Annotated in this window: 50 protein-coding genes, 1 pseudogene and 1 other annotated feature; of the genes and pseudogenes, 4 read left to right on the forward strand and 47 right to left on the reverse strand. The window is 49.8% G+C overall.

Annotated features, from left to right (window positions below; all coding sequences use genetic code 11):
* Positions 1-5: 5 nt before the first annotated feature.
* The 41 genes and pseudogenes from ON064_RS01960 to ON064_RS02160 all read right to left on the reverse strand — a co-directional run bounded on the left by ON064_RS01960 (position 6) and on the right by ON064_RS02160 (position 40,921).
* Positions 6-416 carry a VOC family protein gene (locus ON064_RS01960; protein WP_121297743.1) on the reverse strand — a complete coding sequence of 137 codons (411 nt, stop codon included), beginning with the start codon at positions 414-416 and terminating at the stop codon, positions 6-8.
* Between the two features lie 68 nt (positions 417-484).
* Positions 485-1,819 (reverse strand): D-serine ammonia-lyase, encoded by a 1,335-nt coding sequence (locus ON064_RS01965; RefSeq protein WP_274623396.1) that lies wholly within the window; start codon positions 1,817-1,819, stop codon positions 485-487.
* 109 nt (positions 1,820-1,928) lie between these two features.
* The gene (pyrE, locus tag ON064_RS01970) at positions 1,929-2,543 is read right to left on the reverse strand and encodes an orotate phosphoribosyltransferase (RefSeq protein ID WP_274623397.1); all 615 of its coding nucleotides are present in this window, start codon (positions 2,541-2,543) and stop codon (positions 1,929-1,931) included.
* Positions 2,540-3,232 carry an orotidine-5'-phosphate decarboxylase gene (gene pyrF, locus ON064_RS01975; protein WP_274623398.1) on the reverse strand — a complete coding sequence of 231 codons (693 nt, stop codon included), beginning with the start codon at positions 3,230-3,232 and terminating at the stop codon, positions 2,540-2,542. Before pyrF ends, pyrE begins: the two co-directional genes overlap by 4 nt.
* Positions 3,229-4,114 (reverse strand): annotated as a pseudogene (locus ON064_RS01980) (dihydroorotate dehydrogenase). Before ON064_RS01980 ends, pyrF begins: the two are co-directional and overlap by 4 nt.
* Positions 4,111-4,878 (reverse strand): dihydroorotate dehydrogenase electron transfer subunit, encoded by a 768-nt coding sequence (locus ON064_RS01985; protein WP_274623399.1) that lies wholly within the window; start codon positions 4,876-4,878, stop codon positions 4,111-4,113. The pseudogene ON064_RS01980 and the gene ON064_RS01985 overlap by 4 nt, the downstream one beginning before the upstream one ends.
* Positions 4,875-8,063, reverse strand: coding sequence for a carbamoyl-phosphate synthase large subunit (carB, locus tag ON064_RS01990; RefSeq protein WP_274623400.1), 3,189 nt, complete (start codon positions 8,061-8,063; stop codon positions 4,875-4,877). Before carB ends, ON064_RS01985 begins: the two co-directional genes overlap by 4 nt.
* A complete protein-coding gene (locus ON064_RS01995) occupies positions 8,056-9,150 on the reverse strand; it encodes a carbamoyl phosphate synthase small subunit (protein ID WP_274623401.1) in 1,095 nt (364 codons plus the stop codon). The genes carB and ON064_RS01995 overlap by 8 nt, the downstream gene beginning before the upstream one ends.
* On the reverse strand, positions 9,150-10,424 hold the full coding sequence (locus ON064_RS02000; RefSeq protein ID WP_274623402.1) for a dihydroorotase: 1,275 nt from the start codon (positions 10,422-10,424) through the stop codon (positions 9,150-9,152). The genes ON064_RS01995 and ON064_RS02000 overlap by 1 nt, the downstream gene beginning before the upstream one ends.
* 1 nt (position 10,425) lies before the next feature.
* A complete protein-coding gene (locus ON064_RS02005) occupies positions 10,426-11,295 on the reverse strand; it encodes an aspartate carbamoyltransferase catalytic subunit (RefSeq protein ID WP_274623427.1) in 870 nt (289 codons plus the stop codon).
* A gap of 135 nt (positions 11,296-11,430) precedes the next feature.
* A complete protein-coding gene (locus tag ON064_RS02010; RefSeq protein WP_274623403.1) occupies positions 11,431-12,705 on the reverse strand; it encodes a solute carrier family 23 protein in 1,275 nt (424 codons plus the stop codon).
* Between the two features lie 30 nt (positions 12,706-12,735).
* Positions 12,736-13,275, reverse strand: a complete 540-nt coding sequence (gene pyrR, locus ON064_RS02015) for a bifunctional pyr operon transcriptional regulator/uracil phosphoribosyltransferase PyrR (protein WP_058383525.1) — start codon at positions 13,273-13,275, stop codon at positions 12,736-12,738.
* 218 nt (positions 13,276-13,493) lie between these two features.
* On the reverse strand, positions 13,494-14,396 hold the full coding sequence (locus tag ON064_RS02020; RefSeq protein WP_274623404.1) for an RluA family pseudouridine synthase: 903 nt from the start codon (positions 14,394-14,396) through the stop codon (positions 13,494-13,496).
* Positions 14,396-14,869, reverse strand: coding sequence for a signal peptidase II (gene lspA / locus ON064_RS02025; RefSeq protein WP_175578498.1), 474 nt, complete (start codon positions 14,867-14,869; stop codon positions 14,396-14,398). Before lspA ends, ON064_RS02020 begins: the two co-directional genes overlap by 1 nt.
* Before the next feature lie 104 nt (positions 14,870-14,973).
* A complete protein-coding gene (gene ileS, locus ON064_RS02030; RefSeq protein ID WP_274623405.1) occupies positions 14,974-17,736 on the reverse strand; it encodes an isoleucine--tRNA ligase in 2,763 nt (920 codons plus the stop codon).
* A 43-nt stretch (positions 17,737-17,779) separates the two neighbouring features.
* Positions 17,780-17,988 (reverse strand) — a binding site (T-box leader).
* Between the two features lie 49 nt (positions 17,989-18,037).
* A complete protein-coding gene (locus ON064_RS02035; protein WP_058383521.1) occupies positions 18,038-18,565 on the reverse strand; it encodes a DivIVA domain-containing protein in 528 nt (175 codons plus the stop codon).
* Between the two features lie 89 nt (positions 18,566-18,654).
* The gene (locus ON064_RS02040; protein ID WP_274623406.1) at positions 18,655-19,440 is read right to left on the reverse strand and encodes a YlmH family RNA-binding protein; all 786 of its coding nucleotides are present in this window, start codon (positions 19,438-19,440) and stop codon (positions 18,655-18,657) included.
* 152 nt (positions 19,441-19,592) lie between these two features.
* Positions 19,593-19,856 (reverse strand): YggT family protein, encoded by a 264-nt coding sequence (locus tag ON064_RS02045; protein WP_121297754.1) that lies wholly within the window; start codon positions 19,854-19,856, stop codon positions 19,593-19,595.
* An 18-nt stretch (positions 19,857-19,874) separates the two neighbouring features.
* Positions 19,875-20,378 (reverse strand): cell division protein SepF, encoded by a 504-nt coding sequence (locus tag ON064_RS02050; RefSeq protein ID WP_058383518.1) that lies wholly within the window; start codon positions 20,376-20,378, stop codon positions 19,875-19,877.
* Positions 20,375-21,046 (reverse strand): YggS family pyridoxal phosphate-dependent enzyme, encoded by a 672-nt coding sequence (locus tag ON064_RS02055; protein ID WP_274623407.1) that lies wholly within the window; start codon positions 21,044-21,046, stop codon positions 20,375-20,377. Before ON064_RS02055 ends, ON064_RS02050 begins: the two co-directional genes overlap by 4 nt.
* Positions 21,047-21,163: 117 nt before the next feature.
* Positions 21,164-22,354 (reverse strand): cell division protein FtsZ, encoded by a 1,191-nt coding sequence (gene ftsZ, locus ON064_RS02060; RefSeq protein ID WP_058383516.1) that lies wholly within the window; start codon positions 22,352-22,354, stop codon positions 21,164-21,166.
* A 58-nt stretch (positions 22,355-22,412) separates the two neighbouring features.
* Positions 22,413-23,702 carry a cell division protein FtsA gene (ftsA, locus tag ON064_RS02065; protein ID WP_068462961.1) on the reverse strand — a complete coding sequence of 430 codons (1,290 nt, stop codon included), beginning with the start codon at positions 23,700-23,702 and terminating at the stop codon, positions 22,413-22,415.
* A 104-nt stretch (positions 23,703-23,806) separates the two neighbouring features.
* Entirely contained in the window at positions 23,807-24,169 is a 363-nt protein-coding gene (locus ON064_RS02070; RefSeq protein ID WP_274623408.1) for a small basic family protein, read from the reverse strand.
* 2 nt (positions 24,170-24,171) lie between these two features.
* Complete coding sequence (locus tag ON064_RS02075) at positions 24,172-24,888, reverse strand: DUF881 domain-containing protein (RefSeq protein WP_274623409.1); 717 nt, start codon at positions 24,886-24,888, stop codon at positions 24,172-24,174.
* A gap of 2 nt (positions 24,889-24,890) precedes the next feature.
* Positions 24,891-25,622, reverse strand: coding sequence for a DUF881 domain-containing protein (locus ON064_RS02080; protein WP_407951585.1), 732 nt, complete (start codon positions 25,620-25,622; stop codon positions 24,891-24,893).
* Positions 25,606-26,388: a cell division protein FtsQ/DivIB gene (locus ON064_RS02085; protein WP_274623411.1), complete on the reverse strand. Its 783-nt coding sequence runs from the start codon at positions 26,386-26,388 to the stop codon at positions 25,606-25,608. The genes ON064_RS02080 and ON064_RS02085 overlap by 17 nt, the downstream gene beginning before the upstream one ends.
* An 18-nt stretch (positions 26,389-26,406) precedes the next feature.
* Positions 26,407-27,771 (reverse strand): UDP-N-acetylmuramoyl-L-alanine--D-glutamate ligase, encoded by a 1,365-nt coding sequence (murD, locus tag ON064_RS02090; protein ID WP_274623412.1) that lies wholly within the window; start codon positions 27,769-27,771, stop codon positions 26,407-26,409.
* Positions 27,772-28,740, reverse strand: a complete 969-nt coding sequence (gene mraY / locus ON064_RS02095; RefSeq protein ID WP_274623413.1) for a phospho-N-acetylmuramoyl-pentapeptide-transferase — start codon at positions 28,738-28,740, stop codon at positions 27,772-27,774. It abuts the gene before it with no gap.
* A 36-nt stretch (positions 28,741-28,776) separates the two neighbouring features.
* The gene (locus tag ON064_RS02100; RefSeq protein WP_274623414.1) at positions 28,777-31,092 is read right to left on the reverse strand and encodes a penicillin-binding protein; all 2,316 of its coding nucleotides are present in this window, start codon (positions 31,090-31,092) and stop codon (positions 28,777-28,779) included.
* Positions 31,089-31,448, reverse strand: a complete 360-nt coding sequence (ftsL, locus tag ON064_RS02105; RefSeq protein WP_058383507.1) for a cell division protein FtsL — start codon at positions 31,446-31,448, stop codon at positions 31,089-31,091. The genes ON064_RS02100 and ftsL overlap by 4 nt, the downstream gene beginning before the upstream one ends.
* Before the next feature lie 12 nt (positions 31,449-31,460).
* Entirely contained in the window at positions 31,461-32,399 is a 939-nt protein-coding gene (gene rsmH, locus ON064_RS02110) for a 16S rRNA (cytosine(1402)-N(4))-methyltransferase RsmH (RefSeq protein WP_274623415.1), read from the reverse strand.
* 21 nt (positions 32,400-32,420) lie between these two features.
* Positions 32,421-32,852: a division/cell wall cluster transcriptional repressor MraZ gene (mraZ, locus tag ON064_RS02115; protein WP_101805122.1), complete on the reverse strand. Its 432-nt coding sequence runs from the start codon at positions 32,850-32,852 to the stop codon at positions 32,421-32,423.
* 147 nt (positions 32,853-32,999) lie between these two features.
* Positions 33,000-34,619, reverse strand: coding sequence for a bacillithiol biosynthesis cysteine-adding enzyme BshC (gene bshC, locus ON064_RS02120; protein WP_274623416.1), 1,620 nt, complete (start codon positions 34,617-34,619; stop codon positions 33,000-33,002).
* 75 nt (positions 34,620-34,694) lie between these two features.
* Entirely contained in the window at positions 34,695-35,075 is a 381-nt protein-coding gene (locus ON064_RS02125; protein WP_274623417.1) for a DUF3397 family protein, read from the reverse strand.
* Entirely contained in the window at positions 35,075-35,932 is an 858-nt protein-coding gene (locus ON064_RS02130; RefSeq protein WP_274623418.1) for a ketopantoate reductase family protein, read from the reverse strand. Before ON064_RS02130 ends, ON064_RS02125 begins: the two co-directional genes overlap by 1 nt.
* A 93-nt stretch (positions 35,933-36,025) precedes the next feature.
* Positions 36,026-37,576: an acyl-CoA carboxylase subunit beta gene (locus ON064_RS02135; protein WP_121297769.1), complete on the reverse strand. Its 1,551-nt coding sequence runs from the start codon at positions 37,574-37,576 to the stop codon at positions 36,026-36,028.
* A gap of 28 nt (positions 37,577-37,604) precedes the next feature.
* Complete coding sequence (locus ON064_RS02140; RefSeq protein WP_121297770.1) at positions 37,605-37,820, reverse strand: acyl-CoA carboxylase biotin carboxyl carrier protein subunit; 216 nt, start codon at positions 37,818-37,820, stop codon at positions 37,605-37,607.
* Positions 37,817-39,166, reverse strand: a complete 1,350-nt coding sequence (locus tag ON064_RS02145; protein WP_274623419.1) for an acetyl-CoA carboxylase biotin carboxylase subunit — start codon at positions 39,164-39,166, stop codon at positions 37,817-37,819. Before ON064_RS02145 ends, ON064_RS02140 begins: the two co-directional genes overlap by 4 nt.
* Positions 39,167-39,328: 162 nt before the next feature.
* Positions 39,329-40,081, reverse strand: coding sequence for an enoyl-CoA hydratase/isomerase family protein (locus ON064_RS02150; RefSeq protein ID WP_274623420.1), 753 nt, complete (start codon positions 40,079-40,081; stop codon positions 39,329-39,331).
* Positions 40,082-40,183: 102 nt separating this feature from the next.
* Positions 40,184-40,360, reverse strand: a complete 177-nt coding sequence (gene rpmF / locus ON064_RS02155) for a 50S ribosomal protein L32 (RefSeq protein WP_082799159.1) — start codon at positions 40,358-40,360, stop codon at positions 40,184-40,186.
* A 24-nt stretch (positions 40,361-40,384) separates the two neighbouring features.
* Positions 40,385-40,921 (reverse strand): YceD family protein, encoded by a 537-nt coding sequence (locus tag ON064_RS02160; RefSeq protein ID WP_274623421.1) that lies wholly within the window; start codon positions 40,919-40,921, stop codon positions 40,385-40,387.
* Between the two features lie 127 nt (positions 40,922-41,048).
* Between ON064_RS02160 and ON064_RS02165 the strand changes: the two genes are divergently transcribed.
* Complete coding sequence (locus tag ON064_RS02165; RefSeq protein ID WP_274623422.1) at positions 41,049-42,263, forward strand: nucleotidyltransferase; 1,215 nt, start codon at positions 41,049-41,051, stop codon at positions 42,261-42,263.
* Here ON064_RS02165 and ON064_RS02170 read toward each other — a convergent pair.
* From ON064_RS02170 to rsmD, 3 genes are read right to left on the reverse strand one after another with little or no spacing between them, the layout of a single operon-like run.
* On the reverse strand, positions 42,236-43,261 hold the full coding sequence (locus ON064_RS02170) for a SepM family pheromone-processing serine protease (RefSeq protein WP_121297775.1): 1,026 nt from the start codon (positions 43,259-43,261) through the stop codon (positions 42,236-42,238). The genes ON064_RS02165 and ON064_RS02170 overlap by 28 nt on opposite strands.
* A gap of 55 nt (positions 43,262-43,316) precedes the next feature.
* Entirely contained in the window at positions 43,317-43,796 is a 480-nt protein-coding gene (gene coaD / locus ON064_RS02175; protein ID WP_121297776.1) for a pantetheine-phosphate adenylyltransferase, read from the reverse strand.
* Entirely contained in the window at positions 43,789-44,364 is a 576-nt protein-coding gene (gene rsmD / locus ON064_RS02180; protein WP_274623423.1) for a 16S rRNA (guanine(966)-N(2))-methyltransferase RsmD, read from the reverse strand. Before rsmD ends, coaD begins: the two co-directional genes overlap by 8 nt.
* An 83-nt stretch (positions 44,365-44,447) precedes the next feature.
* On the opposite strand from rsmD, the gene ON064_RS02185 reads away from it, so the two are divergent.
* The gene (locus ON064_RS02185) at positions 44,448-44,828 is read left to right on the forward strand and encodes a DUF7147 family protein (RefSeq protein WP_274623424.1); all 381 of its coding nucleotides are present in this window, start codon (positions 44,448-44,450) and stop codon (positions 44,826-44,828) included.
* Here the strand turns inward: ON064_RS02185 and ON064_RS02190 are convergent, their stop codons facing one another.
* Entirely contained in the window at positions 44,829-45,101 is a 273-nt protein-coding gene (locus ON064_RS02190; protein ID WP_058383491.1) for a YlbG family protein, read from the reverse strand. It abuts the gene before it with no gap.
* Between the two features lie 126 nt (positions 45,102-45,227).
* On the opposite strand from ON064_RS02190, the gene ON064_RS02195 reads away from it, so the two are divergent.
* A complete protein-coding gene (locus ON064_RS02195; protein WP_274623425.1) occupies positions 45,228-46,142 on the forward strand; it encodes a glycerophosphodiester phosphodiesterase family protein in 915 nt (304 codons plus the stop codon).
* A gap of 37 nt (positions 46,143-46,179) precedes the next feature.
* Here ON064_RS02195 and ON064_RS02200 read toward each other — a convergent pair whose 3' ends face one another.
* Entirely contained in the window at positions 46,180-46,626 is a 447-nt protein-coding gene (locus tag ON064_RS02200) for a YlbF/YmcA family competence regulator (protein ID WP_058383489.1), read from the reverse strand.
* A gap of 94 nt (positions 46,627-46,720) precedes the next feature.
* Positions 46,721-47,785 carry a CAP domain-containing protein gene (locus ON064_RS02205; RefSeq protein ID WP_274623426.1) on the reverse strand — a complete coding sequence of 355 codons (1,065 nt, stop codon included), beginning with the start codon at positions 47,783-47,785 and terminating at the stop codon, positions 46,721-46,723.
* 140 nt (positions 47,786-47,925) lie between these two features.
* On the opposite strand from ON064_RS02205, the gene ON064_RS02210 reads away from it, so the two are divergent.
* The gene (locus ON064_RS02210) at positions 47,926-48,291 is read left to right on the forward strand and encodes a YugN family protein (protein WP_101190595.1); all 366 of its coding nucleotides are present in this window, start codon (positions 47,926-47,928) and stop codon (positions 48,289-48,291) included.
* Positions 48,292-48,297: the final 6 nt, after the last annotated feature.

Genomic DNA, 48,297 nt, shown 5'->3' on the forward strand with positions numbered 1-48,297 from the left:
TTTTTTTATTCGAATGCCTCGTCTTCCATATACATGACTTCCCATAAATGTCCGTCCGGGTCGTGAAAGCTCCAGGAATACATAAACTTATTGTCCATCGGCTCGTTCGCGGAACTGCCACCGGCTGCCATCGCTTTTTCCACCCATTCATCAACGGCCTCCCGGCTAGACGCCGATAAGGCAATGATCGCCTCTGCGCTGTTGGATGTATCGGCAATGTCTTTATGGGTGAAGCTTTTGAAGAAGTCTTCTACCAGCAGCATGGCGTACATATTTTGGCCGATGATCATGCAAGTGGCGTTATTATCCGTCATCCGCTCATCGAAATCAAAGCCCATTTCGCCAAAAAACTTCATCGATCTTTCCAAATCCTTAACCGGCAAATTAACGAAAATCTGGTTCGCTTGAATAGCCATGTTTCCGCTTCCCTTCTTTTTCGTTTATCGTTCACTCTTCTATTCGTGGAATGAACTGAAAATCCTCCCTATCGTTTCAGTTTCTTTACCCCTCTTGCATAAAATCCGGCCATCTCTTCCTCGGGCACGAGCGCCCCTCCTGTCAGCCAGACGATATGTGTCGCTTTTTCCACATCAATGTCATGTTCTTCAGCGTAGTTTGTCGCTGCCATCATAAATGGCCCGGCAAATCCGGCTGCTGCGGAAGGTTCGATTTTGATCCCTTCACTATCTTTCAGCATGGCGAGCAGCGGGAACAACTCTTCGTCTTCGACCGTCGCAATGCTCGATATCAATTGTTCAGAACTTGCGGACGCGAAGCTTGATGCCCTGCCGACTGCGAGCCCGTCCGCCTCCGTCCTATTGTCGATGCCGATGTCCTGGACGCAGATGCCGCTCTTCAAGCCTGTCATGAGACCGAGCAAGACGGCAGGTGAATGCGTCGGTTCGATGAACACCGGATGGACGTGATCGCCGAACAGGTGTCGCAGCCCGAATGCGATGCCCCCTGGCGCCCCGCCGACACCGCATGGCAAATAGACGAATAGCGGATGCTCTTTATCTACCGGAACTTTCTTTTGTTCCAATTGCTGTTTCAAACGAAGTGCCGCCACGCTATAGCCGAGAAACAATTCGCGGGATTTCTCGTCATCGACAAAATAGCCGTTCGGCAGATGGAGCGTCTCTTCGCGCCCTGCCGTGACCGCTTCACTGAAGTCGCCGCTGAATTCGACGACGCGAACTCCCTTTTTCCGCAGCAGCTCTTTTTTCCACCCTTTGGCATCCGCTGACATATAGACGGAGACCTTGAAACCGAGTTCAGCGCTGATGATGCCGATGCTCAAGCCTAAATTCCCGGTCGAGCCGACGCCGATGGAATGGAGTCCGAAGAACTTTTTAGCTTCGTCCGTTACAAACCATTCATAGGAATCCTCACGCGTGATAAGCCCTTCTTCCAGCGCCAGGTTCTCTGCATAGCGCAGCACTTCAAAAAATCCGCCGCGCGCCTTCACCGATCCCGCCACAGGCAGTTCGTTGTCGCATTTAACGTATAACTTCCCTGGCAGCTGCTCGCCGTAATACGTTTCGAGTTGGCGCTGCATGTGGCCAGCTTCCCGCAATTCCGATTCGATGATTCCTCCTGTTTCAACTGTCTCAGGAAACACTTTCATCAAATACGGGGCGAAGCGCAGCCATAAGCGTTCTGCCTCCTGCAAATCATGCATTGTCACTGGCAAGCCCTGTACCTGATCCATTTCCCTGCGCTTTGGGTTCAGCCAGACGACCGGCTTCAAGTCGAGTAAATCCCCCATCAGCGGATGTTCATCCGTCCATTTGTGGATTTCATGTTTGGTAAGTCCCATGTCTACCGCCTCCTTATCGTTAGTTGTACCATACCCCTTTTTGCTTTCTTTATTTAACTAAAAAACGGAAAAAAACCTTCGCCCATCCTGTCGATGTGCGAAGGTTTTCTTATGAAGTCAATGCGCCAGCTTTCAGTTTTTCGTGCCATTCGCTGAGCATCGGCAAATCCTCTGCCGCTATCGCTCCGCTTTCCCTGGCTTGTTCAACCAGTGCCGGGAAATCCGTCAAGGTGTGGAAGGTGAATCCCGCTTCCTGTATCGCTTGCTGTGCTTGAGGCAGCCCGTAAGTGAAGATGGCGGCAATTCCCGCCACTTCAAAGCCGGCATCTTGCAAGGCTTGTGACCCGCCTTTGGAGATCAAGTCTTCGATGACGACGGCTTTTTGTCCTGGCTCGATTTTTCCTTCGATCAAATTCGATTGTCCGTGGCCTTTTGGTTTCGAACGCACATAGACCATTGGCAGATCCAGGCGTTCGGCCACCCACGCCGCATGCGGGATGCCCGCCGTCGCGGTTCCCGCAATCACTTGCGCGTCCGGATACTCCCTGCGAATCGTTTCCGCGAGCCCATCAGCGATTGCCTTGCGGACGGTTGGATAAGACATCGTCAGCCGATTGTCGCAATAGATCGGCGATTTGACACCTGATGCCCAGGTAAATGGATCGTTCGGGCGCAACTCGACTGCCCCGATGGATAATAACTGTTGTGCGATTTGCTTTTTCATGAACGACCGCTCCATTCTCCGTTGATGTAATCATAGCTTTTTTGCGGGTTTTCCGAGCGGGTGATGGCTCTCCCGACGACGATATGGGTCGAACCTTGTGCTTTTGCATCGCTTGGTGTCGCGATGCGCTTTTGGTCATGGCTTTCCGATGCAGCCGGGCGGATGCCCGGTGTGACGCGCAGGAAATCGTCGCCGCATGCCACGCCGATCGCTTTCGCTTCATGGACCGAACAGACGACACCGTCAAGCCCCGCCCGTTTCGCCAGTTTCGCGTAATGCAAGACCGATTGTTCCAGGCTCACCGAAATCAATTGCTCTTGTTGCATCTGTTCTTCGCTCGTCGAAGTCAATTGCGTCACCGCAATCAATTTTGTCCCACTACCGGCGAGCCCGCGTTTTGCGGCTTCCATCATGGCAAGGCCGCCTGCTGCGTGGACATTGACCATATCAACGCCGAGTTCTGCGATGCGGCGCATGGCAGCTTCAACGGTATTCGGGATATCGTGTAATTTTAAATCCAGGAAAATATCATGGCCGTAGCGATTCAATGTATGGACGAGTTCCGGCCCTTCCTGGTAGAACAATTCCATTCCGACTTTCACAAACAGTGGTTCTGTGAACTCCGATAAAAATTCTTCCACATCGAGCTTCGACGGGAAATCGAGTGCAATGATCGGTTTGCTGGTCATAAGCGATGGCTCCTTCCGGTGAGTTCTTGAACGGATTCATAGCCCAGTTCATGCAAGCGTTTCGGCAGCTTGTCGATCAGCTCGGGGCATACGAACGGATTGACGAAATTCGCCGTTCCCACTGCGACAGCATTCGCTCCCGCTGACAAAAAGTCGATGACGTCATCCACTTCCGCGACGCCGCCCATGCCGATGATCGGCAGCTTTGTATGGCGCCGCACTTCGTAAACCATACGCAATGCGACCGGTTTGATCGCTGGGCCTGACAAGCCGCCTGTAATATTAGCGATGACCGGGCGTCCCGTTTTCGGGTCAAGCCGCATGCCGAGCAGTGTATTGATCATCGTGATCCCATCCGCCCCGCCTTCTTCGACCGCTTTGGCCAACTGGACGACATCAGTGACGTTCGGCGATAATTTCACGTAAACCGGCACGTCCGATACGTCTTTTACCATGCGTGTCAATTCTTTTGCAACATTCGGGTCCGTCCCGAATGTGATGCCGCCCTGCTTGACATTTGGGCAGGAAATATTCAATTCCAGTGCATGGACGTTCGGTGCCTTGGAAATGGTTCTTGCGACTTCTACATAATCCTCTGCAAGTGAACCAGCCACATTAGCGATAATGGGAACATCAAATTGTTCGAGCCAAGGCAATTGTTCATCGACTACTTTTACAAGTCCAGGATTTTGCAGACCGATGGCATTGAGCATGCCGGATGAAGTTTCCGCAACGCGGGGCGTGTGCTTTAATCATGATCGATCCAAGTTTCGATAAATCATAGAGCTTTGCGTATTCTTGTCCGAAGCCGAAGCAGCCGGATGCGGGCATGATCGGGTTTTTCAAGTCGAGTCCAGGCAATTTCACGCTTAAATCCGTCATGAAATCACCACCCCTGCTGGAAATACGGGGCCATCTGAACATACTTTGATGTAATCCGTTTCGCTTCTAGTCGTCCGGCAGACGCAAGCAAAACATGCCCCGATGCCGCAGCCCATGCGCTGTTCATAAGATAAAAAGCCTTTTTTCTCTGGGTACGCCCATTGCACCGCTTCGAGCATCGGCGTCGGCCCGCAGGAATAATAGGTATCAAAATCGTTCGGCAAGCCATTCAAAATATGGGTCACGAAACCTTCAGTCCCGTGCGAACCGTCGACTGTCGCAATATGCGTATCGCCGAGAGCCTGGAATTTGTCTTCATAAAACACCGCTTCACTGCTTTCGAAGCCGAGAATGTGGACGGTTTCCACACCTCTCGCATTTAATTGCAATGCCAGTTCGTATAGCGGCGGCACGCCAATCCCCCCGCCAATCAAATAAGCTTTTTTTCCAGCTTCATCAACCGGGAAACCATGTCCGAGCGGCCCCAGGACATCGAGTGTGTCGCGTTCTGTCTTTTGGGACAATAAGCTGGTCCCGCGCCCCTCCGAACGGTAGATCATCGTGAAGCTCGATGCTTCCTTGTCGATTTTCGCAACCGAGATCGGCCGGCGCAATAGCGGTTCAAAGCTGTCCGCCACGCGCACATGGACAAATTGCCCCGGTTCGTTCATTTCCTGTACCAAAGATCCTGCTACGGTCAGTTCAAAAATGTTCTTTGCGATTTCAGTTTGGGAGACAATCGCCATTTTCTCCTGTTTGATCATACACCTGCCCCCATTTCTTCTGCCTGGAATGTCATCGATTCGATGACTCTGAGCATCGCTTCCGCTGTGTCAAGTGAAGTCAGGCACGGCACGCCGTTTTCAACCGATTCCCGGCGGATGCGGAACCCGTCACGTTCCGGCTGCTTGCCTTTTGTCAGCGTATTGATGACGATCTGCGCGTCGCCGTTTTGGATGACATCCAGCAAAGTACGGCCTTCCGCCCCGATTTTTCCGACTTCAGCAACGGCAATGCCTGCAGATTCGAAAGCTTGAGCCGTACCGCCGGTTGCCATAATTTGGTACCCAATGTCCCGGAAGCGCTTCGCCAGCCCAACTGCTTCTTCTTTGTCCTTATCCGAGACGGTCAGAAGCACGGTGCCATGGTCTTTTACTTCCATGCCAGCCGCAGCCAATCCTTTATAGAGCGCTTTTTCAAGCGTGACGTCTTTGCCCATCACTTCCCCGGTCGATTTCATTTCCGGCCCAAGCGTAATATCGACGCGGCGCAGTTTCGCGAATGAGAACACCGGCACTTTGACGTAGACACCTTTTTTCAGCGGCGCTAGCCCCGTCGTATAGCCTTGGTCGATGATGCTTTGCCCTAAGATCGCTTTCGTTGCGATATTCGCCATCGGAATGCCCGTAATTTTGCTGAGGAACGGTACCGTACGGCTTGAGCGCGGATTGACTTCGATCACGAACACCTCGCCTTTTGAGATAACGTACTGGATGTTCAACAGGCCGACAATGTTCAAGCCTTTGGCAAGCCGTGTCGTGTAATCCGTCAAAGTCTCGATTTGCTGCTGCGAGATGTTTTGCGGCGGATAGACGGCAATCGAGTCGCCGGAGTGCACCCCTGCCCGTTCAATATGTTCCATGATTCCAGGAATCAAGACATTCTCGCCGTCACAGATGGCATCGACTTCAATTTCCTCGCCTGTCAAATAACGGTCGACCAGTACCGGATGTTCCGGGCTTGCTTCAACGGCGTGTTCCATATAATGGATCAAGTCGCTTTCGTTGTAGACGATTTCCATCGCACGGCCACCTAGCACGTAAGACGGGCGGACCAGCACCGGATAGCCGATGTCCGAAGCGATGACCACCGCTTCTTCTGTCGATACCGCCGTTTTGCCGAGCGGCTGCGGGATGCCGATTTCATGGAGCGCCGCTTCGAATTTATTGCGGTTTTCCGCTCTGTCGATGTCTTCAAGCGTCGTGCCGAGAATCTTCACGCCGTTTTTCTCGAGCTTATCGGCCAAGTTGATTGCTGTCTGCCCACCGAACTGGACGACGACGCCTTTCGGTTGTTCGAGGTCGATGATGTGCATGACATCTTCAATTGTCAGCGGTTCAAAGTAGAGCTTGTCGGAAATGGAGAAATCAGTCGACACCGTCTCCGGGTTGTTGTTAATGATGATCGCTTCATAGCCCGCTTCTTTGATCGCCCAGACGGAATGGACCGTTGCGTAATCAAATTCGACGCCTTGGCCGATGCGGATCGGGCCTGATCCGAGCACGATGACGCTTTCTTTGTCGGTGCGGATCGATTCGTTTTCGTCTTCGTAGCTGGCGTAGAAATAAGGCGTTTCCGATTCGAATTCCGCAGCGCATGTGTCGACCATTTTATAGACAGGCATTAAGCCCTGTGCTTTACGCCACTCGTATACTTTCGCTTCTTCTGATGACCATAGCTTGGCGATTGTTCTATCTGCAAAGCCCATGCGTTTGGCTTTTCTCGTCGTATCATAATCAAACGGATTTTGCTGCAAGACTTCTTCAAAGCGAACGATTTTGTCGAACTTCTCCAGGAAGAACAAATCGATTTGGCTCCAGTCGTGAATCGTTTCGATCGTTACCCCGCGGCGCAGCGCTTCGCCGATAAAGAACAGCCGCTCGTCGCCGGCTTTGCGGATGCGTTTTTCGATCCATTCGTCGCTCATGTCCGTGCCGTTTTTCAGCTCCAGATGGAATTGTCCTGTTTCGAGCGAACGGACCGCTTTCAGCATCGATTCCTCGAACGTCCGGCCCATCGCCATGACTTCGCCGGTTGCTTTCATCTGCGTGCCGAGGTTACGTTTGGCTGCTTCGAATTTATCGAAAGGCCAGCGCGGGATTTTCGATACGACATAGTCGAGCGCCGGTTCGAATGCGGCGTAAGTACGCCCTGTCACCGGGTTCATCATTTCGCCAAGCGTCAAACCGACCGCGATTTTGGCCGCCAGTTTGGCGATCGGGTAGCCAGTCGCTTTGGATGCCAGTGCAGAGGAACGACTGACGCGCGGGTTCACCTCGATGATGTAATAATCGAAGCTATGCGGGTCGAGCGCGAGCTGGACGTTGCATCCGCCCTCGATTTTCAAGGCGCGGATGATTTTCAATGACACGTTGCGGAGCATTTGGTATTCACGATCCGATAAGGTTTGGCTCGGTGCGACGACGATTGAGTCGCCGGTATGGATGCCGACCGGATCGATATTTTCCATATTACAGACGACGATGGCGGTATCTTCCGCATCGCGCATCACTTCGTATTCGATTTCTTTGAAACCGGCAATCGATTTTTCCAGCAAGCATTGCGTCACCGGGCTGTACTTCAATCCTGATGCCACGATTTCATGCAGTTGTTCGTCGTTATGGCAGATGCCGCCGCCCGTTCCGCCAAGTGTAAAGGCTGGTCGGACGATGACCGGATAGCCGATTCTCTCCACAAAACGCTTCGCTTCTTCCATATTATGGATGATATCAGAATCCGGTACCGGTTCCCCGAGTTCGTTCATCAAGGTGCGGAACAAATCGCGGTCTTCCGCTTTATGGATCGCTTCCAGCTTGGTTCCTAAGATTTCAATATCCAGTTCATCCAAAATTCCGGATTCGTCCAATTCGATGGCCATGTTGAGCCCTGTCTGCCCGCCGAGAGTCGCAAGCAGTGCATCCGGCCGCTCTTTTCTAAGGATGCGGCTGACGAATTCCAAAGTGATTGGCTCGATATACACTTTATCGGCGATTTCGGTATCGGTCATGATCGTGGCTGGGTTGGAGTTGATCAAAATGACGCGGTAGCCTTCTTCTTTCAAGGCGAGACAGGCTTGTGTGCCCGCATAGTCGAATTCTGCAGCTTGGCCGATGACGATCGGGCCTGAACCAATTACGAAGATGCTTTTGATATCTTGTCTTTTAGGCATGTTGTTGCTCCTTCCGCTGTGCGTTCATCATTTCCAAAAATCGGTCGAATAGATAGTTTGAGTCTTCCGGTCCCGGTGAGGATTCCGGATGGTACTGGACGGTGAAGGCTGGGTAATCAAGGTGCGCGAGTCCTTCGTTCGTTCCGTCATTGAGTGCACTATGTGTCACTTTTAGGCGCGTGCCTTGCAAGGTTTCTTCATCAACTGCGTAGCCGTGGTTTTGTGAGGTGATTTCGATTTTGCCGGTGACCAGATCGCGCACCGGGTGGTTGCCGCCCCGGTGGCCGAACTTCAGCTTGAACGTCTCGGCACCGCACGCTCTTGCGAATAATTGATGGCCGAGGCAAATCCCGAAAATCGGCACTTCGCCGAGCAATTCGCCGACGACTTCCACACATTCGGGAACGTTTTTCGGGTCTCCTGGGCCGTTTGACAGCATGACGCCGTCTGGGCCCCAGGCGAGAATTTCCTGCGCGCTCGTATTATGCGGCACGACGATGACGTCGCATTTGCGTTTATTCAGCTCGCGCAAAATCCCATGCTTCATGCCGTAATCGATCAAGACGACGCGCTTGCCGCGTCCCGGGCTTGGGTAAGGGCGTGTAATCGATACTTGCGCCACTTGGTCAGTCGGCAAAGGGGTTTCTTTCAGCTTCTCGACCACTTGTTCCACATCCGGCTCTTCGCCAGCAGCCGTCAAGATGCCTTTGATCGATCCGTTGACGCGGATCAGCCGAGTCAGCTTTCGCGTATCGATTCCGGCGATACCAGGGATGCCTTTTTTCTCGAGCAATTCGCTCAAGCTCATGGTGCTTCTGAAATTCGACGGGAAATCCGCTGCTTCCCGGACGACCATGCCTTTCACGGCTGGGTCGATCGATTCGAAATCGTCGCTATTGATTCCGTAATTGCCTTGCAGCGGGTATGTCATCGTGACGATCTGCCCGCAATAGGATGGATCGGAGAGAATTTCCTGATAGCCAGTCATGCTCGTATTGAACACCACTTCCCCGAATGATGCCGTTTGTGCGCCGAATGCTTCCCCCGTGAATACTGTGCCGTCTTCTAAGATCAAATAACGTTTCATCAGTTTTCCTCCTGCCATGCGATGTCACCGCCGAAAATGGTCATTACTGGCCAGCCGGTGCAAGTTTGTCCGCCAAATGGCGTATTCGTTCCTTTGGAAAGGAAATCTTCCGGGCGGATTTCCTGCTGTTTGTCCAAGTCGAGCAGCACCAGGTCGGCTGCTTGTCCTGCCTCAATCGTCCCGTATGGAAGGCCGAACACATCTGCCGGCTTTTTCGTCAGCCAGCCGATCAATTGCCCAAGAGTCCATTTGCCGCTTTGGACAAATTCCGTATACAGGAGCGGGAACGCCGTTTCGAATCCGACGATGCCGAATGGCGCTTTTTCCATGCCGTTCGCTTTTTCTTCCGCAGCATGCGGGGCGTGGTCCGTCGCAATAAAATCAAGTGTGCCGTCGAGCAGCCCTTCGTGAAGCGCTTCGTAATCTTCCTGTGCGCGAAGCGGCGGGTTCATTTTGTAATTCGCGTCGTCGCCTGGGATGTCATCTTCCGTTAACAATAGATGATGGGGCGTCACTTCCGCCGTGACGCGGACGCCTGCCCGTTTTGCGTCGCGGATGACACGCACCGACTCTTTCGTGCTGACATGGCAGACGTGATAATGGGCGCCAGCCGCCTCAGCGAGCAGGATATCGCGTGCGATATGCACTGATTCCGCAACAGACGGGATTCCAGGCAAGCCCAGCTCGCGGCTTCGCTTGCCATCATGCATGACGCCGCCGTAGATCAGGCTGTTGTCTTCGCAATGGGCGACGACAGTCATATCGAGGTCTGCGGCTTCTTTCATCGTCTCGAGCATCATTCCTGCTTCCTGGATGCCAACGCCGTCGTCCGTGAACGCAAAGGCGCCATGTTCTTTCAGTTCTTTCAAATTGGTCCGTTCTTTGCCCGCTTCGCGGATCGTGATGGATGCATACGGCAAAACCCGGATGAGCGCATTTTTTTCGATCAAGCCGTTGACGTGATCGAGATTTTCTTTCGTGTCGGGTACCGGCCGTGTATTCGGCATGGCGCAGATGGTCGTATAACCGCCGCGTGCCGCTGACTTCGTGCCGCTTTCAATGGTTTCCTTTTTTTCTCCCCCCGGTTCACGCAGATGGACATGGACGTCCACAAACCCTGGTGCGATCATTCGGCCTTTGCCGTCGATTTCCGTTTCTCCCTGCCCGTTCAAGTGTGCGCCGATCTCCTCGATGCGGCCATCCTTGACGCGGATGTTCGTTTCCTCCAATTGTTCCCCGTTCAACATCTTTACGTTCTTAATGAATAATCCCATTTTATTCTCTCCCTTTCATTGCATATTCGAGTACGGCCATCCGGACGAAGACGCCGTTTTCCATTTGTTTGAAGATTCTTGAACGCTGGCATTCGACGAGCGAATTCGCAATCTCCACTCCCCGGTTGATTGGTGCCGGATGCATGATGATGGCGTCTTTTTTCATTTTGCGCTCGCGTGCTTCTGTCAACCCGAACTCAATATGGTAGCGTTCTTTGGAAAATAGTGCGGAGACGGCGTGCCGTTCATGCTGCACGCGGAGCATCATAACGACGTCCGTTTCGCCGATCAAGGCATCCAAATCATCGGTTGTGTCGTACTCGCCGCTCCATTCCTCCGGGCACACGAAGCTGACTTTCGCGCCGAGCTGTTTCAGTGCGGCTGCATTCGACTTGGCGACACGGCTATGGGCGATATCCCCGACAATTGTTACGTGGATGCCATCGATGCGGCCAAACTCCTGATGAATCGTGTACAGATCGAGCAGCGATTGCGTCGGGTGCTGGCCCGAGCCATCACCGCCGTTGATGACCGCTACCTTGCAGCCTGCTAGCTGCTGGTAATATTCTTCTTCCTCGTGGCGGATGATGACCGCCTTGACGCCGATCGCTTCCATCGTTTTCACCGTGTCATAGAGCGTTTCGCCTTTTAGGATGCTGGAAAAGGCCGTTTCGAATGGCAGTACGGATAGTCCAAGACGATGTTCAGCCATCTCAAAGCTCATTTTCGTCCGTGTGCTCGGTTCGAAAAATAAATTGACGACCGCCCCCTCGAGTGACGCTTTTTCGCCCCTTTCGAACTGCTCGGCTCGCTTCAGCAAGTTCATGATTTTGTCGTTTTCAAGATTATTCATCGTTAACAGATTCGGCAATTTGCTCACGCCCTTTCGTTGACTGTACAAAAAAACACCTTCCCAGGGGCAGGAAGGTGTAAGGAAATAAGGGTAGACTGCACCCCTATCCATAACCCTTTCCATGCCTCTCTGGACATTCCTTAAAAGGTAAGTTTATTCAGTTCCATCATCCAATTCCTGTTTATCAAGACCAGGCAGGATTAAGTTCAAGATTACGAGCGCCATTCCTTCGATCGCGAACGATTCGCTGAACTCGAGTTTCGCGCCGCCGATCCCGATGACCAGGATGACCGACGAGATGACCAAGTTGCGGTTATTGCCGAAGTCGATGCCGTTATCGACCAGCATCCGTAGTCCGGACGAAGCGATGATACCGAACAACAGGATCGAGATACCCCCGAGCACTGCTGTCGGAATCGTGTCGATGACCGCCATCAATTTTCCGAAGAACGAGAACAGGATGGCGAATACCGCAGCACCCAGAATGACATAGACGCTGAACACTTTCGTGATGGCAAGTACGCCGATGTTCTCGCCGTATGTCGTTTTCGGCGGGCCTCCGACAAGCGAGGAGATGAACGTCCCGATTCCGTCTCCTAAAATCGAGCGATGAAGGCCGGGATCTTTTATGTAGTTGCGATCGACAATCTTACCGAGGACAAGCTGATGCCCGATATGCTCAGAAATCGTGACGATGGCGATTGGCACCATGACGAACAACAGTGTCGGTGTCACTTGGAAAGAGTAATCAATTCCCGGCAGTAAAAATTCCGGTACTTGGAACCAGCTGGCCGCTGCCACTGGAGCAAAATCGATAATGCCGATCAGTGTTGAATAGGCATAACCTGCAATGATACCGATCAAGATTGGCATGAGCGAGATGATATTCTTGAAGTAAATATTGCAGATGATGGCCGTGGCGAGTGTGACAAGTGCGGCTGAGAAATGCAGTAAGCTGTATTCAGAGCCTCCGTCTACCGTTGGGATATTCATGGCCATGTCGACCGCCGTTCCGGACAGGGCCAGTCCGATAACAATGATGACCGGGCCGACAACGATCGGCGGCAGCAGTTTCATGAGCCATTTGTAGCCGGTCTTCCAGATGATCAGCGAAACGATGGCGTAGACGAGCGAGACGAACATCGCGCCGATCATCGCCGAGCCGATGCCGCCTGTTTCCGTGGCGATTTGTATCGGGACAATAAAGGCGAATGAAGATCCGAGGTAAGCCGGCACTTTGAATTGCGTGATGAGGACGAAGATGATGGTGGCGATGCCGCTCGTCAATAGCGCAATCGCGGGGCTCAAGCCAACCAGCTGCGGCACCAGGATTGTTGCGCCGAACATGGCGAACATGTGCTGCAGGCTAAGGGAAATCCATTGCCCCGTTTTTGGTTTATCGTGTATGTCTAGAATGGCATTGCTCAAGCTGTTTCTCCCCTGTCTCTATAGTAATTCTTAGTCGTTGATGGTGACACGGTCGGTGCTGTCGCTTTCTGTCATCTCGACCACGATCCGTTCTTCACTCGAGGTCGGGATGTTTTTTCCGACATAATCGGAGCGAATCGGCAACTCCCGGTGTCCCCGGTCGATCAATACGGCGAGCTGTATCTGTGCCGGCCGGCCGAGGTCCATGACCGCGTCCATTGCTGCGCGGACAGTGCGGCCCGTGTAGAGAACATCATCGACCAGGATGACTTTCTGGTCTTTAATGCTGTGTTCGATATCGACTTGCTGGACAAGCGGTTCCTGGCCCGGGTTTTTCTGGCTTAAATCATCCCGGTAAAGCGTGATGTCCAGTTCCCCTGTCAGAATGGGTTTGCCTTCGATTTGTTCGATTTTCTCCGCCAAACGCTTGGCGATGAATGCGCCCCTTGTCTTGATCCCGACTAAGATGCACCCGTCGATTCCTTTATTGCGCTCGATGATTTCGTGGGCGATGCGTGTAATTGCGCGCCCGATTGCTTTGTCATCGAGAATGACCGCTTTTTCTGCCATGTGTTCCACTCCTTTATGATTGCTTCGAAATTTCTGCATGAAAAAACCCTCCGCCGAAGAGGCGAAGGGTGCATAAGCGCAGAAAAAAACCTTCCGGAAGACACACTTCCGGCTTTGCGAATATCCCTTTTCAGCCTCTCTGGACTGTTCTTAAAGGTGATGCGTATTCAGTTGACTGGTCTAAGTATAAAGAACAGCCATTTCGTTTGTCAACCCCCTTAGCGGAGAGTCTCGAGAAGTTCCTCGAATTCTGTCGGTAAAGGAGCCGAGAACTCCAGGTATTCCTTCGTCCGTGGATGGATAAAACCGATGACGGCTGCATGCAAGGCCTGACCGCCGATATCCATCGTTTTTCGCGGTCCGTATTTCGGGTCGCCGACAAGCGGGAAGCCGATATAACGCATATGGACACGGATTTGGTGCGTGCGTCCCGTTTCAAGTCGGCATTCCACTAATGTGAAATCACCGAAACGCTCAAGCACAGTGAAATGCGTCACCGCATGCTTCCCTTTATCGACAACAGCCATCTTCTGGCGCTCTTTCGGGTCTCTCGCGATTGGTGCATCAATGGTGCCTTTGTCGTGGGCGATATGCCCGTGGACAAGTGCGATGTATTTGCGCGTCACCGATTTTTCGACCAATTGATCCACTAAAGATGCATGGGCGAGATCGTTTTTCGCGACCATCAATAAGCCAGACGTATCTTTATCGATGCGGTGGACGATTCCCGGGCGCACGATGCCATTGATGCCCGAAAGATCGGTGCAATGGTACATGAGGCCGTTGACGAGCGTCCCGCTCGCATGTCCTGGAGCCGGGTGGACGACCATGCCTTTCGGTTTGTTGACGACGAGCACGTCTTCGTCTTCGTAGACGACATCGAGGTTCAGGTTTTCCGGTTCTGCATCCAATTCTTCCAATAGCGGCGGCGTGATGAGGATCTCATCTTGCAGGCGCACTTTGTAATTCGGCTTCACCGTTTCACCATTTACTTTGATATGGCCATCTTTGACCCAATTGCTGATCTGCGAACGCGACCATTCCTCATCGATGGCAGAGATCACTTTATCGATCCGCTCGCCTTTTTGTTCTTCTGTAATGTTTATCGTCAGTTCTTCCATTAAGACACCTTTTTCTTTTGTTGTTTTTCATCCATGATCACGTAAATGACCATTAAGACGACACCAATGGTCAATGCAGCATCCGCTACATTGAAGATCGGAAAATCATAATTGATTACTGGAATCAGCACATCGACAAAATCGACCACTTCCCCGCGGTACATCCGGTCGATGAAATTACCGATTGCGCCTCCTAGTAGCACCATCAGCGCCAATTGAAACAGCGGCTGCCCACCGGCATGCTTATGGAAATAATACAGAATCGCCACAATCACTACAACAGTGATGATGGCAAACAGCCACATCTGCCCTTCTAGCATTCCCCAAGCCGCGCCGCGATTGCGGTGGGAAAGCCATCCCAGATACGGTTCGAGCACAGGAATCCGTTCTCCGAGCTCCATATTTTTGACGACCAGCCATTTGGTCCATTGATCCAATGCAATAATTAGTAGAGCAATCCCATAATAAATCACTTGTATTTCCTCCGTCATTCATCAGTCTATTCATTTTAACACAGAGCGGGCGAAAAAAGAAAAAAGTCCGAAAACCGGATAACCGGCTTTCGGACCGTTCAAACTTAAGCGTATTCGATTTCAACGACTTCTGCACAACGTGGGCAAAGCTCAGGATGTGCATCAGATTCGCCGATATGCTTGGAGATCGTCCAGCAGCGGCCACATTTCTCGCCTTCCGCTTTTTCGACAACGACTGCCACTTCATCGAGTGACAATGCGTTTTCAGGCGCTTGCTCTTTCGCGCCGCCGAATTCATATTCAGAAACGATGAACAATTGCGCGAGATTGGAATCGATAGCCGGCAATAAGTTCGCCAGTTCTTCATTTGCGTAGACCGTCACTTTCGCTTCAAGCGATTTTCCGATCGTTTTTGCCGCACGCGCTTCTTCCAAAGCTTTCAGGACATCGTCGCGGACGTCCATGAAACGGCTCCATTTCGCTTCCAGATCCTTGAATTCAGGACGCTCCGCAGCTTCTGGGAAGTCTGTCAACTGGACGCTTTCTTCTGAAGCGGATTCCAGATACGACCACATTTCATCCGCTGTATGCGGCAAGATTGGAGAAGCAAGCTTGACGAGTGCCATCAAGCTGTCGAACATCACTGTCTGCATCGCGCGGCGGTGCGGATGGTCAGCGCGTTCGATATAGACGACGTCTTTTGCGACATCGAGATAGAACGAGCTGAGGTCACTTGCGCAATAGCCATTCAATGCATGATATACAGAGGAGAATTCATAATTGTCATAGCCTTTTGTAGCCGTATCGATCAATTTATTCAATTTCATGACCATGTACTGATCCATTTCGCGCATGTCTTCAAACGGCACGCGATCTTTCGTTTCATCGAAATCAGCCAAGTTGCCGTGAAGGAATTTCAGCGTGTTGCGGATTTTGCGGTACACTTCCGACACTTGCTTGAAGTTGTCATCCGATACGCGCACATCTGCCGTATAGTCAACAGAAGAAACCCATAGGCGCAGGATGTCCGCTCCCATTTGGTTCATGACTTTTGCCGGCACGATTGTATTGCCAAGCGATTTACTCATTTTGCGGCCGTTGCCGTCCAATGTAAAGCCGTGGCTCAATACGCCTTTATACGGAGCGATGCCGTTGATGGCGACGCTCGTCGTAAGCGAGGAGTTGAACCAGCCGCGGTATTGGTCAGAGCCTTCGAGATAAAGGTCAGCCGGGTATTGAAGGTCTTCACGCTCATCGAGCACTGCCTGATGGGACGAACCGGAATCGAACCAAACGTCCATGATATCCATTTCTTTCGTAAAGATGCCGTTCGGGCTGCTCGGGTGCGTAAAGCCTTCCGGCAATAATTCCGCTGCCGTGCGCTCGAACCAGATGTTCGATCCGTGCTCGCGGAATAGATCGGCGATATGCGCAATCGTTTCTTCTGTGATAATCGGATCGCCGTTTTCCGCATAAAATACCGGAATCGGGACGCCCCATACGCGCTGGCGGGAAATGTTCCAGTCGCCGCGGTCGCGCAGCATATTGTAAAGGCGTGTTTCGCCCCATGCCGGAGTGAACGATGTCTCATCGATTGCTTTTAAGATCTGGTCACGGAACGCATCGATCGATACGAACCATTGCGCAGTCGCACGGTAGATGACCGGTTTTTTCGTACGCCAGTCATGTGGATAGGAGTGGGTGATGAATGACAAGGCTTCTAGTGCGCCTGCTTCATCTAATGCTTCAGTGATCGATTTATTCGCTTTGTCGTAGAACTCGCCCGCAAATCCTGGCGCTTCTTCTGTCATGACGCCACGCTCATCGACTGGACACAATACATCCAAACCATATTTTTTGCCGATCAAGAAGTCATCTTCCCCGTGTCCAGGAGCGGTATGGACACAACCTGTACCGGAATCGGTCGTAACATGGTCGCCAAGCATGACGAGTGACGTACGGTCATACAATGGGTGTTTCGCCTGGATATGCTCCAGTTCCTGGCCTTTCACTGTGCGGACCACTTCATAATCCGTCCATTCCAGCTCTTTCGCCACTTCTTCGAGCAAATCTTTCGCAACGACGAACTTTGAACCGCCGTGAGCGACTTCCACGTAATCCAGATCTGCATGAACGGAGATTCCGAGGTTGGCAGGGATCGTCCAAGGCGTCGTCGTCCAGATGACCAGCTTGACGCCTTCATCCAAAACGCCTTTTCCGTCTGTAACAGGGAAGGATACATAGATCGATGGTGATTTTTTATCGTGATACTCGATCTCCGCTTCAGCAAGAGACGATTCACTGGATGGGGACCAGTAGACCGGCTTCAAGCCTTTATAGATATAGCCTTTATTGGCCATTTTGCCGAATACTTCGATTTGGCGCGCTTCATAAGAAGGCTTCAATGTGACGTATGGGTTTTCCCAGTCACCGCGTACGCCGATCCGTTTGAATTGTGAACGCTGGCTGTCGATCTGTTCGTATGCATATTCCTCACATAGCTTGCGGAATTCCGCGAGTGACAATTCTTTGCGGTTCACGCCCTTATTGGTTAGTGCTTGCTCGATCGGCAAACCGTGTGTATCCCAGCCTGGGACATAAGGGGCGTGGAAGCCCATCATGCTGCGCGAGCGGACGATCATGTCCTTCAATACTTTGTTCAAAGCGTGTCCCATGTGAAGGTCGCCGTTCGCATATGGCGGACCGTCATGAAGCACGAAAAATGGGCGTCCTTTTGTGCGGTCCTGGACTTTTTTATAGATGTCCATTTCTTCCCATTTCTTTTGCATTTCAGGTTCCCGGTTCGGCAAATTGCCGCGCATCGGGAACTCGGTTTTTGGCATCAATAATGTATCTTTATAATCCATTTTCCATTCCTCCTGTAAGCATAATAAAAAGCCCCCATCCCTGGAAAGGGACGAGAAGCTCGCGGTACCACCCTTGTTGCAGCTGTGTGCTGCCAACTCTACACCGTAACGTGGCGGGGACGGGCCCGGTTACTTGCGTTCACCGGTCCAGCTCAGGAGTGATTTTCCAAGACGGCACCGCGCCAGGCTTCCACCGCCCCCGGCTCGCTCGATCGGATTTCCGTTTTGTACTGTCTCCATCAATGCGTTTGTAAGTATGTCGTAATTATAGAAGCAGAATGGGCCTCAGTCAAGAGCGGGCTTATTCCTTCGCTGCGCTTCCGGCTTCTTTCTTTTCGATCTGGTCGATATTCTCCGTGTCCAAGTCGTATTCAAGCAATGTGTTCCAGTCTTCCGTTTCAATCAAATCAAGCTGCGCTTCCACCAGCATCTTGAAACGATTTCGGAAAATCTTCGACTGCTTTTTCAACTCTTCGATTTCGGTCGCGATGCGGCGCGCTTTCGCCAAAGATTCATTGACGATGCGGTCTGCATTCTTCTCCGCTTCCTGGACGATCAAATCCGCTTCTTTCTGGGCGTTGCGGCGGACTTCTTCTGACGCTTCCTGAGCGACGAAGATCGATTTCTGCAAAGTCGTTTCCAGATTGGTGAAATGGCCCATGCGCTCATCCGTGGATTTCATGCGCTCTTCCATTTCAGTCCGTTCTTTAATGACTTTTTCGTAATCTTTCATGATCTGTTCGAGGAATTCATTGACCTCATCTTCTTGATAACCGCGGAATGCGCGGCTGAACTCTTTATTATGTATATCTAATGGTGATAAAGGCATCGTATCTCTCCTTACTCTCTGCATGTTTACACTCATTATACCTGTCATGGCGAGAAATTTCAGTAATATTCACCACATTCGCCGGTGTTTTATTTTTTCAATTCCAATTTACCGACCTGCAGGCGGATCTTGTCCTTTTTCGTCCGCCCTTCGATCGCGATGATTTGCACGCGCCCAAGCCCTCTCGCTGAAATCAAATCGGATTCGTGCAATTCAAACGACACACTTTCTTGTGCTGTCCAATTGACTTTCACTTTCCCGCCGTTGATCAGCGCCGCGGCTTTCTGGCGGGAAATTTTGTAGACCGAGCTCATGACCGTATCGAGCCGCAGCGAACTGACCGTATGCGCCTCTTCCGTCCACTCCTCGATGACCGGGAGATAGTCGGCGGGGTCGGTCACTTCTTCGAGCTGGACTTTCACTTTGCCGGCGCTGATAAAATTGGCGCGCAAATACGGCGCTATTTCCTCCATCACTGCGAGCTGCACCGTGCCTTCACCGATCCGGATGTCCCCGAATTTTCCCCGTTCCAAACCGAGCGACATGAGCGCTCCGAGAATGTCCGGATGCTTCAAGGTAACGAATTTCACAGGGTAGCGCAGCTCGAACATAGTCACTTGGAAATCACTTTCTTCCGGAACGTAATACGAAGGATGCAGCAAGACGCGCTGGCGCTCTGCCTGGCTGAACAAGCCGGAAGCAGCCATTTCCACTTCCCTGCCGCCGATCAGCGATTTGACGATAAAGCGCTGGCGCGGGTCCAGAAAGTCGGTGAGCTTCGGCGCATACATATCTTCTACATCTCGCAGCCAGTCCGATGCCTGCTCGATAAATTGTTGTTCGTCTTTGCGAAAATGCTGGAATATCTCTTCCATGGGCCGTTCCCTCCGGTTGTTGGATTCGTTCTTAGTTTAACAAGCATTCTACAAACAGCAGAAAAACCCTTTCGTAGTTTGCCGCAAATAAAAAAGACAGAGAAATGGATTCTCCGTCTTCCTATATCAGCTGCTCTTTATTCAGCTTCTTGTCAGAGAAGGTACTCAGCCAATGTAATGATCCCTTGGCTTGCGAGGCTTAATGTGAAAATGGCCACAATCGGCGAGATATCGATCATGCCGATCGGCGGGATGAAGCGGCGAAAAATATCCAAATAAGGATCGGTAATCCGGGAGATCATCTGACCGAAAGCAGATTCCTTGATGCTCGGCACCCAGCTCATGAAGACGCTGATAATTAGGATATAAAAGTAGATGTTAATAGCGCTCAATAATAAATTTACAAGAAGATACATTCGATTTTTAGCACCTTTCTATTGTTGATCGTCGTGATAATAATCGGAGATGGCGCCATCCACTTCGACCGTGTCCGGCACGCATAGGAAAATGTCCGTCCCGATACGTTGAATGTCCCCACCTAGTGCATAGACGGTGCCGCTCAGGAAATCGATGATCCGGAGGCCTTGGTCCCGTTCAATGCGCTGCAAGTTGACCACGACGGCCTGTTTTGTTTTCAAGCTTTCTGCAATATCCTGCGCTTCCGCATAGACGCGCGGTTCCGCCAAACTGACTTTCGATGAAGAAGCAGATGAATTCTGCAAATTGACTAAATTCTGCACGGTAGGTTCCTCCAAATTCTCACGGCGTTCTTTCACTGGCTTTGGTGCTTTCGGTGCTTTCTTCTGCGGCTGTTCGGCAGCTGCCGGGGCAGGCTTCTCATAACGCTGCACGGGCCGCTGCTTGCGTTCTTCCTGGACGGGCTCTTCCTCGTACTCGTCCAGATAAAAGAAATTCTTAAATTTATCTTTCATGCTCATCTTTCCGCCTCACTTTCCGACCCTACCAATGCGGTCCCGACGCGAACGAACGTCGCGCCTTCTTCAGCCGCAATCAGGTAATCATTGGACATGCCCATCGACAATTCTGTGCAAGGGGCGTGCTCCCAGTTGTTCGCTGCGATTTGCAGCTGCAAGTCTTTCAAACCTTTAAAAGTCGCTCTCAATAAAGCTTCATCTTCTGTGTTCGGGGCCATGGTCATCAAACCGACCACATGCACTTTATCGAAATCCTTTAGGGATTCGATAAATGCGGGAACTTCCTCAGGAGAAAAGCCGCTCTTGGAATCTTCGCCGGAAACATTGACTTGGATAAAGCAATTGACTGGCTTATCGGCACGTTTTTGGATTTCTTTCGCCAGGCTCAGTCGATCCAGTGAATGAAGATAATCGATCAGACCGATCACTTCCTTGACTTTCCGCGACTGAAGCGTACCGACATAATGCCAAACGACATCGCCTTTGATCTCCCCATGCTTCATCTTGAGGCCTTCCGGACGGTTTTCACCGAGATGGCGGATGCCCGCATCGACGGCTTCCTGGGTTCTATCGATTCCGACTTGTTTTGTGACTGCGACGATTTCAATGCCGCTATGGATTTGATTTAATGTATGGGTCATTTCTTCAAACTTCGGTTTAATCGCTTTCATCTGCTCACAACTTTTCTATAGACGTTCACTTTATTGTACCAAGCCGAAGCTGATTTATCAATTCAGCCTGGCATTAAAACAATAAAGACAGCCGCCAAATTGGCAGCTGCTTTCATATTAACGGCGTTTTTGTCTGTTGCGCAGGAATGTCGGGATGTCCAACGCGTCTTCACTTTGCTTATCCTGGCGCTGAGGCTCCTGGTTGTAATAAGGAGTTTGCTCTTCGCGGCGCTGGGACTGTTCTTCGCGGCGTGCTTCACGAATGGAAGGAGCCGGGTTTTGCTGCTGGATCGATTGGATACGGTTTGCGTTCAATCCAGATCCGCGTGGTGCGCGTCCAGCAGGGTTCAATTGTTCTTCGTTGAATCCAGTAGCGATAACCGTGACGACGATTTCATCTTTCAAGTTGTCGTTGATAACGGAACCGAAGATCATGTTCACTTCTTCATCAGAGGCGGAAGCGACGATATCGGCTGCTTCCTGTACTTCATACAAGCTCAAGTTCGAACCGCCTGTAATGTTCATCAAGACGCCTTTTGCCCCATCGACAGATACTTCAAGCAATGGGCTCGATACAGCTTTTTTCGCTGCTTCGGCAGCACGGTTTTCTCCAGAAGAGACACCGATGCCCATAAGTGCTGATCCTTTGTTCGACATGATCGTTTTCACATCGGCAAAGTCAAGGTTGATAAGACCAGGAACTGCGATCAAGTCAGAGATGCCTTGTACACCTTGGCGAAGGACATTATCCGCTTCACGGAATGCTTCAAGCATCGGCGTGTTTTTGTCGACGATTTCAAGTAGACGGTCGTTCGGGATGACGATCAATGTATCGACTGATTCTTTCATTGTCGCGATTCCGCCGATGGCCTGAGTCGAACGCTTGCGTCCTTCGAATGTGAACGGGCGAGTAACGACGCCCACTGTCAATGCGCCGAGTTCTTTTGCGATGCCTGCGATGACAGGTGCAGCACCCGTACCAGTGCCGCCACCCATACCGGCAGTGACGAAGACCATGTCGGCTCCGCGCAAAGCTTCTTCGATCTGTTCTTTGCTTTCTTCCGCTGCTTTTTTCCCGACGTCCGGGTTAGCTCCGGCGCCAAGGCCGCGCGTCAATTTTCCGCCGATTTGCAGGCGTGTTTCCGCTTTCGAAAGGTTCAAGGCTTGCGCGTCTGTGTTGACAGCGATGAATTCCACCCCTTGAACTCCATGTTCGATCATCCGGTTGACTGCGTTGTTTCCGCCGCCACCGACACCAATGACTTTAATTACGGCTAATGCATCGATATTTGTATCAAATTCCAACATTCTTTTTTCCTCCTAAGATTGCTCAGCTTTTGAACATAAGCCGGACACAATGATGATTTTATTCAAAAAAACGATCAAACATTTTTTTGGCTTTGCTTACGACACCTTCGTTATCCTGTTTCGGTTGTTTCGGCTGCTTCTGCTTTTTCGGCTGCTGCTCCACATACTCAGGTTTCTGCGAATGTGCAGCCGCTGAACTATGGCCGACGTTTCCGTAGAACAAATCTTCTGCGTAAGCGTATTGGATCAATCCGACCGCTGTTGTATACTGCGGCTCGCGAACTCCGATGAATTCAGGCGTGAACAGGCGCACACGCGTTTGGAGAATGCTTCTTGCCAGTTCTGGAAGGCCGTCCATTTTGGCCATTCCGCCTGTCAATACGACACCACCAGGCAGCTCATCGACGCCGAGGCGATATAACTCATCCAAAATCAATTCGAAAAGTTCTTCCATGCGAACTCCGATTATTTCAGATATGTATTTTTGGCTGTATTGTTCTCTTGAATCCGAACCGATCACCGGCACTTCGAATACTTCTTCTTCTGAAGCATCGTCGAAGAATGCGTGGCCATGTTCGAGCTTGATTTTTTCAGCCTGCTCTGTCGGCGTTTTCAAAACGATCGACAAATCTTTCGTTACGTGATCTCCGCCAACTGGAATGACCGATGCCGCACGCAAGTGGCCATCGCGGAATACTGCGATTGACGTCGATCCACCGCCGATATCGATGCAGGCCGTTCCGTGGTTCTTTTCATCTTCCGTCAACGCATAGCTTCCGGCTACTAGCGGCTGGACATAAATCTCACGGATTTCGAGGCCAGCACGCTCAACACAGCGAAGCACATTGTGCAAGACCGTTTTCGAAGTCGTCACCATTGTACCATCCATTTCAAGGCGGATGCCGATCATGCCTCTAGGATCTTTGATCTCGCCCAAGTGGTCGACGACATATTCTTCAGGAATGATGTTGACTAGCTCACGTTCTGGCGGGATCGACATGACTTGTGCCGCTTCCAAAACGCGTTCCAAATCTTCATCCGTGATTTCACGGTTCTCGCTGTTTACTGCAACGATTCCCTTAACCGGCTGCAATGCCACTTGGTTGGCTGGAATTCCCAGCACGACTTCATGGATTTCTTTGCCGATCATGCGCTCTGCCTGATCGACGGCTTTTTTAATGGACTGGACAGTTGCATCTATATCAACAATCGCACCTTTTTTGATTCCATTAGATTTGACGTTGCCAACGCCGATGACGTGCAACGATTTATTGGTCATTTCCCCGATCAATACTTTGACGGAGGAAGACCCGATATCCAAACTTACATATAATTCTGATTGACTCAACTCGTGGCACCTCCTTATAAAACTTCTCTACATTACATTCTATTGTAAAATACACACCTTGTCTAAGTAAAATAGCGAAACTTAGAAAATTTTCCTGCAATTCGTCAATTTGCCTCACCAAGCTTCTTTTTTTCGGCCCATTTCGCAAGCAGAATGCGGCGGATCACCGCAATATTCTGGAATAGCCGCACACCGAACGCGAAAATTGCTGCCAAATACAAATCTACACCTAAATGGACGCCGAGAAAAGCGAGGCCTGCAGCCAGTATGATATTAAAGAAAAAACCTGAAACGAACACTTTATCATCGTATACTTGCTGCAAGTGGGCCCGTATACCCCCGAACAGTGTATCGAGCGATGCCAACACCGCTATCGACAAATAACTGGCGTATTCAGGCGGTATTTGGATATCTGTCAACAAGCCGAGCGAAATGCCCAACAGCAATCCAAGAATCGATATCCACATTCCTACTCCCCCTCCTCGGCTTGAAGATGATCTATGTTGATTTCTTCATCAAAAGCCGGCAGCGCCAATTCTTCCTGCGGCTCCGAAATAGTGATCGTCAAATCGTCTATGTAAAAATCATCGTGAATTGCAGAAGCCGTTAAATAACTAGAAAGTTTCCGTGCTTCTTCCATGCTCGTTGCCGTAATAGTAATCACAAACGGTGGCGTCGAGATAGGCTCAGTATTCACTGTGGTGTAGCCATTGATATCGCGTATCGCGGTCGTGTTGATGACACGCTCCCCGGCAATCGCTAGCTCGATGCCGTCAAAGCGGTTGATTTCATTCACCAAGCGGATCAATAAATCCGGTGGAATTTCTGTTATTTCGGTTCCTAGCGCAATCGCTTCAAGCGAAGGGCTGATCTCGAGTTCAATTCCCGGCCCGCTCATTTGCGAAAGGCCGGCAGAGATCCGCAAATCTTCGACCGTCTCTTTCAAAACCGCCTCCGGATCTTGAGTCGCTTCATCGCTATACTTGCCGAGTGTCTCATCCAGTAGGCTGATTTCCGACAGCAATTCTGAATGAAGTTGCTTTTCCCGCGATAATTGCTGGCGGATTTCCCATGTATCCCGGGAATCCCGGCTGTCATCCGTATTCACAGTATTGTATTGTGTTGCAGTCATAAAACCGATGACAAAAAGAATGACCGTAAAACGGCCAGTAATGCGTTTTTTCATCGTCATCCCCCTGTATCCAACTCCGACAAAAGTGCCGGCATGCGGATGGCTTGCCCTGAATCAAGCGTTACAATGATGTTATCGTTGACGAGCTGGTCCTGGACGCCGCCTGACAGCTGCATGGAGGCAGCCAATACTTCCGGACTCCCAATCGCTTCGATGGTAAAAGGCGCAGGATGCTGGATGCCATCGACTGTAATGACAGGGCCTGTACAAACTATATGGGAATTGCCGTGAATCCGCTGGCCATTCACCGCAATCGCCTCGGCTCCGGAAATATAAAGTTCGTTGATTACTTGAAACACATGGCTTTCGTGGACAATATAATCGTTCGGGTTCGCATGGTCAGCCGTGTACTCGCCGTCCTCGAGAGTCACTTTCAAGCCTTGCCCTTTAACCGGAACAAGCCCGAGGAAGCGTCTCAATTCTTCTGCTTCCCGGGCGTATGCCGTATAGTTTTCCTCGCCATCCACCACTGAGCGTTCGAATTCTTGGACGGCTTTTTGCTTGTCATCCAACTCTGCGCGTAATTCTTTATTACGCTCTTGCTGTTCGATCAATTCTTTCCGGTATTGTTCTTTTTGCTCGAAAAAGCTGGCTCCCGTAAAATCATTTTCCGCTTCCCGCTGGTTCGATAAACTATAGGAATAGGCCATGATAAACCCGAGAACTAAGAAAACGAGCGAGAAGATGATCGACTTGCTGATGCTTTTGCGGTCATTGTTCTTCGACATTTTCAAGTTCCTCACCCGCTTCCGCTAATCCGAACACATCGTTATAGGAACGGAAATAGATGCCCACTTCCATGTCGATGATGCCTTTGCGGTCTTCTAATTGGGCGGTAACAGACGGATAGTAATTAATTTTCTCCGCTAGCGTCGATAAAATCGCCTTGATTTCGTTTCCGTCATTCATATAGATTGTGATGTAATCCGCACGTTCCTGTTCTGTATCCAAAATAACTTGCGAGATGAGGTTCTGCACTTCCGGGTCGGTTTTGACCAATTGTTCAATCAGCGCTTCCCGTTTCGCTTCATCTTCGAAATTTGAAAAGATCGGTCCTTCCACAACGCTGATCGGCTGGTTGAGCACGACGCCATTCGACAAGACCACTTGATAGCTATTGCCTTGGTCCAAATACCCCATCTCGACAAATTCCTCGATTTCGATTTCAACAGAGCTCAGCCATTTCTTTTCGACAGTTGCCGATTCAACCCATTCTAGCGATTCGATTTCTTGTTCGATCTCCCCGCTATCAAATGACCACATCGAATCCCCCACAGCCAAAGTGCTGGCCTGCTTATAACTCTCGCCATCGAACAATTCAGCACCTGTGACTTTAATGTCGCGGATTTCGCTGTAAGTGGACTGGCTGTATAAAAGAATGAACAGCAACGAAACGAAAACGGTCAATAAAGCCGCAAACTTGCGGTTCGACCTTTTTCTGCGCCGCTCCCGGAGCGTTGGTATGCGTTCTTCGATGTCTATAACTTTGTCCATATCCGCCGCTCCTTCGCCTTATTCGTTCGCTTCTGTATATTTCCGTACCGCTTCGATGAACGCATCGCCACGGACTTCAAAACTTTCGTATTGATCCCAGCTCGCACAAGCAGGAGACAATAGGATTGTATCCTCCGCCGAGGAATGGCTGACCGCCTTTTCGACCGCGTCGTCCATCAATCCGGCTTTGATGACCGTCGGGACATGGCAGCTTTCTGCAAATTCAGCAAAACGGTCTGCCGTCTCGCCGAAAGTGACGAGCACTTTCACGCGGTCCATATAGGGACGCAATTCTTCTAGGGAATGCTGGCGCTCCAGTCCCCCCGCAAGCAAAATGATGTTGTCGTTGAAAGCTTCCAGCGCACTCTTGGTGGCAAGTTCATTCGTTGCCTTCGAATCGTTATAGAACCGTCTTCCTTGCCAATCCCCAACGAATTGGGAACGGTGCTTAACCCCAGTGAAAGAAGTCAATACGCGGATGATGGTTTCTTTCGTTCCTCCTGAAAGAAGCATTGCCGCAGTGGCGGACAAAATGTTCTCAAGATTATGCTCACCTGCCAGCATGATCCGCTTGCGTTCGATCAGCGGTTCGCCTTGCCAATAAATATAGTCGCTGTCTGCGCTGATGCTTTCTTCGGTGCGGCCTTTCAAGGTGAAAGGAATGCCTTGTGCTTTAACAGTCTTGGCATGGTCCACGAGCATTTGCTGGTCGGCATTGTAGATGAAATAATCATCAGCCGTCTGGTTTTCCGTGATTTTCTTTTTCGATCCGATATAGTCTTCCAGCGATCCATGATAATCAAGATGCGCTTCATATAAATTGGTGATAATCGAGATATGCGGGCGGAACGATTCCGTCCCCTTTAGTTGGAATGAAGAAAGTTCTGTGACAATGACGTGGTCAGCTGTCGCTTTTTCTGCCACTCCGCTTGCCACTGTGCCGATATTCCCCGCAATAAGCGGTGATTTGCCATCTTGATTGAGCATATGGAACAACAGTGTTGTTGTCGTGGTTTTGCCGTTCGACCCCGTGATGCCGATAAATGGCGCTTCGCTTATACGGTAAGCCAGCTCGATTTCGGTCCACACCGGGATGTTTTTTTCCAATGCTTTCTGGATCAGGTGGTTGCGGTAAGGAATCCCCGGATTCTTGATGACCAGCTCAAAACCTTCATCCAATAAATCTTCCGGGTGACGCCCGCAAATGACCGTGACACCCAAATTCAATAGTTCCTGGGCTTCAGGGTTTTCTTCAAAGGGCTTGGAATCATTGACCGTCACGAAAGCCCCGAGTTTATGTAAAAGGCGTGCAGCGGTAAAGCCGCTCTTCGCCAATCCGAGCACAAGCACTTTCTTTTGATGCAGTTGCGGCAAATCTTTCATTTACATGACCTCCAATAAAACGGCAATCGCAGCGCTGATGAAGCCGACACCCCAAAATACGGTGACTACTTTCCATTCAGACCAGCCGCTCAATTCAAAATGATGATGGATCGGGCTCATTTTGAATATGCGTTTTTTCCGTAGTTTAAAACTTCCGACCTGCAAAATGACCGAAGCGGTTTCAATGACGAACACCAAACCGATCAAGAGCAAGAGCAATTCCTGTTTCAATAGGATCGAAACCATGGCAAGTGCACCGCCAAGAGCCAAGGAACCTGTATCGCCCATGAATACTTTTGCCGGGTATTTGTTGAAAATGAGGAATCCGATCAGCCCGCCTGCAACAGCAAACGTGAACAAAGCAATCCCGGTTTCCTGCTGGACGATCGCCAATATGCCGAATGCAGCAAAAGCGATGGATGCCGTTCCAGCGACCAGCCCGTCAAGACCATCCGTCAAATTGACGGCGTTTGAGAAGCCGACCAACCAGAACACGATGAACAAGACATATACCCAACCAAGTTCGATGGATACATCCGTAAAAGGAATACCTAGTGCGGTATCAAAGCCGTTAGAGCGTAGCAAAAAGAACGACAAAACGGCAATGACAATTTGCGCCAGCAATTTCTGCAGTGACGTCAGCCCAAGATTGCGCTTGAGCACCACTTTGATAAAGTCATCCAAAAATCCGATCAATCCGTAACCGAATAAAACAATCAGCAAAATGACCACTGGCGTCGTCAATTCACCATTGAAAGCGGCGACCAATAGGACCGTAACGATGATGGAAATAAGGAATACCAATCCGCCCATCGTTGGTGTCCCTGTTTTTTTCAAATGGGATTGCGGGCCTTCCTCACGGATGCTTTGTCCGAATTTCATGCGTTTCAATAGTGGGATGAATACTGGCATCAATGCGACGGTCATGATCAATGCAATCCCAAATCCAAATATATTTATACCTTCCATAATAGAGCTCCTTTAAAGACGAGTACACTCGTTCATTTATTCATTATTCACAGGTTGTTCCGTTTGTTCTTCTATTGGTTCTGTTGGTTCTTCAGTGATGGGTTCTGTTGTAGTTTCAGTGGCTTCCTGGCTTTCTGTTTCAGCTTGTTCAGTCTCAGGCTCCTGCGCTTCTTCAGCGTTCAGCGATTGCTCCGGATAAAATATTTCCGGCGGCTGCAATTCGATGATTACCGATTCGCCTTTATCCGGTACTGCTCCTTTTGCCACACTTTGCGTCATGGCAAAACCTTGGCCTGCAATTTCAAGCGGCAATCCGCTGAGCGCCTGGAACGCCAACAGTTCCCGCTTCGACCAGCCCGTGAAATCTGGAATGGCCGTGGTACCGCCAGTTCTCAAAATGATATTTTCACCAGCCACCAATTTCTCGCCGGCTGCTGGATATTGATCACTTATTTGAGAATTATCACCAGCGACAATCGGGTTCAACCCCTTGGCTTTCAGCTGAGAAACCGCTTCTTCCATAGGAAGCCCTTTATAGTCTTCAATTTCAACAGTCTTTGCTTCCACTGAATTCTCAGGTGCGATGTTCAAATACTTCAATCCGTTTTCCATGACAGACGTGAAAATTTTGGATACCGGGACAGAACCGTATTCATCTGCAGGCAATTGAGGCTGCTGCACGCCAATGTAAATCAATAGTTCCGGATCATCTGCCGGGGCCATTCCGAGGAATGAGAACAAATAATTGTTCGAGCCCGTCATATACCGTCCGTCTTCTCCAGGAACTTGTGCGGTACCGGTCTTCCCTGCTACAGAATAATCTTGCAATGCGAAGCCTTGTGCAGAGCCGACTTCCGAGGTGACAGTGGAAGCCATGATTTCACGGACTTTTTTCGCCGTTTCTGCTGAAATCGGCGTACCGGCTTCTTGTGGTTCAGATTTCACAGTTACATCGCCTGTATCAGGATTCTTGATTTGATCGATAATATACGGTTTCATCATCGTGCCATCTCCAGCCAGGGCTGTTGCTGCCTGGATCATCTGAATCGGCGTAACGGTCGATCCTTGTCCATAGGAAGTGGTCAATTTATTGATCGGATATTGATCCAAGATCTTTCCTGCCGCTTCATTCGGCAAATCGATGCCGGTTTTTTCGCCGAAACCGAAGGCATCGATGTAATTCATAAAATTATCCGCACCGAGGCGCTCAAGTAAATAACCCATCGATACGTTGGAAGAACGCTGGAAGCCTTCAAGGAACGTGATGCTGCCCCAACCACGGCCGCTGTTATGGTCGCCGATTGTGCGGTCCAGCAATGTATAGGTCCCGGAATCATAATAAGCATTCGGATCCCATTTGCCTTCTTCGACAGCTGCCGCCAATGTGAATACTTTCATCGGCGAGCCAGGCTCGATTGTCAGCTCGATGCTCTCGTTTAACCAATTGTCCGATAAGCCTTCACGCGTGTTCGGGTTGAAGGTCGGGCGCTGGGACATGCCCAGGATCTCGCCGGTATCTGGATCGGCGATTACAGCGATCATACGTGCCGGGTTGTATTCTTCCTGGACGCTCGACATGGCATCTTCCAAAAAGTTCTGAAGCGTGCGGTCCAGTGTTAATTGGAGATTGGATCCGTCGATAGCGGGAGTGACGGCTTCTTGGCTATTCGGCAATAGATATCCCCATTTATCGGTATCAAACTCCATTTTACCGTTCTTGCCCGTCAGGACTTCGTCATGAATGGACTCCAAGCCCATTTTGCCTTTGGTCTTCACTTGGCCATCCTCGACTTCTTCTTTCATGGCGAAGCCGATTAGATGGGAAGCAAACACACCGTTCGGGTAAAGGCGTTTAAGGTCCTTCACGAATAATAAGCCCGGCAAATCTTTTTCCTTCATCTCAAGCATCTGTGTGTGGCTGATTTCGCGTCCAGCTGCGCCGAACTCCACCTGGTAACGGTCTTTTTCGATTCCTTTTTCCAGAATGCTGACTAACTCTTCTTTCGGCGTCCCCAATTGCTCAGAGAGGTACGCTGCCGTTTCTTCGGCATCGATAACGTGATTCGGTTCTTTTGGATTCGTCGTTACCGATTCATCCAGCACCGCCACTAATTTATACGTCAATGTATCTTCTGCAATGACTTCGCCGTTGCGGTCCAAAATCTTCCCGCGTTCTGCGGTCAATACTTCTTCCTGGCTGTATTTGGCAGCTGCTCTCGCAGCCAACTCCTGACCTTCCACTTTGCCCGTCGCTTGAATTGTGATTATTCTGGCCATTAAAAGGAAAAAGAGCCCTGCAAATAGTAAAAATAGCAGAAAGGCTCCTCCTTGAAAACGAAATTTTTTCTTCATTGTCCCGGCACTACCTTTACATTTCGCTCATTTAATTTTAAGCCGTAATCCTTTGCTTTCGACCAAATGCGCTCATATGAAGACAGTTCACTTACTTGCACGGACAAATCGGTATTTTGTTTCGTCGTTTCATTGATTGAATTTTCAATTGTCTGGATTTCCTGCGTGGAAGCTTGGATTGTCGACTGATTTTGCAAGACGAGCAATGCGCACATGATGCAGACAGCCAGGAAAGCTGTATAAAGGATTTTCTCGCCCTTCGTAATGCGTTTTTTCTTTTTTGCCGGCTGTCTATTCGGACTTTGCGGAACGGCCGGCTGCTGGATGTAGGTTTGGGTTCTCGCATTCAACGCCATTTAAACACGTCCTTAGAGTTTGATTTTCTCCGCAATCCGCAACTTGGCGGAACGCGACCGATTATTATGCGCCAATTCTTCTTCTGATGGCAATATTGGTTTTCGAGTGATTAATTTCAATTTCGGTTCAAGACCGTCCGGGATGACCGGCAAGTTAGGCGGCAGTTCCGGAAGTGATGAAGCTTCCTTGAATAATGCCTTTGTCAAGCGGTCTTCGAGCGAATGGAAAGTGATGACGCTGATTCTTCCGCCAATAGCGAGCATGTCGATCGCATCCTGCAAAGAAGTCTCAGCGGCCCCAAGCTCATCGTTCACCGCGATGCGGATCGCCTGGAATACGCGTTTTGCCGGATGCCCGCCTTTACGCCTCGCTGGCGCCGGAATGCCGTCTTTGATGCATTCGACCAGTTGCGCTGTCGTTTCGATTGGTTGTTTTTCTCTCGCAGCTTCGATTTTACGTGCAATCTGTTTGGAGAATTTTTCTTCTCCATAACGGTAGAAAATGCGCACCAAATCTTCGAAGCGCCATTCGTTCACGACATGGTAAGCGCTCAGTTCCGCACTTTGGTCCATGCGCATATCGAGTGGGGCGTCATGATGATAGCTGAATCCGCGTTCCGGCGTATCGAGCTGCGGCGACGAAACGCCCAGGTCATATAAGATGCCGTCCACGTGCTCGATTCCGCGTTGTTCTAATTCTTCTTTTAAATACTTGAAGTTTGCATGGATAAAAGTGATCTTATGTAAATGGTCTTTCAGTTTTTCTTTTGCATGTTCGATTGCTGTTACATCCTGATCAAAGCAGTACAGATGTCCCTGATCGGATAGCTGCTGGGCCAAATATTCGCTATGGCCGGCACCGCCGAGTGTACAATCTACATATATGCCATCAGGACGAATGTTCAGCCCATCGACAGTTTCATGCAGCAAAACTGTAGTGTGATTGAACAACCCAGTCCCCCCGTTCGTTAATTAAAAATCAAAGTCAGTTAAGTTTTCGGCAATTTCATTAAAGGATTCTTCGGATTCTTCGAAATACGCTTCCCATGCATCTTTCGCCCATATCTCAAAGCGGTTGGAGACGCCGAGAATGACGCACTCTTTTTCGATTTTGGCATATGACAAAAGGTTGGCAGGTATATTGACGCGCCCCTGCTTATCAAGTTCCACTTCCTGGGCCCCTGAGAAGAAAAAACGGGTGAATGCGCGTGCATCTTTTTTCGTAACTGGCATTTCTTTTAATTTTTCTTCAATTTTATTCCATTCATTCATCGGATAACCAAATAAGCACTGATCCAGGCCTCTGGTGATCACAAAATGCTCACCAAGCAGTTCACGGTATTTTGCAGGAACGATTAATCTGCCCTTAGCATCAACATTGTGTTGAAATTCGCCCATGAACATGCCTTTCACCCCACTTATTATAATTAATGTACCACATTCCCCCACATGCCACCACTTGTTTTTGAAATATTTCACTATTGTTACAGCATTTCATCTCAAAGAGTTTACTTCACATAAAAAAAGCCTGCATATGCAGGCTTTTCCAAGTTAAAGAATGACAATTTTGTGGGTGTTATCGTATTTCATTGGCATCGCCAATAGGTCTTCCACTAAAGCTTTGCCATACTGGTTCAAATAAGGGACCGGGTTATATATCCGCTCCTGCAACCCTGATTCTGGCAAGAGGGCATTTTCGATCGTTGCAAGTTGATTGAACTGGGTGCTGTTCTGGATCGCCACTTCATCTTGCAGTTTGTGTTTCAAGAAGTCGAGCTGAGCCAAGTGGATGCGCAAGTTCTTCTCAGCCAAAGGCGTAAGCCCGGCACTAACCGCTGTAAAACGGCCGATCAGTTCTTCGTACTCTTTCGCCAAGCCTTGTTTGACTTCTTCAATTTTCGCTTCCGTTTCTTCGTCTCTTATATGATCGAAGAGTTCATTGCGCAATTGGGGGATTTTCCGCTCCACGACAACCTCTTCAAAACTCAAGTTCCGCTTCTCCAAAAGTGCTGCAGTCCGGCGGTCGACCAAGCTGACACTGAGCCTTGGCATGACAATCGGCATCTCCATTCCCATGATTTCGAATGCGCCTTTTAACGCCGCCCAATAGGCGATCTCGCCTGGCCCGCCGACAAAAGCGAGCACCGGAAAGACGAGATCCTGCATCAACGGCCGTGTTACGACATTATTGCTGAGACGCTGGGGTTCGTTCTTGGCAATCTCCAAGAGTTCCTGTTCCGTATAGCTGATTGCCGTATTCTTGACGGCAAAACGGCTACCATCACGCTCGAGCAATAGGCGTTCGCCTTCGATCGTGATGAAGAGATGCGCCGCTTCCTCTTTGGCATCGATCCCTGCTGTATAGCCTTCCTTTTGAAGCGCCGTTTCGGTTTCTACGACTGTTTTCGCTATTGCTTCGCTATTTCCGATGATCTGTGAGAAAAAGCTTGATTCATAGGCGCGCAATTGCTCATAGGCTGCGTCGATATAAAGCAAGCCTTCCTGGTTGAAGAAATGATTGAGCAAACTTGCGAAAAATGCGGTAAATGTATCGGCTTTCTCGAGATGGCCAAACACTAAGGAATGGATCTCCTTCGTATGCACGGTCTCGGGCAGGCTGCGGAAATATTCTTCCAAAAACGCCTCGATTTCTTCTGCTTTAAGCGGTGCGTGTGAAGCAGCGCATTTCCCAAGTTTGGCATGCGGGTAATTCAGCTTTTCGACACGTCCGTTCGTTTCCCGGTAAACATGGCAAATCTCAGCCAAGTCATGATCTTCCCCGGCGATCCAAAATACCGGCACGACCGGTGTATCTAGCTTTTCAGAAGCTTCTTTCGCCAATAAAATCGCAGAAATCGCTTTGTGCACCGTATACAAAGGACCGGTCAATAACCCGGCCTGCTGGCCTGTCACGACGACCGATGCGCCTTTTTCGAAACGCTCAAGATTTTGCCTTGCCGCTTCAGAGATTCCGAAAGGTTCCATATAACTTGCGATGATGGACACCAGCTTTTCGCGATCGACCGGATGGTTTTCAAGAGTTGCAAGCCTTTTGTGGGCTTGTGCCAAGGAAGGCTTATAGGTAAAGTATCGCAAAATCTTTTGTTCTTCGTTCGTATAATCAGCCATCAGTTTGGAGGATGGCGGTATGTATTTCTCCTCTAATTTCATGAAGTTGAATCCCCTTTTCGCTTTACATTCAAAGACTACTATAACAAAAGGAGGATTGCTTGAGAAAAAATCCGCCTAGCGGAATGATTGGACTGCTAAAAAGATAAGTCCGGCAAGCCAAGTGACTGCATAAATGGCAGACAAAGCCAAAAAACAAATGCGCCAAACTTTGCGCAGGAACTTGATCACTTCGAGTTCTTTTTGAGTCTTCCATTCACGGATCAGCAGAAAAATCGCAAACAGTAAAGCTGCCATGAGGATAAAAGGCTGAACTTCGAAGCCAAACAGCAATTCAATCGATGCCGGCACTGAAAAGAACAACAGAAAAGCAGTGACATCAGCCGCGATGCCGAGCGCTTTGCGTTTTTGTGATTTATAGGTCAATGCGTAAACAAATAAAAACAAGATAAACGGAACGTAAAGCAGCACGTTCCCGGCAGTAGATATCCATTCCATCAGTTTTCCTCAACAGTCTTCAATAAGTGGTAGAACGCTTTGAACAAAGGCAAATCCAATTTCGAAACCTGCAGGATGTACAGCATCAGCCCATCCACATCCATCGGGTCACCGGCCATTCGGTCTGCAAGCATGGAAGATATTTCTTCCGGGCGTGACGCGCAATAAGCAGCGACACGTTCGATTGGCTGCAAGCTTTCGATTTCCGGAAATGCTAAATACAATTCGTTATACAGATTGCGGAACAGTTCGTAGGCATTCGGATCGGTAATCAAACGTCCTTTTTCGATTTTCATCAGCGCCGTCAACGGATTGATGAGGCTGTCTCTCAACAGCTGTTCGAACAACCGGCTCTCGATATCCTCTGTCCACTGCACCGTCATGTGGCCCACATTCTTGAGCGCTTCGAATTGAGCCGGCTCGCCTTTTATTAGACCAAGGCTAAGCTGAGGCGTTTTCGAGTAATTAATTTCGTGTGCATTGATTTTGACTGCATCACAATCCAATGTAGCAGCCGCGATTTGGCGATGCGCCAATAAACGGGCTTTTTCTATATACAGCATACCTTGCTGGACAAACACGAGCGGATTGCTCGGCCGGCGAATTTTCAGCAGCCTCAATATAGGTAGCAGTTCATCTGAATGAACCGTAATAAATATATAAGCATCCGGGTCCACCTGTTCAAAATCATTATAAACGGCGATTTGCTGTTGTTCTGTTCCATAAACGAGGCCATGCGCGTTAAGTTCAGCGGCTTGTTCTTCATTCGTGATGATCAGCTGCACATCGCCTTCTTTTTTCAATAGATGTGCCAGCAGCAATGCCTGGGCGTTTCCGCCAATAATTGCGAATTTCATGGAAACCCCTCCTTTTTTCAGAGCAATCGTAGGTAGCAAACGGTCCCTTGTCTTGGGCGTCTGCTAAAAAAGAGACTCCACGTCTATTACTCATTATACAGGAATGATCGGATGTTTTCGATATGGCAAAGGCAAATCTTTCGTCGCATAAATCGACAAGCGCTTGGACAGTTCCTCGCGAAGTGCATATGGCGCGACGATTTCATCGACAATGAGCTCTGATGCCAAGCGGTAAATATTAATTTCTTCTTTATATTCCTGATGTTTTTGCTGGACATAGGCCAGGCGTTCTTTCGGGTCTTCAATCGCTTCGATCTTGTTGGAGTATACTGCGTTGACTGCCGCTTCAGGGCCCATGACGGCAATTTGCGCTGTCGGAAGCGCAATGCACACGTCCGGCTCAAAGGCAGGACCCGCCATCGCGTACAAACCAGCGCCGTAAGCTTTGCGCACGACGACTGAGATCTTCGGCACAGTAGCTGCACTCATCGCAGAGATGAACTTGGCGCCGTGGCGGATGATGCCTGCGCGCTCCACTTTCGTGCCGATCATAAATCCAGGCACATCGGCCAAGAACAAGAGCGGAATCGAGAAGGCATCGCATAGATTGATGAACTTGGCGCCTTTGTCGGCAGAATCACCGAACAATACGCCGCCTTTTACTTTCGGCTGGTTGGCGATGATGCCAACTGCTTGCCCGTCGATGCGCGCAAGGCCGGTAATCAATTCCGGCGCGAACAGCTTCTTGATATCGAAGAAGCTATCTTCATCGATCAATTGGTCGATCAATTCATACATATCGAATGGTGCGTTCTGATTTTCTGGAATGATCTCTTCCAGGCTGCGGCCAGCTTTTTTCGCTTTCGCTTCGAGCACTTCAGGCTTGCCGGCAAAATTCGCCGGGAAAAATGCCATGTAGCGGCGCGCTTCTGAAATCGCTTCTTCTTCAGTGGATACGAGAACATCGCCGACACCGCTTACGGTACAGTGCATGCGGGCGCCGCCCATTTCCTCGAGCGATACTTTTTCGCCGATGACTTTTTCGGCCATGCGAGGCGACCCCAAGTACATCGAAGCATTTCCTTCAACCATGATGACGATATCGCAAAACGCAGGGATATACGCCCCACCAGCTGCAGACGGGCCGAACAATAAGCAAACTTGCGGCACCATTCCGGACATGCGTACTTGGTTGTGGAAAATACGGCCTGCGCCGCGGCGGTTCGGGAACATCTCCAATTGATCGGTGATGCGGGCGCCTGCAGAGTCGACCAAATAGAGCATCGGCACTTGCATCTTTTCAGCCGTTTCCTGGATGCGGATGATTTTCTCTACAGTCCGTGATCCCCACGATCCGGCTTTAACGGTCGAATCGTTCGCCATGACGCAAACGGTTTCGCCGTTCACTTTGCCGATTGCCGTGACGACGCCATCTGCCGGAAGATCGCCCGCTTCCACATTCGCGAAACGGCCGTCTTCAATGTAGTCACCGTCATCAAAAAGTAGATTCAATCGGTCTCTGACAAATAGTTTATTGCTTTCTTTCAATTTCTCGTGGTATTTCTCTTGCCCGCCCGCGAAAATCTTGGAAAGCTTTTCTTCGAGCCGTGTATTATATCCCGTTGTTTCAGTCGTTTTCGTCATTTCTTCCACCCCTTTGGATTCAAATGCCTTATTCGCCGAGCGTCACCAATGTGTCCCCTTCGTTGACAAAGCTGCCAACTTCCACATCGACTTTTTCAACGTTTCCGCCGAATTCCGCTTCTACCGGAATCTCCATTTTCATTGATTCAAGAGTCATGACGGTTTGTCCCGCAGATACGGAATCCCCTTCGGATACTGCAATGTTCAAGACCGTTCCGGCCATAGATGCTGTTAGTTGTTTCATACTGTTTTTTCCTCCTTTTGTTGTGTAAGCCACTGAGCCAATACAGCGGTCGCATAATTTCCTTCTATAAATGGTTTCGATTCAATGAATTGGTCGAAGAGCGGCAAATTGGTCTTCACGCCTTCAATCGCCGTTTCGTCAAAGAACTTCCTGGATTTCTCCAAGACCTTTTCTCGCGAAGCTCCTGTCAAAATCACTTTGGCGATCATCGGATCGTAAAAAGGCGTTACTTTATTGCCTTCTTCGTATCCAGTTTCAATGCGGGCGCCAGTGCCCCATTTCAAGACGGACAATGTCCCTGGTGAGGGGAAGAATGTTTTCGGGTCTTCCGCATAAATGCGGTATTCGATCGAATGGCCGTTTGTATGGATCGTATCTTGACCGGGTAAAGTTTCACCCTTGGCCACATTGATTTGCCATTCGACGAGGTCGACGCCTGTCACTTCTTCAGTAATTGGATGTTCCACTTGCAGGCGGGTGTTCATTTCCAGAAAATAGAAGTCGTTATTCTCATCAACGATGAACTCAACCGTTCCCGCATTGGTATAACCCACCGCGCGAGCCGCTTGAACGGCTGCTTCGCACAACTTGGTTCTGGCGGATTCCGGCAAATCCGGTGACGGCGATTCTTCAATGACTTTTTGGTTGCGGCGCTGCACAGAGCAATTGCGTTCGTACAAGTGGACAATATTGCCTGACTCATCGCCGAAAATCTGTACTTCGATATGGCGTGCATTGGCAATGAATTTCTCCAAATAAACGATATCGTTCCCGAAGTACGCTTTAGCACGATTTTTCACCGAATCAAACTGCTGAGTGAGCGCTTGCTCATTTTCACACAGCACCATGCCGATGCCACCTCCGCCCGCACTCGCCTTGAGCATCAGCGGATAACCGATCGCTTTCGCTTCCGAGACAGCCGCATCAATGTCTGACACCCCTTCAGCTGTCCCTGGCACTACTGGCACCCCGGCTTGTTTCATCGTGTGCCGAGAGCCGAGCTTATCGCCCATCGTATCAATGACTTCAGGTTTTGGGCCGATAAAGATTAGCCCCGCTTCTGTGACTTTGCGCGCGAAATCCGCATTTTCCGATAGCAGGCCATAGCCTGGATGGATTGCTTCAGCGTTGCGCTTTAATGCTTCTTCAATGATTTTATCTGCTTGTAAATAGGATTGCGCGACCGGATTCGGGCCGATCGCTGCCGCTTCTGTCGCTTCACTCACATATGGCAGTTCCCCATCCGCCTCGGAGTGGATCGCGACTGTTTCGATGCCGAGGCGGTCGCACGTGCGGATAATGCGCCGTGCAATTTCGCCCCGGTTGGCAATCAGGATTTTTTTCATGTATGAAATACCCCCTAAGTTTTCTCCCTTCTCTAGCATATACGAATTTTGTAAGCGATTTCAACTATTGAAAAAAATATTTTCCATAATGTTCCGTCTGTTCGGTTCTGTTACGCGGTGAAGCTGTTGTTGATCCATAAAAAATAAGCCCCCTTAGGAGCTTTATCTTTTACTTTTGTTCAGGAATCCATCCACAGCCTGATGGTGGGCCTCTTGCGCCCATAATCTAGCGCACTCGCGGATCTCCTGATCGACCCGCTGTTTCAAATTCGTTTCCTGCCATTTACGGATCGCTATCTCTTTATAAGCACGGTGTACGGACGGCAGCACTCGGTTCATTGATGCCAGGAATTGTTCGATATCCCCGTCCTCTTCGATGATGGCGCTGGCCCAGCCGTTCTCAAGCAGTTCACCTGCCGAGTAGGCACGCGCATCGCTGAGCATTTTCAGTGACGCGTCATGCTTCAAAGTTTCAAAAAGATAGGTGCCGCCTCCCCACCCGCTCGTGATGGCCAGCGTCCCTTGAATAAAGCCGCATTTGGCATGTCTCTTCACCAGCCGGTAATCGCACGCTGTCGCAATCTCACAGCCCCCGCCAACCGCAGTGCCGTTGACAAGCGCAATGACCGGGACAGGAATTGTCTTGATGCGATACAAAGCTTCGCCCATGCGGCTGAGCATCGGCCAAGCCTGCTGTTCTGTTTTCAGTTCATGAAAAACGGACAAGTCGCCGCCTGAACAAAATGCCTGCTCGCCTGTTGCCGTGATGATGACATAGCGGATGTCTTCTTCCCTGGCGCGGTTAGCGAGTTCTTCAAACCCTTCCATCACTTCGTTGTTGATGGCGTTGCGGATATGGGGCCGGTTGATCGTAAACGTCATTACCTGATTTTTTGTTTCGATTGTGTATGCCATGTTTCACTCACCTCTGGCTTTAGTTTACCTGTTTTTCGACAAATGAAAAAGGTTATCCGGAGCCATGGCCTCCAGATAACCTTTTTCTAAGCAAATACTGTTTTATTTGCTAGCTACTACTTCTTTGCCTTTGTATGATCCACATGCTTTGCAGACATGGTGAGCCAATTTACTTTCGCCACAGCTTGGGCACGCTACCATACCAGGTACGGATAGCTTGAAATGCGTACGGCGTTTTCTTTTAGCGGTTTTGGATGTTCTTCTGAACGGTACAGCCATTGGTGACACCTCCTTACAATGATTCTATTCATCTGTCTGATCGAAATACTTGGCTAAATCAGCCAGTCTTGGATCCGGTTTTGATTGTGCTTCTTCCTTCTCGGCCAGAACTTCTTCATCTGACAAATAAGACCAGTCGTTGCCGCCTTTGATGACGGTTTGTTCTGAGTCTTCCTTGAAGACCTGTATAGGGACTTCAAGGGCGATCAGCTCTTCCAATATCGGCTGAAGATTAATGACTTCAGTCGTTACCGTGTGGACATATTCGTCCTCGCCTTCTTCACGGCCTTTTTCAGACCAATCGAAGATTTCCACGGTGTCGATGCTGATCGGATATTCGACATCTTCCCAAGTTCGTGCACAGGGCAGCGTAAGCGTCCCTTCAAGATGGAGCATGCACGTCATTTGTTGCGAACCAATCGTACAGTGTCCTGTGACGTGTATAGGAGATACGGCGCGAATATCGCTATTGCGCTTTTTCGCCTCATCCAATTGAACATACTGGTCAATTGGCATCCCGTCGTTACGATACTTTTGTAGCTGTTGAATCGCTATTTTCATAAGTAATCACCTCAAGACAACAAAGTTGATTATATAATGTAGAACAAACGATGTCAAGAAAAAATCTTGTCACCATAATTCGCTCATCGTTATACTAGAACTAATCATACCAAAAGAAGGTGCTGTAATGAAAGCGACAGGAATCGTTGTTGAATATAACCCTTTCCATAATGGCCATTTGCATCACGCAGCGAAAGCAAAGGAACTGTCAGGCGCCGATGTGGTCGTTGCCGTTATGAGCGGCCAGTTCCTCCAGCGTGGCGAGCCGGCGTTTGCGGACAAGTGGACACGCACGGAAATGGCGCTGTCGGCTGGCGTCGATGTGGTCATCGAACTGCCCTATGCTTTCGCGACCGCTCAGGCATCTGAATTCGCGCGCGGCGCCATCCATTTGCTCGACGCAGCAGGATGCGATTCTTTTTGCTTTGGCAGCGAACAAGGTGAAATTGAACCGTTCTTGAACAGCCTGGAGTTGTTGAACACCAAAAGAGAGCAATACGAAACAATCATTCATGACAGGGTGCAGACCGGCATCAGCTACCCAAAAGCGTTGAACGACGCTTACTTAAGCTTAACGAGCGGCAGCGACCGTTATGCTGACTTGACCAAACCGAACAATATTCTCGGCTATCATTATATAGAAGCAGCCCATACGATCAACAGCGCGATGGCGCCACTGACGATACAGCGCATCGGTGCAGGCTATCACGATCCGCTAGAGCCTGGTGTGGCGATTGCCAGTGCCACCGGCATCCGCAATGCCTTTTTCGAAGGTGAGGAGCTCGGGGAACTAGCACTTTATTTACCGTCGAGCAGCATCCGTTTGCTCGAGCGGGTTCACGCGGAACAGCAAGGATTTGTCGACTGGCAACGGTTTTATCCCACGTTGCGCTTCACGATTTTACGCGAAGGGCCAAAAGCACTTGCGCGTTTTGCCGAAGTAACGGAAGGCATCGAAAACTTGATCCATGAGTCGGCTAAGCGCTCGGAGACCTTTGAGGTCTTCATCAGCCGCGTGAAGAGCAAACGCTTCACACGGACGCGTATACAGCGCATGTTGACCCACATCTTCACGGGGTACACGCAACAGGAAGCACAAGCGGCCAAACAGCCGGAATACATCCGCTTGCTTGGCATGACGCATAGCGGCAGGCGTTATTTGAATGAACGAAAAAAAGCCATCCCGCTCCCTGTCATCAGCCGCGCAGCGGATTTGACAGGAAACATGGGACAGCTCGATATCCGCGCATCGGCACTTTACCTTCAAGCGATCGGCGCAGACTCATTGAAAAAGGAATACACAACACCGCCTATTTACCTGGGCGATAGTTCCGACAAATAATCAAGTGCCGCATCGATATCGGTGACCGGGACGATATCCATCTCGGTGCCGATTTCTTCTGCGGTTTCCATCGCGACATCAAAATTGCTCGGCGTCCCGGATTCGCCTTCATTGTCCGGTGCGAAGAAAACGTCGATGCCGGCACGGTCTGCCGCCATGACTTTTTGGTCGATCCCGCCGATAGGCCCTACCGTCCCGTCACTTTCCATCGTGCCGGTTCCCGCGATGTCATACCCATGGGTAATGTCTTCATCCAGCAATTGGTTCAGGATTTCCAAGGTGAACATCAACCCGGCGGACGGCCCGCCGATGGTGTCGGAATCGATCGAAACATCCGGAGTCGTTTCGATTTCTTTGTCTTCCACAAACGAAATACCGATGCCCGCACGCTCAGGCTCTGTCGGCAACGGGGCCAGTGTGACCGTTTGGTTAATCGTGCGCTCATCGCGCTCGATCACCAGTTCCACTTCATCCCCCACCTTCTTGGTGCCTAAATAATCAAGGAAATCTTCCATCGAATCATAAGCTTGCCCATCGATTTCCAATAAACGGTCGCCTGGCGACAATAAACCGGCAGCCGCCCCGTCTTCCAGCACGTTTAGGATGAACACTCCGTTACTCGATACTTCATAGGGCTTCCCTGCTTCTTCAAAGGCCACTTGCAGCGCATTGACCTGTGAATCGGACATCAGCTTTAATTGCCTTACATTATATTCCTCATCGCTTTCGTGAGGGCTTCTCACTTGTTCCGGGTCGAGCACTTTATAGCCTTCCTGAAATTGCGCCATGATGTATAAAGCTGGAGTCGCATTGAACATCGTCACCGTCATCAAGCTGAGCGTGCCTGCATCATCTTCATCCCGCCCCTCCACTTCCACCAGCGGCGATAGCTCGTATGCATCGCCTGGGCGTGAAATATAGGCATCCAGCCGGTAGGAGCTGACAAACACGACGAGCGCCATCACCAGCACAAAAAACCATAGTTTTTTATTTTTCATCGCATATCCTCTCCTTTTCGTTCGAACCACAACAAAAAGCCACGTGTCACGTGACTTATTTGAACTTTTCTATTAATGCTTTTTCCACCGCTTCCGGGACCAGCCCGGAAATCTTGCCTTGATATTTCGCCACTTCTTTGACAATGCTCGAACTGAGGAAAGAATATTGGTTGTTTGACACCATGAACAAAGTCTCGATGTTTTCATTCAAGAAACGGTTCATGGACGTGATTTGCATCTCGTATTCAAAATCCGATACGGCCCGCAAGCCGCGGATGATCGCATTCGCTTCTGCTTCCACCGCGTAATCGATCAGCAAGCCGGCGAAGGAATCGACCGTCACGTTCGGAATGGTTTTGGTCACTTCGGCAATCAAAGCCATCCGCTCATCTACATCGAACAATGGATTCTTCGACGAATTGTTCATGACTACCACTTTCACTTCATCAAAAATCGATGACGCCCGTTTGACGATATCCAAATGGCCCATCGTAATCGGGTCGAAACTCCCCGGTACTACTGCAATTTTAGTCAATGCGTTCTCCCTCTTCCCCCTGGTAGCGGTAAATTGAAATGATTGTATTCCCATATAATTCCTTTTTAAACCGAACGCATCCGGCTGTTTTGTCCGGCAATTCGATGTCCCGCTCATGTTCACACACGATGATTGCCTCGTCTTCAAGCAAGCCGAATTCAGCCGCCTTCCCCATCAGTCCGTAGGCTTTTTCCATATGGTATGGAGGATCGAGGAACAGCAAGCGAGCTTTTACGCCATTTTTCTTCATCGCTTTCAATCCTCGTTCAGCATCGGCGCGGTATACTTCCGCTGATTCCGTAAACTTGGTTTTTTCCAGATTGGCCTGGATGGTCTCTACGGCTTTTTTGTCTTTATCGGTAAAAATCGCATGATCGACGCCGCGGCTCAAGGCTTCAATCCCGAGCCCGCCGCTTCCGGCAAACAAGTCCACTGCCGTTCCGCCATCAAAAAATGGGCCGATCATATTGAAGATGGATTCTTTTACTTTATCAGTCGTCGGCCTCGTCGAATTCCCGGGAACCGCTTTCAAAGGCAGGCCTTTCGCCTGTCCTGCTACTACACGCATACTATCGCCTCTTACTTTATCATTTTAGTACTGCAAATACCGCCCATAATGTTAGAATGGATTCTGGAAAGGACGTGTTTTAGATGATACAACGTTTTATCGAGCTTGGAGAAGGGTACGGCGATATATATGAACTTCGCCAATTGATGGAAAGCAATCAAGAACGGTTTATGCACGGATTCGTGTTCGTTTCAAAAACGAAAGATGGCCATCCAGTCGTTTCCGTTGCCGCTGCATTCCGGCCAGCCCAAGAAGGCAATTTCATGCCGATCTATTTATGCCGCGAAGGCGTACCGGACGGGTCAAAACGATTGGCCATGTTTGAGGACGCAGTAAAGCAATTGGGCCATGAGCCGATTCGCATGGACGTCAAGCATTCTTCACAATACGCAGACACCAAACTTTATTTCGGCCATCTCATCGCCATTCTCAGGCTCAACCATTATATTCCGCCGATGCAATGATCACAAGCCGATTTTATAATCGTATTCCTTCGCTTTATCGGGCTTGGCATTTTCATATTCCGTCTTGAGGAAAGGACGCTGGGACTCCAGCACTTTCTTGACATACGGCAGCTTGGATAGTTTTTCTTTTGTGGCTTCGATTTTGTCCTGGTCCATATAGACGACAACATATTTCAATTTGCGGGAAATAAAATGGACGTGTCCATACTTCCGCAGCGATTTTGCTTGTTTCAGCTGATGCACATAGACAATCAGACCTTGGCGATCATGCATATCTATCCCTCTTTTCTAAACTCTAGAATACCATAGGTCTAAAAAAAGCCGCAACCGAATAAACTGACAGCAAGTGAAGCGTTCCGCTATAATGTGGATACTACCAAAACAGGGGGTAATACATATATGGGTAAGAAAACGAAAATCGGACTGGCCGCAGCCGCTGTTGGCGCAGCCGCATGGGCCGGCTCTAAAGCATTTACGGAACCACAGCAACGGCCTCAAAAAGCCGTGCTCGATTACAAGCACCCGATCGTCCTCGCCCATCGCGGCGGCAGCTCGCTCGCGCCCGAACATACGATGGCGGCTTTTGACCGCGCCGCAGAACTCGGCGTGCACGGCTTTGAAATCGATATTCGCATGACCAATGACGAGGAGATCTTAGTTTTCCACGATGAATTTGTCGACCGTACTTCCGGATCAGCTGGCCGCGTAGCCGAAATGACACTCGAAGAATTGCGGGAGCTTGACCTTGGCTACCATTTCGTCGATGGCCAAGGTGAAAATTCATACCGCGGAAAAGGCGAAAAAGTCGTCCTGCTTCGTGAATTGCTGGAGAAATTCCCGCAGATGTATATCAATATCGATATCAAAGACGCACCTGATACGTATGAAGGCAGTCTGGTGCCATCGAAGCTGTGGCGCTTGATCGAATCACTTGGCGCGGAAGACCGTGTCGTCGTCACCAGCTTCTACGACGAACAAATCGACCGTTTCAATTTATACGCCCAAAACCGTGTGGCTCTTGGCGCTGGGGAAAATGAAGTGCGCAAAGCTTTCACTTCCTTCAATAGCCAGTTCGGCCATCTGTATGCACCGCGAGCGGATGTCGTGCAGATTCCGGTAAAACATTCGGTATTCCGTCTTGACTCTGCTCGGTTCATTGCCTTCCTTGACCGATTGAATGTCCCGGTTCATTATTGGGTCATCGACAACAAGGAAGCGATGGAGAAATTGATCAACTCCGGAGCCAAAGGCATCATCACCGACCGGCCTGATATCGCCATCGAATTGATTTCGGCACTAGAAGAAAAACGCTAATAAAAAAAGTGCAACCCATTGAGGTTGCACTTTTTTATTATGCGGAGCAGGAACAGCCGCCGCCTGTGCCGCAGCCGCTTCCGCACGAGGAATCCGAAGAAAAGAACGGATTGCTCGAAGGGATCTTAACGGCTTCTGACACCGAACGGCCCAGGATAAAGCTCACTTGGTCCATCAAATCCTGCAGCTCATTTTCCGCGAGCCGCAGCTCTGCTACCTTTTCATTAAGGTCCAGCCGGCGTTTATCCACGCGGATTTGCTTCATCACCCGTTTGTAGTCGGGGTGGTATTTGCCGAAGCGCTGCACTTCTTCGTACAGCTCCTTCAGCCTGGCGAAATCATGGATCTCCCTCGCCAATAGTTTATCGCTATAGACAGAGTCATAGGCATCGCGGTATTTCGCAGCCTGCTCTGATTGCAGTATCATTTCACTCAGCTCGTCCGCAGAGTCAGTTATACCGACCCATTCGTAGGTCATGATCACTTTGCATTCCTCCTCTACGCTTTCATCATATCAGATTGTTTTCCAGATTCATACACCGATTACCCCTGAAAATAACTGAAAATGAAAGCTCGCCCTATTGGCTTTCGTAGACGCCTGGATCTTGCTTCAACAGGATCTGGCTGTAATACTTGCCGAACACGCCGACGCCGACCTGGTTGTATTGTGTACTCAATAAGGTTCCCCTGTGGCTCGGGGAGTTGAACCAGCCATGCAAGGTCTCCGGTGCATCATAATAGCGTGAAGCCGTGTTGATTGCCGCCAGATCGAACGGAATATCCGCGCCTTGTAAGCGGGCTTCCAAATCCGACACTTCCATCTCTACGGAAGTGAACTCCATGCGCGCCATTTCCTCGCTCGTCTGCTCGGCTAATAAACTGATGCCGACATTTTCTTTAACTAAGGAGCGCTGATGGCGAAGCCGGTAGACATTGGTCAAATCGACCAGTTGTTTAGCGTTCGCATCATCAATCGACCGCTGCAAGGTCGACGAGGGCCTTGGCGTCACCAATAAATCGCCTGAATACATCATATCGTAAGGCTGATGGCGGATCAGCGTTTCCGCATCCATGAACCTAACCGCCTCTAATTGCTGGTCTTCAGCGTCAATATACAATTGCGCGTAGAGGTCTTCAAAACTGACCAAGATCCGTTTATCCATATCCTGCTCACTTAAATTAAAAGTATACGTATTGGTTCCATATTTTACGGTCACTTCATTCTCGACAATCGTAAACCTGTACAAGTCAGCAAGCGTCTGCCCGATTGTATAAGGTTCGACATCTGTAGACTCACCAGCTGCATAAACTTGGACAACCCGCCCTTCCTTTACTCCCACCATGACGAAATTAGAATACGCGGCATCGTACACCCACCACTCATAGCCAAAAGCGGATGGCTCGATGCGGTCGGGCTGGCCATGCTCTGCCAACCAGTCTTCCGATGGCTCCCCAATGTGTACGGAAAGCCCGCTCGTTGGCCGTTCAACATCAAGCACAGATTCCGTCAAGTTATCGGCCGGTAAAGGATCTGCTGGCCGCGGTGCTTCAAGTAATTCATTTTCACTGATTGACGGGTCCAAGTAAAACAGTCCAATCAGGACAATCGCCAAGAAAATCATGATGCGTAACAAGTCCTTCACTGAATCAGCTCCTGACACCCATTTTCCCCATTATAACAGCCGCCTGCATTCTGACACAATCTAGCCATTGCATGTACCTAAAATATGATCTATTATTAAAGGAGCATTCAGTCTTTTTTTGTTATAGAGGAGGAGATCCCATGTATTTTGAAAATACAGGACTAGAGAACATCGAAGTGGATATTACATTGCTTGAAGACATCATGAACAAGCATGGCTTAACGAAAGAAGGCCAGTGGGATTATGAGCGTGTCACATACGACCGCAAATTCATCGTCCGTGAAGGCACTTATTACTTGCGCGTTTTCGCATACGCGATCGACGGAGATGTCGATGCCAACGATGCGACTGTCCGCGTCTTGAAGCCGGTCATCGGCAAGCACTACTACCCGCACGGCATTGAATATGGTGAAGACGAGCATTTCCCGGATCACCTATTGAAAACTGGCGCTGAAATTTTGGCTTCCATCAAAAAAGAAATTTCCGAGTTCGAAATCAAAGCGTAAAATTTC

The sequence above is a fragment of the Planococcus sp. A6 genome (genome assembly GCF_028823615.1).
Lineage (GTDB): Bacteria > Bacillota > Bacilli > Bacillales_A > Planococcaceae > Planococcus.

Coding starts and splice junctions, on each gene's coding strand:
- ON064_RS01960 (WP_121297743.1), bottom strand. CDS start 416: ATGGCTATTCAAGCGAACCAGATTTTCGTTAATTTGCCGGTTAAGGAT.
- ON064_RS01965 (WP_274623396.1), bottom strand. CDS start 1,819: ATGGGACTTACCAAACATGAAATCCACAAATGGACGGATGAACATCCG.
- pyrE (WP_274623397.1), bottom strand. CDS start 2,543: ATGAAAAAGCAAATCGCACAACAGTTATTATCCATCGGGGCAGTCGAG.
- pyrF (WP_274623398.1), bottom strand. CDS start 3,232: ATGACCAGCAAACCGATCATTGCACTCGATTTCCCGTCGAAGCTCGAT.
- ON064_RS01985 (WP_274623399.1), bottom strand. CDS start 4,878: ATGATCAAACAGGAGAAAATGGCGATTGTCTCCCAAACTGAAATCGCA.
- carB (WP_274623400.1), bottom strand. CDS start 8,063: ATGCCTAAAAGACAAGATATCAAAAGCATCTTCGTAATTGGTTCAGGC.
- ON064_RS01995 (WP_274623401.1), bottom strand. CDS start 9,150: ATGAAACGTTATTTGATCTTAGAAGACGGCACAGTATTCACGGGGGAA.
- ON064_RS02000 (WP_274623402.1), bottom strand. CDS start 10,424: ATGGGATTATTCATTAAGAACGTAAAGATGTTGAACGGGGAACAATTG.
- pyrR (WP_058383525.1), bottom strand. CDS start 13,275: ATGGCAGAAAAAGCGGTCATTCTCGATGACAAAGCAATCGGGCGCGCA.
- ON064_RS02020 (WP_274623404.1), bottom strand. CDS start 14,396: ATGGAAGAACTGACGATAAACATTACAGAAGAACAAAAAGGCGAGCGG.
- ileS (WP_274623405.1), bottom strand. CDS start 17,736: ATGGATTATAAAGATACATTATTGATGCCAAAAACCGAGTTCCCGATG.
- ON064_RS02035 (WP_058383521.1), bottom strand. CDS start 18,565: ATGCCTTTATCACCATTAGATATACATAATAAAGAGTTCAGCCGCGCA.
- ON064_RS02040 (WP_274623406.1), bottom strand. CDS start 19,440: ATGGAAGAGATATTCCAGCATTTTCGCAAAGACGAACAACAATTTATC.
- ON064_RS02045 (WP_121297754.1), bottom strand. CDS start 19,856: ATGTATCTTCTTGTAAATTTATTATTGAGCGCTATTAACATCTACTTT.
- ON064_RS02050 (WP_058383518.1), bottom strand. CDS start 20,378: ATGAGCATGAAAGATAAATTTAAGAATTTCTTTTATCTGGACGAGTAC.
- ON064_RS02055 (WP_274623407.1), bottom strand. CDS start 21,046: ATGAAAGCGATTAAACCGAAGTTTGAAGAAATGACCCATACATTAAAT.
- ftsZ (WP_058383516.1), bottom strand. CDS start 22,354: ATGTTGGAATTTGATACAAATATCGATGCATTAGCCGTAATTAAAGTC.
- ON064_RS02070 (WP_274623408.1), bottom strand. CDS start 24,169: ATGTGGATATCGATTCTTGGATTGCTGTTGGGCATTTCGCTCGGCTTG.
- ON064_RS02075 (WP_274623409.1), bottom strand. CDS start 24,888: ATGAAAAAACGCATTACTGGCCGTTTTACGGTCATTCTTTTTGTCATC.
- ON064_RS02080 (WP_407951585.1), bottom strand. CDS start 25,622: ATGTCGAAGAACAATGACCGCAAAAGCATCAGCAAGTCGATCATCTTC.
- ON064_RS02085 (WP_274623411.1), bottom strand. CDS start 26,388: ATGGACAAAGTTATAGACATCGAAGAACGCATACCAACGCTCCGGGAG.
- murD (WP_274623412.1), bottom strand. CDS start 27,771: ATGAAAGATTTGCCGCAACTGCATCAAAAGAAAGTGCTTGTGCTCGGA.
- mraY (WP_274623413.1), bottom strand. CDS start 28,740: ATGGAAGGTATAAATATATTTGGATTTGGGATTGCATTGATCATGACC.
- ON064_RS02100 (WP_274623414.1), bottom strand. CDS start 31,092: ATGAAGAAAAAATTTCGTTTTCAAGGAGGAGCCTTTCTGCTATTTTTA.
- ftsL (WP_058383507.1), bottom strand. CDS start 31,448: ATGGCGTTGAATGCGAGAACCCAAACCTACATCCAGCAGCCGGCCGTT.
- mraZ (WP_101805122.1), bottom strand. CDS start 32,852: ATGTTCATGGGCGAATTTCAACACAATGTTGATGCTAAGGGCAGATTA.
- bshC (WP_274623416.1), bottom strand. CDS start 34,619: ATGAAATTAGAGGAGAAATACATACCGCCATCCTCCAAACTGATGGCT.
- ON064_RS02125 (WP_274623417.1), bottom strand. CDS start 35,075: ATGGAATGGATATCTACTGCCGGGAACGTGCTGCTTTACGTTCCGTTT.
- ON064_RS02130 (WP_274623418.1), bottom strand. CDS start 35,932: ATGAAATTCGCAATTATTGGCGGAAACGCCCAGGCATTGCTGCTGGCA.
- ON064_RS02135 (WP_121297769.1), bottom strand. CDS start 37,576: ATGACGAAAACGACTGAAACAACGGGATATAATACACGGCTCGAAGAA.
- ON064_RS02140 (WP_121297770.1), bottom strand. CDS start 37,820: ATGAAACAACTAACAGCATCTATGGCCGGAACGGTCTTGAACATTGCA.
- ON064_RS02145 (WP_274623419.1), bottom strand. CDS start 39,166: ATGAAAAAAATCCTGATTGCCAACCGGGGCGAAATTGCACGGCGCATT.
- ON064_RS02150 (WP_274623420.1), bottom strand. CDS start 40,081: ATGGCATACACAATCGAAACAAAAAATCAGGTAATGACGTTTACGATC.
- rpmF (WP_082799159.1), bottom strand. CDS start 40,360: ATGGCTGTACCGTTCAGAAGAACATCCAAAACCGCTAAAAGAAAACGC.
- ON064_RS02160 (WP_274623421.1), bottom strand. CDS start 40,921: ATGAAAATAGCGATTCAACAGCTACAAAAGTATCGTAACGACGGGATG.
- ON064_RS02165 (WP_274623422.1), top strand. CDS start 41,049: ATGAAAGCGACAGGAATCGTTGTTGAATATAACCCTTTCCATAATGGC.
- ON064_RS02170 (WP_121297775.1), bottom strand. CDS start 43,261: ATGAAAAATAAAAAACTATGGTTTTTTGTGCTGGTGATGGCGCTCGTC.
- rsmD (WP_274623423.1), bottom strand. CDS start 44,364: ATGCGTGTAGTAGCAGGACAGGCGAAAGGCCTGCCTTTGAAAGCGGTT.
- ON064_RS02185 (WP_274623424.1), top strand. CDS start 44,448: ATGATACAACGTTTTATCGAGCTTGGAGAAGGGTACGGCGATATATAT.
- ON064_RS02190 (WP_058383491.1), bottom strand. CDS start 45,101: ATGCATGATCGCCAAGGTCTGATTGTCTATGTGCATCAGCTGAAACAA.
- ON064_RS02195 (WP_274623425.1), top strand. CDS start 45,228: ATGGGTAAGAAAACGAAAATCGGACTGGCCGCAGCCGCTGTTGGCGCA.
- ON064_RS02210 (WP_101190595.1), top strand. CDS start 47,926: ATGTATTTTGAAAATACAGGACTAGAGAACATCGAAGTGGATATTACA.